Annotated in this window: 47 protein-coding genes and 1 pseudogene (2 of these 48 running past the window's edge); 24 read left to right on the top strand and 24 right to left on the bottom strand. The window is 60.1% G+C overall.

The genetic code is table 11. The features are described from left to right. The 4 genes from AC0ZWN_RS12510 to betI all read right to left on the bottom strand — a co-directional run. Nucleotides 1-990, bottom strand: the 5' portion of a protein-coding gene (locus AC0ZWN_RS12510) for a TldD/PmbA family protein (protein ID WP_476335240.1). It extends 453 nt beyond the left edge of the window; the window shows 990 of its 1,443 coding nt (coding positions 1-990); its start codon is at nt 988-990; its stop codon lies beyond the left edge, outside the window. Nucleotides 991-1,246: 256 nt separating this feature from the next. Continuing rightward, nucleotides 1,247-2,950 (bottom strand): choline dehydrogenase, encoded by a 1,704-nt coding sequence (betA, locus tag AC0ZWN_RS12505; RefSeq protein WP_116254343.1) that lies wholly within the window; start codon nt 2,948-2,950, stop codon nt 1,247-1,249. 153 nt (nt 2,951-3,103) lie between these two features. Next, on the bottom strand, nt 3,104-4,576 hold the full coding sequence (gene betB, locus AC0ZWN_RS12500; protein WP_077574839.1) for a betaine-aldehyde dehydrogenase: 1,473 nt from the start codon (nt 4,574-4,576) through the stop codon (nt 3,104-3,106). Nucleotides 4,577-4,665: 89 nt separating this feature from the next. Further along, entirely contained in the window at nt 4,666-5,259 is a 594-nt protein-coding gene (betI, locus tag AC0ZWN_RS12495) for a transcriptional regulator BetI (RefSeq protein ID WP_008085771.1), read from the bottom strand. Between the two features lie 429 nt (nt 5,260-5,688). Here betI and betT point away from each other — a divergent pair, with 429 nt between their 5' ends. After that, nucleotides 5,689-7,686, top strand: coding sequence for a choline BCCT transporter BetT (gene betT, locus AC0ZWN_RS12490; protein ID WP_194935220.1), 1,998 nt, complete (start codon nt 5,689-5,691; stop codon nt 7,684-7,686). Nucleotides 7,687-7,874: 188 nt separating this feature from the next. Here the strand turns inward: betT and choV are convergent, their stop codons facing one another. The 3 genes from choV to AC0ZWN_RS12475 form a co-directional block, all read right to left on the bottom strand. Next, a complete protein-coding gene (choV, locus tag AC0ZWN_RS12485; protein ID WP_034153601.1) occupies nt 7,875-9,053 on the bottom strand; it encodes a choline ABC transporter ATP-binding protein in 1,179 nt (392 codons plus the stop codon). Then, nucleotides 9,050-9,895: a choline ABC transporter permease subunit gene (gene choW / locus AC0ZWN_RS12480; RefSeq protein WP_093429887.1), complete on the bottom strand. Its 846-nt coding sequence runs from the start codon at nt 9,893-9,895 to the stop codon at nt 9,050-9,052. The genes choV and choW overlap by 4 nt, the downstream gene beginning before the upstream one ends. A 66-nt stretch (nt 9,896-9,961) precedes the next feature. Continuing rightward, entirely contained in the window at nt 9,962-10,906 is a 945-nt protein-coding gene (locus AC0ZWN_RS12475; protein ID WP_007918300.1) for a choline ABC transporter substrate-binding protein, read from the bottom strand. A 436-nt stretch (nt 10,907-11,342) separates the two neighbouring features. On the opposite strand from AC0ZWN_RS12475, the gene AC0ZWN_RS12470 reads away from it, so the two are divergent. Together AC0ZWN_RS12470 and gbdR are read left to right on the top strand one after the other, a co-directional pair. Then, nucleotides 11,343-12,719, top strand: coding sequence for an L-serine ammonia-lyase (locus AC0ZWN_RS12470; RefSeq protein ID WP_034153599.1), 1,377 nt, complete (start codon nt 11,343-11,345; stop codon nt 12,717-12,719). A gap of 546 nt (nt 12,720-13,265) precedes the next feature. Beyond that, nucleotides 13,266-14,369 carry a choline metabolism transcriptional regulator GbdR gene (gene gbdR / locus AC0ZWN_RS12465; RefSeq protein ID WP_007949927.1) on the top strand — a complete coding sequence of 368 codons (1,104 nt, stop codon included), beginning with the start codon at nt 13,266-13,268 and terminating at the stop codon, nt 14,367-14,369. Between the two features lie 125 nt (nt 14,370-14,494). Here the strand turns inward: gbdR and AC0ZWN_RS12460 are convergent, their stop codons facing one another. From AC0ZWN_RS12460 to AC0ZWN_RS12435, 6 genes are all read right to left on the bottom strand, one after another. Next, on the bottom strand, nt 14,495-14,758 hold the full coding sequence (locus tag AC0ZWN_RS12460) for a hypothetical protein (protein WP_095050250.1): 264 nt from the start codon (nt 14,756-14,758) through the stop codon (nt 14,495-14,497). 387 nt (nt 14,759-15,145) lie between these two features. Continuing rightward, nucleotides 15,146-16,309, bottom strand: a complete 1,164-nt coding sequence (locus AC0ZWN_RS12455; RefSeq protein WP_476335237.1) for a gamma-butyrobetaine dioxygenase — start codon at nt 16,307-16,309, stop codon at nt 15,146-15,148. A gap of 23 nt (nt 16,310-16,332) precedes the next feature. Then, nucleotides 16,333-16,809, bottom strand: a complete 477-nt coding sequence (locus AC0ZWN_RS12450; protein ID WP_476335235.1) for a thioesterase family protein — start codon at nt 16,807-16,809, stop codon at nt 16,333-16,335. 337 nt (nt 16,810-17,146) lie between these two features. Beyond that, nucleotides 17,147-18,112 carry an L-carnitine dehydrogenase gene (locus AC0ZWN_RS12445; RefSeq protein ID WP_116254346.1) on the bottom strand — a complete coding sequence of 322 codons (966 nt, stop codon included), beginning with the start codon at nt 18,110-18,112 and terminating at the stop codon, nt 17,147-17,149. Nucleotides 18,113-18,252: 140 nt separating this feature from the next. Beyond that, complete coding sequence (gene cdhC / locus AC0ZWN_RS12440; protein WP_129395840.1) at nt 18,253-19,140, bottom strand: 3-dehydrocarnitine:acetyl-CoA trimethylamine transferase CdhC; 888 nt, start codon at nt 19,138-19,140, stop codon at nt 18,253-18,255. Between the two features lie 119 nt (nt 19,141-19,259). Beyond that, on the bottom strand, nt 19,260-20,204 hold the full coding sequence (locus AC0ZWN_RS12435) for a choline ABC transporter substrate-binding protein (RefSeq protein WP_095050254.1): 945 nt from the start codon (nt 20,202-20,204) through the stop codon (nt 19,260-19,262). Between the two features lie 206 nt (nt 20,205-20,410). Here AC0ZWN_RS12435 and AC0ZWN_RS12430 point away from each other — a divergent pair, with 206 nt between their 5' ends. Continuing rightward, nucleotides 20,411-21,355 carry a GlxA family transcriptional regulator gene (locus AC0ZWN_RS12430; protein WP_123454170.1) on the top strand — a complete coding sequence of 315 codons (945 nt, stop codon included), beginning with the start codon at nt 20,411-20,413 and terminating at the stop codon, nt 21,353-21,355. A gap of 94 nt (nt 21,356-21,449) precedes the next feature. On the opposite strand, the gene AC0ZWN_RS12425 is transcribed toward AC0ZWN_RS12430, so the two are convergent. The 3 genes from AC0ZWN_RS12425 to AC0ZWN_RS12415 all read right to left on the bottom strand — a co-directional run bounded on the left by AC0ZWN_RS12425 (nt 21,450) and on the right by AC0ZWN_RS12415 (nt 22,722). Beyond that, nucleotides 21,450-21,866 (bottom strand): DUF3010 family protein, encoded by a 417-nt coding sequence (locus tag AC0ZWN_RS12425; RefSeq protein WP_476335233.1) that lies wholly within the window; start codon nt 21,864-21,866, stop codon nt 21,450-21,452. Between the two features lie 29 nt (nt 21,867-21,895). After that, a complete protein-coding gene (locus tag AC0ZWN_RS12420; protein WP_093429897.1) occupies nt 21,896-22,219 on the bottom strand; it encodes a helix-turn-helix domain-containing protein in 324 nt (107 codons plus the stop codon). A 101-nt stretch (nt 22,220-22,320) separates the two neighbouring features. Then, nucleotides 22,321-22,722 carry a lysozyme inhibitor LprI family protein gene (locus tag AC0ZWN_RS12415; protein WP_077574880.1) on the bottom strand — a complete coding sequence of 134 codons (402 nt, stop codon included), beginning with the start codon at nt 22,720-22,722 and terminating at the stop codon, nt 22,321-22,323. Nucleotides 22,723-22,956: 234 nt separating this feature from the next. Between AC0ZWN_RS12415 and AC0ZWN_RS12410 the strand changes: the two genes are divergently transcribed. From AC0ZWN_RS12410 to AC0ZWN_RS12370, 9 genes are all read left to right on the top strand, one after another. Then, entirely contained in the window at nt 22,957-23,934 is a 978-nt protein-coding gene (locus tag AC0ZWN_RS12410) for a dipeptidase (protein WP_093429898.1), read from the top strand. Between the two features lie 106 nt (nt 23,935-24,040). After that, nucleotides 24,041-24,571: a DUF5943 domain-containing protein gene (locus AC0ZWN_RS12405; protein ID WP_008083165.1), complete on the top strand. Its 531-nt coding sequence runs from the start codon at nt 24,041-24,043 to the stop codon at nt 24,569-24,571. A 15-nt stretch (nt 24,572-24,586) separates the two neighbouring features. Continuing rightward, nucleotides 24,587-26,647, top strand: coding sequence for a dimethylglycine demethylation protein DgcA (gene dgcA, locus AC0ZWN_RS12400; RefSeq protein ID WP_476335231.1), 2,061 nt, complete (start codon nt 24,587-24,589; stop codon nt 26,645-26,647). Nucleotides 26,648-26,810: 163 nt separating this feature from the next. Then, nucleotides 26,811-28,760, top strand: a complete 1,950-nt coding sequence (gene dgcB / locus AC0ZWN_RS12395; protein WP_476335229.1) for a dimethylglycine demethylation protein DgcB — start codon at nt 26,811-26,813, stop codon at nt 28,758-28,760. Beyond that, nucleotides 28,760-29,980 (top strand): electron transfer flavoprotein subunit alpha, encoded by a 1,221-nt coding sequence (gene etfA / locus AC0ZWN_RS12390; RefSeq protein WP_476335227.1) that lies wholly within the window; start codon nt 28,760-28,762, stop codon nt 29,978-29,980. Before dgcB ends, etfA begins: the two co-directional genes overlap by 1 nt. Before the next feature lie 9 nt (nt 29,981-29,989). Then, the gene (gene etfB / locus AC0ZWN_RS12385) at nt 29,990-30,760 is read left to right on the top strand and encodes an electron transfer flavoprotein subunit beta (protein ID WP_116254351.1); all 771 of its coding nucleotides are present in this window, start codon (nt 29,990-29,992) and stop codon (nt 30,758-30,760) included. A 1,129-nt stretch (nt 30,761-31,889) separates the two neighbouring features. Then, the gene (locus AC0ZWN_RS12380; RefSeq protein WP_476335225.1) at nt 31,890-35,342 is read left to right on the top strand and encodes an alpha/beta fold hydrolase; all 3,453 of its coding nucleotides are present in this window, start codon (nt 31,890-31,892) and stop codon (nt 35,340-35,342) included. A gap of 139 nt (nt 35,343-35,481) precedes the next feature. Further along, on the top strand, nt 35,482-37,350 hold the full coding sequence (locus tag AC0ZWN_RS12375; protein WP_476335223.1) for a c-type cytochrome: 1,869 nt from the start codon (nt 35,482-35,484) through the stop codon (nt 37,348-37,350). A 24-nt stretch (nt 37,351-37,374) separates the two neighbouring features. Further along, nucleotides 37,375-38,619, top strand: a complete 1,245-nt coding sequence (locus AC0ZWN_RS12370) for a metallophosphoesterase family protein (protein ID WP_095050267.1) — start codon at nt 37,375-37,377, stop codon at nt 38,617-38,619. 122 nt (nt 38,620-38,741) lie between these two features. Here the strand turns inward: AC0ZWN_RS12370 and gbcA are convergent, their stop codons facing one another. After that, a complete protein-coding gene (gbcA, locus tag AC0ZWN_RS12365; protein ID WP_095112747.1) occupies nt 38,742-40,037 on the bottom strand; it encodes a glycine-betaine demethylase subunit GbcA in 1,296 nt (431 codons plus the stop codon). 297 nt (nt 40,038-40,334) lie between these two features. Here gbcA and gbcB point away from each other — a divergent pair, with 297 nt between their 5' ends. Then, a complete protein-coding gene (gene gbcB, locus AC0ZWN_RS12360; RefSeq protein ID WP_093429907.1) occupies nt 40,335-41,435 on the top strand; it encodes a glycine-betaine demethylase subunit GbcB in 1,101 nt (366 codons plus the stop codon). 180 nt (nt 41,436-41,615) lie between these two features. Here gbcB and AC0ZWN_RS12355 read toward each other — a convergent pair whose 3' ends face one another. From AC0ZWN_RS12355 to AC0ZWN_RS12345, 3 genes are all read right to left on the bottom strand, one after another. Then, entirely contained in the window at nt 41,616-42,440 is an 825-nt protein-coding gene (locus AC0ZWN_RS12355) for an SDR family oxidoreductase (protein WP_476335221.1), read from the bottom strand. A 130-nt stretch (nt 42,441-42,570) separates the two neighbouring features. Continuing rightward, nucleotides 42,571-43,104, bottom strand: a complete 534-nt coding sequence (locus AC0ZWN_RS12350; protein WP_476335220.1) for an REP-associated tyrosine transposase — start codon at nt 43,102-43,104, stop codon at nt 42,571-42,573. A 314-nt stretch (nt 43,105-43,418) separates the two neighbouring features. Continuing rightward, on the bottom strand, nt 43,419-44,459 hold the full coding sequence (locus tag AC0ZWN_RS12345) for a threonine aldolase family protein (RefSeq protein WP_476335219.1): 1,041 nt from the start codon (nt 44,457-44,459) through the stop codon (nt 43,419-43,421). A gap of 126 nt (nt 44,460-44,585) precedes the next feature. On the opposite strand from AC0ZWN_RS12345, the gene AC0ZWN_RS12340 reads away from it, so the two are divergent. The 8 genes from AC0ZWN_RS12340 (at nt 44,586) to fdhA (ending at nt 54,697) form a co-directional block, all read left to right on the top strand. Continuing rightward, entirely contained in the window at nt 44,586-45,296 is a 711-nt protein-coding gene (locus AC0ZWN_RS12340) for a TraX family protein (protein ID WP_476335217.1), read from the top strand. A gap of 274 nt (nt 45,297-45,570) precedes the next feature. Beyond that, the gene (gene glyA / locus AC0ZWN_RS12335) at nt 45,571-46,824 is read left to right on the top strand and encodes a serine hydroxymethyltransferase (protein ID WP_108225128.1); all 1,254 of its coding nucleotides are present in this window, start codon (nt 45,571-45,573) and stop codon (nt 46,822-46,824) included. Nucleotides 46,825-46,844: 20 nt separating this feature from the next. Beyond that, on the top strand, nt 46,845-48,095 hold the full coding sequence (locus AC0ZWN_RS12330) for a sarcosine oxidase subunit beta (protein WP_034155011.1): 1,251 nt from the start codon (nt 46,845-46,847) through the stop codon (nt 48,093-48,095). Nucleotides 48,096-48,109: 14 nt separating this feature from the next. Then, nucleotides 48,110-48,439 (top strand): sarcosine oxidase subunit delta, encoded by a 330-nt coding sequence (locus AC0ZWN_RS12325; protein ID WP_007913119.1) that lies wholly within the window; start codon nt 48,110-48,112, stop codon nt 48,437-48,439. After that, on the top strand, nt 48,436-51,453 hold the full coding sequence (locus AC0ZWN_RS12320) for a sarcosine oxidase subunit alpha (protein WP_460066258.1): 3,018 nt from the start codon (nt 48,436-48,438) through the stop codon (nt 51,451-51,453). Before AC0ZWN_RS12325 ends, AC0ZWN_RS12320 begins: the two co-directional genes overlap by 4 nt. A gap of 132 nt (nt 51,454-51,585) precedes the next feature. Further along, the gene (locus tag AC0ZWN_RS12315) at nt 51,586-52,218 is read left to right on the top strand and encodes a sarcosine oxidase subunit gamma (protein ID WP_476335215.1); all 633 of its coding nucleotides are present in this window, start codon (nt 51,586-51,588) and stop codon (nt 52,216-52,218) included. Nucleotides 52,219-52,436: 218 nt separating this feature from the next. Next, nucleotides 52,437-53,294 carry a formyltetrahydrofolate deformylase gene (gene purU, locus AC0ZWN_RS12310; RefSeq protein WP_064589552.1) on the top strand — a complete coding sequence of 286 codons (858 nt, stop codon included), beginning with the start codon at nt 52,437-52,439 and terminating at the stop codon, nt 53,292-53,294. A gap of 203 nt (nt 53,295-53,497) precedes the next feature. Further along, nucleotides 53,498-54,697 (top strand): formaldehyde dehydrogenase, glutathione-independent, encoded by a 1,200-nt coding sequence (fdhA, locus tag AC0ZWN_RS12305; RefSeq protein WP_476335213.1) that lies wholly within the window; start codon nt 53,498-53,500, stop codon nt 54,695-54,697. A 77-nt stretch (nt 54,698-54,774) separates the two neighbouring features. On the opposite strand, the gene AC0ZWN_RS12300 is transcribed toward fdhA, so the two are convergent. Continuing rightward, nucleotides 54,775-54,987, bottom strand: a complete 213-nt coding sequence (locus AC0ZWN_RS12300; RefSeq protein WP_460089127.1) for a cold-shock protein — start codon at nt 54,985-54,987, stop codon at nt 54,775-54,777. 35 nt (nt 54,988-55,022) lie between these two features. Continuing rightward, on the bottom strand, nt 55,023-55,247 hold the full coding sequence (locus AC0ZWN_RS12295; RefSeq protein ID WP_476335211.1) for a hypothetical protein: 225 nt from the start codon (nt 55,245-55,247) through the stop codon (nt 55,023-55,025). A gap of 241 nt (nt 55,248-55,488) precedes the next feature. On the opposite strand from AC0ZWN_RS12295, the pseudogene AC0ZWN_RS12290 reads away from it, so the two are divergent. Then, a pseudogene (locus AC0ZWN_RS12290) lies at nt 55,489-55,560 on the top strand (hypothetical protein); the annotation flags it as partial. 269 nt (nt 55,561-55,829) lie between these two features. On the opposite strand, the gene AC0ZWN_RS12285 reads toward AC0ZWN_RS12290, so the two are convergent. Together AC0ZWN_RS12285 and AC0ZWN_RS12280 are read right to left on the bottom strand one after the other, a co-directional pair. Continuing rightward, nucleotides 55,830-56,504 (bottom strand): anti-sigma factor, encoded by a 675-nt coding sequence (locus AC0ZWN_RS12285; protein ID WP_476335210.1) that lies wholly within the window; start codon nt 56,502-56,504, stop codon nt 55,830-55,832. Then, nucleotides 56,501-57,136, bottom strand: a complete 636-nt coding sequence (locus AC0ZWN_RS12280; protein WP_476335209.1) for a sigma-70 family RNA polymerase sigma factor — start codon at nt 57,134-57,136, stop codon at nt 56,501-56,503. The genes AC0ZWN_RS12285 and AC0ZWN_RS12280 overlap by 4 nt, the downstream gene beginning before the upstream one ends. Nucleotides 57,137-57,286: 150 nt before the next feature. On the opposite strand from AC0ZWN_RS12280, the gene AC0ZWN_RS12275 reads away from it, so the two are divergent. After that, nucleotides 57,287-57,671: the 5' portion of a DUF2780 domain-containing protein gene (locus AC0ZWN_RS12275; RefSeq protein ID WP_095050275.1), read on the top strand. Its footprint extends 173 nt past the window's final position; only the first 385 of its 558 coding nucleotides appear in the window; its start codon is at nt 57,287-57,289; its stop codon lies off the right edge, out of view.

Raw genomic sequence — 57,671 nt, 5'->3', positions numbered from 1 at the left:
ACCGCCCAGCGGGCGCAGCAGCAAACCATCACGGATCAGGAATTGTTTGCTGGCCTTGCTGCCGTCGTCGTCATGACCGTAGCTGGCGAGTTCTTCGGGAATGCCCGGATCGAACGTCACGTTGAGCAGTTTCGAGCCGTATTGCAGGCTGCCGAAGTCGCTGGCTTTGACGAAACTGGTGCCGGCGTAATTGCGTTCATCACCGAGGATGCGGTCGAGTTCCAGCGGGTGGCCGATGGATTCGTGGATTTGCAGCATCATTTGATCAGGCATCAACAGCAGGTCGCGCGGGCCTTGCGGGGTGTTCGGCGCAAGCAGCAGTTGCAGGGCCTGATCGGCGACTTGCGGGCCGGCGCCGATCAAACCGCAGCGGCTGATCACATCAGCGCCGCCCTGTTGGCCGAAATTCTCGCGGCCGAGGCTACGGGTCTGGCTGTCGTTGCCATCGTAAGCGGTGACGTCGAGGCCCGGATAGACGAAGCGCTGCGCTTGGCGCAATTCAGCCCCGGCGCTGCTCAGGTAGATCTGTTCGACGTGGGTAATGCCAATGCTCACTTCCCAATTCACCAGGCGCTCATCCTTTGGCACCGAGGCGGATTCCGCACCGAGCAGCTCAAAACATTCGCTCAGGGACGGGAAGGCTTGGTCGAGATTGGGTGAAAAGTAATCAGCATGATCGCTGGACACCGGCTGATCGCGCAGGTCGAGCAAGGCGTGCGGTTTGAGGCGGCGGGCTTGCTGCTCGGCGCGTTCGAGGGCGGCTTGCAGACCTTGTTGCGAGAGGTCGTTGGTCGCCGCGTAGGCCTCAACGCCATTGACGCGCACGGTGAGCATCGCGCCTTCGTCGCGTCTCAGGCTCGGCGGCTCGGCGACATTCTTGCGCACCGACAGATATTGCCCGGACTCGCGTACATACCGCAGGGAAAAAAACTCAGCGCCCGTGCGCAAGGCAGCGAAGCGCTGCTTGAGCTGGGGGTGGAAATCGAACATTCGGGAACCTCCTTGTCAGGGGGAAGCGGTAGAGCAGCGGCGGGGAGGGGGTGAAACGGTTGCGCGAGGTCTAGAGTAGGCCTGCGTGGGGGTAGGATCAAGTGAAGAGGGGGTGTAGGGGGATTTACTGTGCGAGGCAGGAGATCGTTCCCACGCTCTGCGTGGGAACGCCGCCATGGACGCTCTGCGTCCGCTGTGTGACGCGGAGCGTCAGGGGATGCATTCCCACGCAGAGCGTGGGAACGATCACTTCAGGCTACTGAGCAGCCGGGGTGATATCACGCATTGGCTTGCCTTTGACCGGCGCATCGCCCGCCACGTAGTACGGCGCGGTGCTGCGTGGCAGCGGCTGGCGGCCACGGATCTTGTCGGCGATTTTCTCGGCGATCATGATCGTTGGCGCGTTGAGGTTGCCGGTGGTGATGATCGGCATGATCGAGGCATCGACCACACGCAGGCTCTGCATGCCGTGTACGCGACCTTCGCCATCCACCACAGCCATCTCGTCGGTGCCCATCTTGCACGAGCAGGATGGGTGGAACGCGGTTTCGGCGTGCTCGCGGATGAACTTGTCCAGTTGCTCATCGGTTTGCACTTCGATGCCCGGGCTGATTTCACGGCCACGGAAAGCGTCGAGTGCCGGCTGCTGCATGATTTCGCGGGTCAGGCGGATGCCGTCGCGGAATTCCTGCCAGTCTTGCTCGGTGGCCATGTAGTTGAACAGGATGCTCGGGTGCTGGCGCGGGTCTTTCGACTTGGCCTGGATGCGACCACGGCTTGGCGAACGCATGGAACCCATGTGTGCCTGGAAGCCGTGCTCTTTCACACCGTTGCTGCCGTTGTAGTTAATCGCTACCGGCAGGAAGTGGTACTGGATGTTCGGCCATTCGAATTCCGGACGCGAACGGATGAAACCGCCGGCTTCGAACTGGTTGCTGGCGCCGATGCCGGTGCCGTTGAACAGCCACTCGGCACCGATGGCTGGCTGGTTGTACCAGAGCAGCGACGGATACAGCGAAACCGGCTGAGTGCAAGCGTATTGCAGGTACAGCTCAAGGTGATCCTGCAGGTTTTCACCGACGCCCGGCAGGTCGTGAACGACCGGGATGTCGAGGGATTTCAGCAGTTCGGCAGGACCGACACCGGAACGCTGCAGAATCTGCGGCGAAGCGATGGCGCCGGAGCACAGCAGCACTTCTTTACGCGCTTTGGCTTCAACGCGTTCTTCCGCATCGCCGACCAGGTAACGCACGCCGACCGCACGCTTGCCTTCAAACAGAATCTTGTCGGTCAGGGCGTGGGTGACGATGGTCAGGGTCGAGCGCTTTTTAGCGGTGTCGAGATAACCACGGGCGGTGGATGCACGACGGCCGTTCGGCGTCACGGTGCGGTCCATCGGGCCGAAGCCTTCCTGCTGGTAACCGTTGAGGTCTTCGGTGCGCGGGTAACCGGCTTGTACGCCAGCTTCAACCATGGCGTGGAACAGCGGGTTGTTGCCAGCCTTCGGCGTGGTCACGCTGACCGGGCCTTCGCCACCGTGGTAATCGTTCGGGCCGATGTCGCGGGTTTCGGCTTTGCGGAAGTACGGCAGGCAGTCGAGGTACGACCAGTTTTCCAGACCAGGCAGTTTCGCCCAGCCGTCGTAGTCCATTGCGTTGCCACGGATGTAGCACATGCCGTTGATCAGCGAGGAACCGCCGAGGCCTTTGCCGCGACCGCATTCCATGCGGCGACCGTCCATGTGTGGCTCTGGATCGGTTTCGTAGGCCCAGTTGTAGCGACGACCTTGCAGCGGGAATGCCAAGGCAGCGGGCATTTGCGTGCGGAAGTCGAAACGGTAGTCCGGACCGCCAGCTTCGAGCAGCAGAACGGTGACGCCTTCGTCTTCAGTCAGACGGGTCGCCAGGGTGTTACCGGCCGAGCCGGCACCGATGATGATGTAATCGAATTCTTGGGACATTGAATGCACCCTCTTTAGATGTGGTCAGGTCTGGCCTGACGAGTGCTTTGCACTCGAATCGCGAGCGGACTCACTCCCATAGGAGACACTGTTCCAATGTGGGAGCGAGTCTGCTCGCGAAGACGGCCTCACGAGCAATACAAGACTCGGTTCTTAGAACACCGAGACGTAATCGCCCAGCTCGACCTGTACCGATTTGATGCGGGTGAAGTTGTTCAGCGAGCTGATGCCGTTCTCACGGCCAACACCCGACTGCTTGTAACCGCCGACCGGCATTTTTGCGTCGGACTCGCCCCAGGCGTTGATCCAGCAGATACCGGCTTCCAGTTGATGAATCACGCGGTGTGCGCGGTTCAGGTCTTTGGTGACGATACCGGCGGCCAAACCGAAGTCGGTGTCGTTGGCGCGGCGGATCACTTCTTCTTCGGTCTCGTAGGAGAGGATCGCCATCACTGGGCCAAAGATTTCTTCGCGAACGATGGTCATGTCGTCGGTGCAATCGGTGAACACGGTAGGTGCCACGAATGCGCCTTTGGCGAATTCGCCGTCGGTCAGACGATCGCCGCCGCACAGCACGCGGGCGCCTTGTTCTTTACCCTTGGCGATGTAGCCCAGCACGCTTTCCATGTGCGCGAAGCTGACCAGCGGGCCGAAGTTGGTGTTTTCGTCTTCCGGGTTGCCGACGCGGATGCGTGCAACGCGCTCAACGATCTTGGCTTCGAAAGCGGCTTTCAGGTGCGCCGGAACGAACACGCGAGTGCCGTTGGTGCAGACCTGACCGGAGCTGTAGAAGTTGGCCATCATCGCGGTGTCGGCAGCGCGATCGAGATCGGCGTCGTCGCAGATGATCAGCGGAGACTTGCCGCCCAGTTCCATGGTCACGTCTTTCAGCGACGAAGCCGAAGCGCTGGCCATAACCTTCTTGCCGGTGTCGGTGCCGCCGGTGAAGGAGATTTTTTCGATGCGCGGGTGCTCGGTCAGCCAGGTGCCGACTTCACGGCCGCTGCCGGTCAGGACGTTGAACACACCGTTTGGAACGCCGGCTTCGGTGTAGATCTCGGCCAGTTTCAGGGTGGTCAGCGAGGTCACTTCGCTTGGTTTGAAGATCATCGCGTTACCGGCAGCCAAGGCCGGCGCGGATTTCCACAGCGCGATCTGGATCGGGTAGTTCCACGCGCCGATACCGGCGACAACGCCCAGCGGCTCGCGACGGGTGTAGACGAAAGACGTGTCGCGCAGCGGGATCTGCTCGCCTTCGATCGCTGGCACCAGGCCTGCGTAGTATTCCAGCACGTCAGCACCGGTAACGATGTCGACGTATTTGGTTTCGGAGAAGGATTTACCGGTGTCCAGGGTTTCCAGCGCGGCCAGTTCATCGTTGCGCTCGCGCAGGATGTCGACGGCGCGACGCAGGATGCGCGAACGCTCCATGGCGGTCATCGCGGCCCAGATTTTCTGGCCCTTTTCAGCGCTGACCACGGCGCGCTCGACGTCTTCCTTGGTCGCACGTTGCACCAGTGCGAGGACTTCACCGTTAGCCGGGTTGATGGCTTCGAAGGTGGCATCGCTGCCGGCGTCGGAGTACGCGCCATCGATGTAAAGTTTTTGCAGTTCGAAACGGGCCATAGTGTCCTCGCAAGTGCATTGGTGGTTGGCGTTGACCACCGCGGTGAGGCTGCGGTGGCGGTTCAGGGGCCGAGCGTTTTCTGTGTGCTCTAGCTCACCTTCTTGGCCAATTGGAAATCCATGTATTCGTAAGCGATCTGTTGCGCCTGCGCCGTGTCGAAAGCGTCTCCCGACAGCGCGCCGCGCAACCACAAGCCGTCAATCAACGCTGCCAGCCCCCGCGCTGCGCTGCGCGCATCTTCGAGCGGCAGCACACGGCGGAACTGGCAGCACAGGTTGGAATACAGACGGTGATCGTTGATCCGCTGCAACCTGTGCAAAGACGGCTGGTGCATGCTGGTGGCCCAGAAGGCCAGCCAGGTTTTCATTGCCGGGCCATTGACCTGGCTGGCGTCGAAGTTGCCTTCGATGATCACCTGCAGATGCGCCCGTGGGCTGTCATCTGCCAGCGCCTGCCGGCGCGCGGTGACGCTCTCGCTGAGGGCGGTCATCAGATACCGCATCGTGGCGGCAATCAGGCCGTTCTTGTCCTGAAAGTAATGACTGATGATGCCATTCGAGACACCGGCCAAACGGGCGATCAGCGCAATGCTGGCGTCCCCCATTCCGACCTGATCGACCGCCTGCAATGTGGCTTCGATCAGTTGTTGGCGGCGGATGGGTTGCATACCGACCTTGGGCATCTTGCACATCTCCTTAGGCCTTCCGAGCGGCGAATCACGCCGATCGGATTGAGGGCCAGTCTATTTTGTTTTGATTGAACGTTCAATCAACAAAGAATAAGATCTGCGACAAATCGTCGCTGCCTACAGCTTTTTCCTACGTGTAAGTGGCGATAAAACCGACATCCAAAAATGCTCGAAACCTGCGTGGGGCATGGCGCGGTTCGCGATTCGATGGACGTGTTGAAAGGGCAAGACGCTCAGGGCCAGGTTTCGGATGACCGTCCGTCCACCTTCGGCCACGAAAGCGATTCGCAGCGCCATTTCGGCAGGTTCGGGCTTTTTTCGGGGTGTCTTTATATCACCCGCCGGTCGGCTGCCAACTAACCGATTGGTCGGGTTCCGTGTTGCCTTGTGTTCTTCTCTCGCACTGCCTGGAGCATTTGTGCCATGAGTTCTGCCTCGCTTATAAAGACCCCGCCCGAGAAGGTGACGGTCAACGGTTGGGTGTTTTACACCTCTACCGCGCTGATTCTGTTGTTGACCGCCATTCTGATTATCGCCCCGCAAGAGGCCGGCAGACTGTTGGGTATCGCTCAGGCCTGGTTGTCGCGCAGCTTCGGCTGGTACTACATGGTGGTCATCGCCGCCTACCTGGTGTTTGTGGTGGGCCTGGCGTTTTCTTCGTACGGCAAACTCAAACTGGGCAGCAAGGACGACACCCCGGATTTCAGTTACGGCGCCTGGGCGGGGATGCTGTTCTCGTCGGGTATCGGTATTTCGCTGTTGTACTTCGGCGCATCCGAGCCACTGGATCACTATTTCAATCCGCCGGAAGGCGCTTCGGCCACCAACATGGCCGCGCGTCAGGCAGTACAGCTGACGTTCCTGCATTGGGGTCTGCACGGCTGGGCGATCTACGCACTGGTCGGTCTGGCCGTGGCGTACTTTGCTTATCGTCATAACCAGCCGCTGGCCCTGCGTTCGGCGCTGTATCCGCTGGTCGGCGAGCGTTGGGTCAAGGGTGCGGCCGGTCACGCGGTGGACGGCTTCGGCATGTTCGTGACCCTGCTGGGTCTGGTGACCAACCTGGGGATTGGTTCGCTGCAAGTGTCCTCGGGCCTGGAAAACCTGTTCGGCATGGAACACAGCAATACCAACCTGTTGATCGTGATTATCGTGATGAGCACCGTGGCGACCATCGCTGCCGTGTCCGGCGTGGAAAACGGCATCCGTCGTCTGTCCAACCTGAACATCGTGCTGTTCAGCGGTCTGCTGATTTTCGTGCTGTTGTTTGGCCCGACTTTGCACCTGCTCAACGGCTTCGTGCAGAACATCGGTGACTACCTCAATGGTGTGGTGCTGAAGACTTTCGACCTGTATGTCTATGAAGGCGACAGCGCCAAGTCCGACCGCTGGTTGGGCCTGTGGACTCTGTTCTACTGGGCGTGGTGGATTTCCTGGGCGCCATTCGTGGGCATGTTCATCGCGCGTATTTCCCGTGGTCGTACCGTGCGTGAACTGGTGGCCGGTGTGCTGCTGATTCCCCTGGGCTTCACCCTGGCCTGGCTGTCGATCTTCGGTAACTCGGCACTGGATCTGGTGATGAACCAGGGGGCGGTGGAGCTTGGCAAGACGGCGCTGGAACAGCCGTCTATGGCGATCTATCAATTGCTTGAGCACTACCCGGCGTCGAAAGTCGTTATCGGTGTGTCGATCTTTGTTGGCTTCGTGCTGTTCCTGACTCCGGCCGACTCCGGCGCGGTGATGATGGCGAATCTGTCCTGCAAGGGCGGCAACGTCGATGAAGATGCGCCGCACTGGCTGCGGATCTTCTGGTCGGTGGTGATCACCCTGGTGACCATCGGTCTGCTGTTTGCCGGTAACTTCGAAGCCATGCAAACCATGGTGGTGCTGGCCGGTCTGCCGTTCTCGGTGGTGCTGGTGTTCTTCATGTTCGGCTTGCACAAGGCCATGCGTCAGGACGTGCAGATCGAACAGGAGCAGGCGCAACTGGCGGAGCGCGGTCGTCGTGGTTTCAGCGAGCGTCTGACGCAACTGGATCTGCAACCGAGCCAATCGGTGGTGCAGCGCTTCATGGACAAGCAGGTCAGCCCGGCGCTGGAAGATGCTGCTGCGCAGATGCGTGCGCAGGGTCTGGAAGTGCAGACGCTGTTGGGTAAATCCAAGCGCTGCATGGGTGTGCGTATCGAGATGGAAGAGGGCAACCCTTTCGTCTACGAAGTGAGCCTGGACGGCTATCTGGCGACCCCGACCGAATCGGCGCAGTCCGATGAAGCGCGCCAGCGTTACTACCGCGCTGAAGTGTATCTGCACAACGGCAGCCAGGATTACGACCTGATGGGCTTCACGCAGGATCAGATCACGCGGGATGTGCTCGATCAGTTTGAAAGCCATCGGCAGCTCCTTGGCCGGGTGTATAGCTAAACCGCTAAAACAAAAGGGGCTCGATTGAGCCCCTTTTGCATGATCGTTCCCATGCTCCGCGTGGGAATGTCTCAATGGACGCTCTGCGTCCGCTGTTGTGGGACGCGGAGCGTCCCGGGCTGCATTCCCACGCAGAGCGTGGGAACGATCAGGGATCGCTCACCGCGATCCCTTTTTTTTATCCCGCCTTAACCGAGATTCTTGCCCAGCAACGCGTGATACAACTCACTGTCGCCCAAGATCCCCACCACATGATTGTCATCGTGCAGCACCAGCTTGTTGCCGGTCTGATAACGAATCTGCAGTGCATCGCGCATGCCGATATTCGAATCCACCAGCGTCGGCTTGCGCTCCAGGCCTTCCACCGCTTGCCCCGGCGCCCAGTTCTGCAGGTTCAGCACCGAACCATTCTGCCGTGCACCTTTGATGGTGTTGCCCTCGGCCAGGTCCAGCCACGAATCGCCGCCCGGATCGAGGCACACCGAACCATTGATGCGTTTGCACTTGTCCAGGGTGCGCATCAGGCTGCGGCCGCAGAGCACGTTGAGCGGATTGGTGTGTGCGACGAAGGTGCGCACATAGTCGTCCGCCGGGTTCAGCACGATCTCTTCCGGCACGCTGTACTGGATGATCCGGCCGTCTTTCATGATCGCGATGCGGCTACCCAATTTGAGCGCCTCGTCGAGGTCGTGGCTCACGAACACGATGGTCTTGCTCAGCTTGCGTTGCAGTTCCAGCAGTTCATCCTGCAGGCCCTGACGGATCAGCGGGTCGAGGGCCGAAAACGGTTCGTCCATCAATAGAATGTCGGCGTCCATCGCCAGTGCCCGCGCCAGACCAACACGCTGCTGCATGCCACCGGAGAGTTCGTCCGGCTTCTTGTTGCGCCATTGGGTCAGGCCAACCAGTTCGAGTTTTTCATCGACAAGTTTCTTGCGTTCCTTCTCCGGGCGACCCTGCATTTCCAGACCGAAACTGATGTTCTCGCGCACCGTTAGCCAAGGCATCAGGGCGAACTTCTGAAAGACCATGGCGATGCGTTTGGTGCGCATCATTTTCAGTTCGGCCGGGGTGCAGGAGGCGATGTCGATCTGACGGTTTTCATGCTCGACGAACAACTTGCCGCGACTCACCGTGTTGAGGCCGTTGATGCAGCGCAGCAGGCTCGACTTGCCCGAGCCGGACAAGCCCATCAGCACGCAGATCTCGCCTTTATTGATGTCCAGCGTGGCTTTTTCCACACCGACAATCTGTCCGGTCTTTTTCAGGATCTCGTTGCGGGTCATGCCCTGATCGAGCAGTTTGAGTGCCTCGCGCGGATCCTTGGAGAAGATTACGTCAACGTCTTCGAAGCGAATTATGCTCATGCGTCACCCCCTGCTTTAGCGTCGGGTTGTTTGCAGATACGGTCGAGCATGATCGCCAGCAGTACGATCGCCAGGCCCGCTTCGAAGCCCAGGGCGATATCAGCAGTGTTCAGTGCGTTGACCACCGGTTTGCCGAGTCCGTCGGCGCCTACCAGTGCCGCGATCACCACCATCGACAACGACAGCATGATGCACTGGGTGATGCCGGCCGCGATGCTCGGCATGGCGTGAGGCAGTTCGATCCGTGAGAGCAATTGGCGACGCGAGCAGCCGAAGGCCTTGCCGGCGTCCATCAGTTCTTGCGGGACATCGCGGATGCCCAGGTAGGTCAGGCGGATCGGCGCAGCGATGGCGAACACCACCGTGGAGATCAGGCCTGGCACCACACCCAGCCCGAAGAGGGTCAGGGTAGGAATGAGGTAAACGAAGGTCGGTACGGTCTGCATCAGATCGAGTACCGGACGCATGACCGTGTAGAACATCGGTTTGTGCGCGGCGACGATGCCCAACGGCACGCCGATGACCACGCAGACCAGGGTCGCGAACATGACCTGGGCGAGGGTTTCCATGGTCTCCTGCCAGTACCCCAGATTGAGGATCAGCAGGAAGGAGGCAATGACGAACGCAGTCAGGCCCCATTTACGCTGAATGAAGTGAGCGAGTAGTGCGATCAGGCCAATCAAGACCAGTGGGTTGAACCAGGTCAGCGCAAACGTCACGCCGTGGATCATCGTTTCCAGTGTCACGGCGATTGCGTCGAAGGTGTTGGCGCCGTGTTGCGTCAACCATTCAACGAAGCCCGCGATGTACTGGCCTAAAGGTATTTTCTGATCAATCAGCATGGTAGTGAACGTCCGCATGCAAGGAAATAAACAGCCCGGGCGGGCGAACCCACCCGGCATAAGCGATTACTGAAGCTTGGCTTTCACGGCCTCCAGGCCAGGTTTACCGTCAATGGTGGTCACGCCAGCGAGCCAGGTATCGAGCACTTGTGGATTCTTTTTCAGCCAGGCCTTCGCGGCCGCGTCAGGCTTCATCTTGTCGTCGAGGATGTTGCCCATCAGTTCGCTTTCCATGTCGACGGTGAACTCCAGGTTCTTCAGCAACTGACCGACGTTGCTGCATTCCTCGGCGTAACCCTTGCGGGTGTTGGTCGCTACGGTCGCAGCACCGAAATCGGGGCCGAAGAAATCATCGCCACCGGTCAGGTATTGAATCTTGAAGCGCTTGTTCATCGGGTGCGGCGCCCAGCCGAGGAAAACCACGGCGGTGTCGCGTTTTTGCGCGCGATCCACCTGCGAGAGCATGCCCGCTTCCGACGATTCGACGACTTTGAAACCGGCGGTTTTCAGGCCGAAAGCGTCCTTGTCGATCATGCTCTGGATCAGACGGTTGCCGTCGTTGCCAGGCTCGATGCCGTAGATCTTGCCGTCGAGTTCTTTCTTGAATTTGGCGATGTCGGCGAAGTCATGCAGACCTTTGTCATACAGGGCTTGCGGCACGGCGAGGGTGTACTTGGCGCCCTTGAGGTTGGTGCGCACGGTTTCCACGGTGCCGGCGTCGCGGTAAGCCTTGATGTCGTTTTCCATGGTCGGCATCCAGTTGCCGAGGAAAACGTCCATGTTCTTGCCGTCGGCCAGCGACTTGTAGGTCACGGGCACGGAGATCATGGTGGTCTTGGTCTTGTAGCCGAGGGCGTTGAGGACAACGGAGGTGGTAGCGGTGGTAGCGGTGATGTCGGTCCAGCCGACATCGGAGAAGTTAACGGTACTGCACTGTGCCGGTTCTGCAGCTTGCGCCAGTAACGGCAGACTCAGCATGGCGGCCAACAACAACGACGGGGAACCTTTCATGGATGGACTCCTTGGTGTTTTTTTTGGCAGTGTTCCGACTGTGGACCACCGCACTTATAGGTTGCGGTTGGATGGCGTTCTGGAGACAGCTCTGTCACGGCGCCTTGCAATCGAGTCATAACGATCATGTACCAGTGAAAATCTGACGCCTACAGGGGGGGTCGTATCCAGTACAGGGATGGTCGCATCCAGTGTCAGTGACGTCGTTTACAGCTTTTTTCAGCCCCGAATGGCCATCTGAACCGCATAAAAACGGCGAAAAACCGGGGCGAAAACGGCGCGGCGCTGGTGGACATGAGTGCGTCGGTGTCAGACGCCGTGCGCTCCGACAAAAGCCTGATGATGCGGGCATTCCGGCGGATCGCAGCTTGAGCGTAGCAGCTCCGCCAGCGGGCGCTTCACGCCCCGGACCGGCATCCTCAGGAGCTCTGCAGCAATGGCTATCAGCGTTTTCGACCTGTTCAAAATCGGCATAGGCCCTTCCAGTTCCCACACCGTCGGGCCCATGCGCGCCGCGGCGTTGTTCGTCGAGTCGCTTCGGGACAAGCACCAGTTGGAACAGGTGCGTCGTATAGAAGTGCAATTGTTCGGATCGCTGTCGGCCACGGGCATTGGCCACGGCAGCGACAACGCGGTGATCATGGGGTTGATGGGCGAGTGGCCGGACGCAATCGACCCGTCGCAGATCGGCCCACGTATCCAGGCGCTGCGCGAAACGCACACCCTGCTATTGGATGGTCGCTTGTCGGTGCCGTTTGTCTGGGCACGGGACATGCGCCTGATCGACGAGAACCTGCCATTCCACCCCAATGCCATGACTATCGTTGCCGAGGGTGATCACGGCGAACTGCATCGCGACACCTACTATTCGGTGGGCGGCGGTTTTGTCGTGGATCAAGCGCAGGCGTCCAGCGGCGTGGTCGATCTGGATCGCACTGAGTTGCCGTACGACTTTTCCAGCGCGGTTGAGCTGTTGGAGTTGTGCAAGAAAAACAACCTGCGCGTTGCCGAATTGATGATGGCCAACGAAAAGGTCTGGCGCAGTGAAGAAGAGATCCGCGCCGGGCTGATGAAACTGTGGCGGGCGATGCAGGATTGCGTCGAGCAGGGCCTGAAACACGAAGGCATCCTGCCCGGCGGACTGAATGTGCGTCGGCGCGCGGCGAAGTTGCATCGCAGCCTGCAGGAACTGGGCAAGCCCAATGTGATCGGCTCGACGCTGAGCGCGATGGAGTGGGTCAACCTGTTCGCTCTGGCGGTTAATGAAGAAAACGCGGCGGGCGGGCGCATGGTCACGGCGCCGACCAATGGCGCGGCGGGGATCATTCCGGCGGTGTTGCACTACTTTATGAAGTTCAGTGAAGCGGTGACTGACGCCAACGTGGTCGATTACTTCCTCGGTGCAGCGGCGGTGGGGATTCTGTGCAAGAAGAATGCTTCGATCTCGGGCGCCGAAGTGGGTTGCCAAGGCGAAGTCGGTTCGGCGTGTGCGATGGCGGCGGCGGGGCTGGCGGAGATTCTTGGTGCTACGCCGGAGCAGTTGTGCAACGCAGCGGAGATTGGTCTTGAACATAACCTCGGGCTGACCTGCGATCCGGTTGGCGGCCTGGTGCAAGTGCCGTGCATCGAGCGCAATGCGATTGCGGCGGTTAAAGCAATCAATGCGGCGCAGATGGCGTTGCGTGGCGATGGTCAGCACTTTATCTCGCTGGATCGGGTGATCCGCACCATGCGTGATACCGGCGCTGATATGCATGACAAATATAAAGAGACATCGCGGGGTGGATTGGCGGTCAGTGCGGTTGAGTGCTGAGTCAGTGACACCGAGGTGAATGCTTCGCGAGCAGGCTCCCACATTGGACTCTGGCGTTCACACATTTTGTGTTCACTGGAGATCTACTGTGGGAGCGAGCCTGCTCGCGAAGGGGTCAGACCAGTCAAAATTGCTCATCAAGTGAACACAGACAATAAATCACGCCACCTTTTAGCGCGTCGCAAACAGATAAGAGTCTTTCCCAGCTGTTACATGCATTCAGCACCCCCTACCGTCCGTCACCCGTGCTTGCGGTGACACTCTGTACAAACTGCGCGCAGGCCAGTTCCCACAAGTGCTACCGATTTGCTCACACCCCTGGGGGCAGGGCGTTCAGCAACGCTGATGGCACTTCGAAACACCTTTCGTCGGACGGCTCGTATAGACACGTCGCGACGTCGTTTTCAGGAGTTATTGAACAGCCATTCAATTTTAGGCATGGCATTTGCTCTGTCATAACAAAGCCCGTCTCCCACGCGAGAACGCTGGCAATAACAAGAGCCTCCGCCTGAGGCCATCACCCGCTTTGTGTGAGGAGATACCGCGATGACGTCGTTCAACTCCGGGGCCCAACCCCAGAACCGTGCGCCTCAATCCATCGGCTTTCTGCTGCTGGACAATTTCACGCTGATTTCTCTGGCGTCCGCAGTAGAACCCCTGCGCATGGCCAACCAATTGTCCGGTCGCGAGCTGTATCGCTGGAGTACCCTCACCGTCGATGGCGGCCAGGTGTGGGCCAGTGACGGTCTGCAAATCACGCCAGACGCCTCCATGCACAAAGCCCCGCCACTGGACACTGTGATTGTCTGCGGCGGCATCGGCATTCAACGCACCGTTACCCGTGAACACGTTTCCTGGCTGCAAAGCCAGGCGCGTCAGTCCAAGCGCCTCGGCGCCGTGTGCACCGGCAGTTGGGCTTTGGCCTGCGCCGGCCTGCTCGACGGTTTCGATTGCAGCGTGCACTGGGAATGTCTGGCGGCGATGCAGGAAGCTTTCCCGCGCGTGGCCATGAGCACCCGTTTGTTCACCCTCGACCGTAACCGTTTCACCAGCTCCGGCGGTACCGCGCCGCTGGACATGATGCTGCACCTGATCAGCCGCGATCACGGCCGTGAACTGTCCGCCGCGATCTCGGAGATGTTCGTCTACGAACGTATCCGCAACGAACAGGATCACCAGCGTGTGCCGCTCAAGCACATGCTCGGCACCAACCAGCCGAAGCTGCAGGAAATCGTCGCGCTGATGGAAGCCAACCTCGAAGAGCCGATCGACCTCGATGAACTGGCGGTGTACGTCGCCGTGTCGCGTCGACAGCTGGAGCGCCTGTTCCAGAAATACCTGCACTGCTCGCCGTCGCGTTACTACTTGAAGCTGCGCCTGATCCGCGCCCGGCAGTTGCTCAAGCAAACGCCGATGTCGATCATCGAAGTGGCTTCGGTGTGTGGGTTTGTATCGACGCCGCACTTCTCCAAGTGCTATCGCGAATACTTCGGCATTCCGCCGCGTGACGAGCGCGTAGGGTCCAACACCACTCAACAAGTGGCGATGTTGCCGCTGCCGCAGGCCATCGTGATGTCGCCGCTGTCGGGGCCGATGTCGGCGTTGAGTCAGGCGCGCAATGAATCGACGTTTGCCAGCGTAAGGCTCTGATGAGGATCGTTCCCACGCTCTGCGTGGGAACGCAGCCCGGGACGCTCTGCGTCCCAAAAGGCCGAACGCGGAGCGTCCGTTGAGGCATTCCCACGCAGAGCGTGGGAACGATCAGGTGAGCAACGTCAGGCGCTATGGCTTTGCTGATAGTCCGCCAATGCCGGCAGTAATTGTTTGTCGATCGCCTGGCGCACCGCCGGCTGAATACTGGCGCCGCTGGTGTACATGTCCTTGACCATTTTGCGCAGTTCAAACGCGCGAACATTATCCAGACCGCGCACCGCGCACTCGCAAGCCTTATCGGCAGTAGTGCCACTGGGCACTTGAATACCCAACGCCTTGAGCTGGCCCAACAAATCTTCCTGATCGATCAAATCGGCATACATCATGACGCGCATCCTTCTTCGGTAACGGAGGTCGTGGCTCGATTCTGGTAGCCATGCCGGGGCACGGCAAGGGCGATTTGTCGCAGTGGCTGCGACGGCTATGAACAGGTCGTTTTCGGCTAACTCGCCGCCCAAGGGAGTGGGCACACTGAACTCAGCTTGCAACACGAAGGTTTGGTCACCCTCGCTTGGCAGCTCCTCAACAGTACACTCTGCCCCGATCCTGTCACGGCTTGCATCGGGGCTTTTTTTGCCTGTGAATCAGTCAGAGATTTGTTGTTCCCGCTGACGCTTTCGCGAGCAGGCTCGCTCCCACAGGTGACCGCGTTCATTCAGGGGAATGCGATTAAATGTGGGAGCGAGCTTGCTCGCGAAGAACGATGACGCGGTCTACCGCTGCAACACCAGAATCCGCGACAACAACTCATCCCGGTCGACGTAGCAGCCCTGAAAATGCCGCGCCCCGGTCGCCGGATCGAAGGCATTACGCGCGTGCAACGTACGGCGATTATCGAAGCACCACAGCTCACCGGAATTAAGCCGCTGCATCAGCCGAAACCGTGGCTCGCGGGTCATCGCGATAAAGCGTCGATAAGCCCGATACAACCGTGGCATCTGCTCTACCGAGGTATCGAACGCTCCGCGCAGAAAGTTTGCCATGCGGATTTCCGCCACGCGTCCCAAGGCGTCCAAAGCGATGATCGGCGCCAGGCAGCGATAGTCGCTATGGCGATCCTTGTTGCGAAACTCCACCGGTATTTCACACAGTGCCTGAAACGATGCAGGGTCTTCACTGCGCAACGCATCGGCAATCGCAAAACCGTCGACAAAAATACTCTCGCCACCCTCGGCGTCATTCACCAGGCAATGCAGAAATTGCAGCCCCGGTTGCAGCTCGCGAGTCGGTAGATCGGTGTGTAACGGCAGGTTGAAAGCGGTGTAGGCATTGCTGTCAGCATCGGCTTTGGATTGCACGTTAAACAGCACACCGAAGTTGCTCTCGCGAATGAAGGAAATGCGTTGCGCGATGAGCTTCAGTGAACCGGACTCGGTGGGCACGCCGCGTACTTGCGTCAGGCCGATGTCGCGTACGGCGAGCAGCCATTGCAGCAGGGCGGCGTTGTCGTTCATCAATGCCGCGTATTCGAACACCGGCAACTGCGAGTCGCTGCGCCACAGATAAGGCTTGGGTTTGCCAGCCAGACGTTCGGCGCGGGAATCATCGTCGTAGGCATGAGCGCGCAGCCAGCCGGGATCGAAACGGCTGAGGTGGCCGTCCTGCCAGTCGATGCGCAGGCAGCCGTCGGTATCGATATGGGCGGCGGCAGGCTTGAGGTCTTCAGCGGCATCGACAATCTCGAACACCTGCTCGCGGGTAACGTTGTAGACGCACTGCGGGCACGGGCAGTTATCCCGCAACCAGACGTGGTGAAACGGGCTGATGCGACCGTCAGCCCATGCGATGGCAACGCGATCCGCCAGGGTCTGCACGCCACCGAGCGCGCTGATCAACGGATAAGTACGGAAATCGGCAACAGCGGCAGCGGTGTTCATGGCGGCTCCTTGTGATCGATGGATTACCTGGCGGGTGGCAGTGCGATAACGCGGCCGATGTAAGCGGGAGCGGGCAAGTCTTGCTGATCGGCGACGATGCTTTGCAGGCGGCTCAAGGTGTTCGCGCTGAACGGTGCCGAACGCGGGCCGGCGAGATCGACGTGCAACAGCATCTGTTCGTTGCCGGCCAGTTCCTGTTCCTCACCGACCTTGTACAGGCTGTGATAGAGGTGCAGGCGTTTGCTGTCGTGGCCGATGATTTGCGTACGCACTTCGACTTCGCTGTCGAGCTTCACTTCGTGCAGATAGTTGAGGTGCAGTTCAAGGGTGAACAGCGAGTGGCCGCTGGCTTCACGGTTGTTGCTGTCCATGCCGAGGCGATCCATCAGGGCGTCGGTGGCGTAGCTGAAAATCAGCAGGTAGAAGGCATCGCGCAGGTGGCCGTTGTAGTCGACCCAGTCGGGGATGATTCGGGTTTGGTACGTGGTGAGGTTGGGCATGATTGGGTTCCGGCAGTGGGCGGGTCGTTAAGATCAAGAGCTACCCCCTCACCCCAGCCCTCTCCCCCAAGGGGAGAGGGGGAAAGGGAGTAGATCGGGGGCTTTTCAAAACTTGAGTTCGGCTCGATAGATCAAGTCGGCGTAGCTCGAGAAAAACACCGCGGTCAGTCCTCTTTCTCCAATGGAGGAGAGGAGAAAGGGGGCTGATCTTCAAGCTTTTCAAGTCTTGAATTCGGCTCGATGGTGCAAGTCGGCGTAACTTGCACACTCAACGCGGTCAGTCCCCTCTACCCCTGGGAGAGGGCTAGGGTGAGGGCAGCGGTTTGACGCGAACGCATTACTCGCTGAACGCCATCCCATGCTTTTCCTTTGTGGTCTTCACCGCCTCAAGCACCGCCAGCAAACAATCATCACGATAGCGCTCCAGTGCCGAAATGCTGTGACGACCAAGCTGATCACTGGTGCCATCAACCACATCATCAATCAACTTGTCAGTCAGTTCCGGCGCCGGCAGATAGGTCCACGGCAACTGCAACGCCGGGCCGAATTGCGACATGAAGTGGCGCATGCCGGCATCACCCCCGGCCAAGGTATAAGTCAGGAACGTACCCATGAACGACCAGCGCAGGCCGGCGCCAAAGCGGATCGCATCATCGATCTCGCCAGTGGTCGCGACACCATCGTTGACCAAGTGCAGCGCCTCACGCCACAGCGCTTCAAGCAAGCGGTCGGCGATGAAACCGGGCACTTCTTTGCGCACGTGCAGCGGACGCATGCCGAGGGATTCGTAGACTTTCATCGCCGCCTGAACGGCCTCGGGCGCGGTGTTCTTGCCACCCACGACTTCGACCAACGGCAGCAGATAAACCGGGTTGAACGGGTGGCCGACCACGCAACGCTCCGGGTGCGTTGAGCTCTCGTAAAACTCGCTCGGCAACAGTCCCGAGGTACTCGAACCGATCAACGCATTGGGCTTGGCCGCGGCGCTGATTTTGCTGTGCAGATCGAGTTTCAGTTCCAGGCGTTCCGGGGCGCTTTCCTGAATGAAGTCGGCATCGCGTACGCACTCCTCGATGGTCGCGACAAAGCGCAGACGATCCTGCGAAGCGCCCGGCGCCAGACCGCTTTTCTCCAGTGCGCCCCAGGCGTTGGCTACGCGTTTACGCAGCGCCGCTTCGGCGCCGGGCGCCGGGTCCCAGGCGATCACATCCAGGCCATGGGCGAGGGCGCGGGATACCCAGCCGCTGCCGATGACACCGCTGCCCAGCGCGGCGAAGGTTTTGATTTCGGTGATAAAGCTCATGGTGATTTCCTGAATAGTTCGGCGATCAACTGTGGGAGCGAGCTTGCTCGCGAAGGAGGCGGTACATCCGCAGCATCTTCATTAGCAGAGCCATCGCATTCGCGAGCAAGCTCGCTCCCACAGGGTTCGAGGTGGGGCAATTAACCGCGCTGGGTCAGGCCCATTTTTTTGCGGCCTTCGGCCGGGGTCAGCACTCGGGCGCCGAGGCGGCTGAGGATTTCGGTGGCGCGTTCGACCAGTTGGCCGTTGGTCGCCAGCACGCCTTTGTCCAGCCACAGGTTGTCTTCCAGCCCCACCCGCACGTTGCCGCCGAGCAGCACCGCTTGCGCGGCCATTGGCATCTGCATGCGGCCAATGCCAAACCCGGCCCACACCGCATCGGCGGGCAGGTTGTCGACCATGGCTTTCATCGTGGTGGTATCCGCCGGCGCGCCCCACGGGATGCCCAGGCACAGCTGGAATAACGGGTTATCGAGCAGACCTTCCTTGATCAGCTGCTTGGCGAACCACAGGTGACCGGTGTCGAAGATCTCCAGCTCGGCCTTCACGCCCAACTCGGTAATGCGCTTGGCGCCGGCACGCAGTTGCGCAGGCGTCGAGACGTAAATGGTGTCGCCATCGCCGAAGTTCAGCGTGCCGCAATCGAGGGTGCAGATTTCCGGTAACAGCGCTTCAACGTGAGCCAGACGAGTCAACGGGCCGACCAGATCGGTATTCGGGCCAAACTCCATCGGGTTCTCGCCAGCGCCGATTTCCAGGTCGCCGCCCATGCCGGCGGTGAGGTTGACGATGATGTCGACGTCGGCCTCGCGGATGCGCTCCATCACTTCGCGGTACAGCGCCACGTCACGGCTGAACTTGCCGGTCTGCGGATCGCGCACATGGCAGTGCACAACCGTGGCGCCGGCCTTGGCCGCTTCCACCGCAGCAGCAGCAATTTGTTTCGGGGTGACCGGCACGTGCGGGCTCTTGGCGGTCGTGTCGCCAGCACCGGTGAGTGCGCAGGTGATGATGACGTCGTGATTCATGGTGCGGTTTCCTTCAGGCGTGATGGGTCTGTCCGCAGCCCTTTTCGGGGCTGCGAGCTTCGTCCGGTTCCCTCTCCCCTTGAGAGAGGGTTAGGGTGAGGGGCTTTTAAATGAGAGGGTTATTTGCTGGTCAGTTGCAGGTTTTCAGCCGCCGGTTTGCCATCGAACGTGGTCACACCTTCCAGCCAGCGCTGCTTGTCTTCGGGGTGATCCTTGAGCCATTGCTTGGCCGATTCGAAAGCGTCCTTGTGGTCGAGCAGCGGCTGCATCATCCGGCTCTCGTCCTCGGCGGTGAACGTCAGGTTGGTCAGCAGGCGACCAATGTTCGGGCACTGCTCGGCGTATTTCGGCGCGGTCACTGTCCACACGGTGGCCATGCCTTCATTCGGGCCGAGGGCGTCGTCGCTGCCGGTCAGATAAGTCATCTTGACGTTGACGTTCATCGGGTGCGGCGCCCAGCCAAAGAAGACCACGGCCTCTTTGCGGCGCACAGCACGGTCGACGGCGGCGAGCATGCCGGCCTCGCTCGACTCGACCAACTGGAACTTGCCGAGGCCGAACTGGTTCTTGGCGATCATTGCCTTGATCTGCGTGTTGGCGCCCGAACCCGGTTCGATGCCATAGATCTTGCCGCCCAGTTCCTTCTCGAATTTGGCAATGTCGGCGAAGGTTTTCAGGCCCTTGTCGGCCAGGTAAGTCGGCACGGCGAGAGTCGCACGGGCATCTTTCAGGCTTGGCGCTTCGAGCACTTTGACCTGATTGGCATCGACGAACGGGGTGATGGTCTGGGTCATCAGCGGGTTCCAGTAACCGAGGAACAGGTCCAGGCGCTGATCGCGGATCCCGGCGAAGATGATTTGCTGGGACGCGCTGGTTTGTTTGGTGTTGTAGCCGAGGCCGTCGAGCAGGACCTGGGTCATGGCACTGGTGGCGATCACGTCGGTCCAGTTGACCACGCCCATGCGTACGTTCTGGCATGACGCAGGTTCGGCCGCCATGACGCTGGCGCTCAAGAAAGCGGTACCGCTGAGTGCAAGAACACAGCTGCTGATCAGTCGTTTCATGTCGGGTTCCTCGGCAGGTCGTTATTGTGAGTTCCGGCATCTGTCGTGCCGGTGATGCAAAGTTACGCAGCTATACGCCCATGAAAGCGCACTGCGGCGACTGGCATTTGCACTGTAGCGACCTGTGCGCTTGAACGCTGACGACAATCGGCGTATCAACGAGCCACGCTCCCCTCCCTCTCGTTACCCGCGAATCGAGTGCGCCCATGTCCCAGGATTTCTACTTTCTGCTGATGCCGGGGTTCTCCGCCATCGGCTTTATTTCGGCGATCGAACCGCTGCGCGTGGCCAACCGCTTTCGTGGCGAGCTGTACCGCTGGCATGTGCTCAGCGCCGACGGCGGGGCGGTGCTGGCGAGCAATGGCATGTCGGTCAACGCCGATGCGGCGCTGGAGCCGCTGAAGAAAGGTGCGACGTTGTTGGTGGTGGCCGGGTTTGAACCGCTGAAGTTCGCCACGCCAACCCTTGAACACTGGTTGCGGCGGCTGGATAACGAAGGCGTGACCCTCGGTGCCATCGACACCGGCAGCTTTGTCCTCGCTGAAGCGGGCCTGCTCGATGGCCATCGCCTGACCCTGCACTGGGAAGCCATCGACGCATTCAAGGAATCTTATCCACAGCTCAGCGTCACCCAGGAGCTGTTCGAGATCGACCGCCGGCGGATCACCTCGGCGGGCGGCACGGCGTCCATCGATTTAATGCTCGATCTGATCGCCCAGGCCCACGGCCCGCAACTGGCGATTCAGGTCAGCGAGCAGTTTGTGCTGGGGCGCATTCGCCCGCGCAAAGACCACCAACGCATGGAAGTCGCCACGCGTTACGGCATCAACAACAAGAAGCTGGTTCAGGTGATCGGCGAGATGGAGCAGCACAGCGAACCGCCACTGACCACGCTGCAATTGGCGGAATCGATCAAGGTGACGCGGCGGCAACTGGAGCGGTTGTTTCGGCTGCACCTGAACGACACGCCGAGCAATTTCTATCTCAGGTTACGGCTGGAAAAAGCCCGGCAGTTATTGCGCCAAACCGACATGAGCGTGCTCGAAGTCAGCATCGCCTGCGGCTTCGAGTCGCCGTCGTACTTCACCCGCAGCTATCGCGCAAAATTCGCCCGCTGCCCCCGCGAAGACCGCCGTACCGCCCAGGCCTGAAATCAAAAGATCGCAGCCTTCGGCAGCTCCTACAGGGAAATGCATTCCAATGTAGGAGCTGCCGAAGGCTGCGATCTTTTGATCTTGCTGTTGGTTACTTTTTCACCAACGCCGAACACGCCGCTTTATAAGCCTCATGCTGATACTTGTTCAACGTCCCCGGCAGCTCGAAATTATGCTTCTTCGCCTGCGCATTGATCGTCTGCGGCGACAACAACGTCACCTCGCAACCATCCAGCAACTGCAAAATCCCCTCAATCTTGAACGTCGTCGGGCCACCGGCAAACTCACCCTTCTTGCTGCGCTTCTTGATCGCAATCCGGTCAACCGAATTCTCCCGCACAAACGACGCCACCTGCGCCGCAAACATCTTCACGTTGGCCGCTTCGTCATCGTCTTCGAGGGCAATCTTCTTGGTGGCGAGGGGAACGTGGCTCAAGGCCGAACCGTCGAGAGCGGCCACGGCGATGATCGCTTCGCTGCCTTTGATTTCGATGCCGCAGATGTTCATGGGGAATTCCTTGAAGTGAAGAGGGCAGCTTACAGCTCTAGCTGATTGGCGGTGATGCCGAACGCCGACGCAATTTTCTCACGCGTAACCTTGCGAGGCTTGGCGACTGTTTCCTGCTGGGCAAACGCCGGTTGCGAAATACCCATGCGTTTGGCGACTTCTTCCTGAGTCAGGTTGAGGTGTTCGCGCCAGGCACGGATCGGTGTTGCCCCATCGACCATCCGGCTGACGACCTCATGGGGAATCAGGTCGGGCTGCATTTTTTGCGCAACGTACTGCGCGTAGGGAATGACGACGAAGGCGGGGTTGCCCTCGGCGTCGTTGATGATTTGGATATCTGTGGGTAACTTCATATTAGGAGAAATATAAGTCTTTTATAAGATTTCAGAATCTTTGCTTATATTTTTCCCAAAGCCAATCAACAAGTTTGACCGCATGTTGCGAGAAGTCAGGATCACTCCTGCCCAATAGACTCCAAAAACTCCGACCGTTCATCACTCATCCGCGCCACGCAATCATTCTGCGCAATCGTGAACGCCTTGCTCCCCGCCGTAGCCGGAAACGCCTCCACCGCACAATCCGCGTCCCGCGTCTTCAACCACTGCTGCTGAGCCGTCTTGATCTTGGCGGTAATGTCCGCCAATTGCGTCGGGTTCTTGCCATACGCCGTCTGCATGCGTTCGTTGAGGCTGGCGTAGTTGTCCTTGAGCAGGTCTTCTGCAGTAGTGCGGCTGTAGGTCGAGCATTCCAGGGTCTGGACGTCGTTTTCGACGGCGTCGCACGGGTTGTTGTCGGACTCTTCAGCGGCGTGTACGCCGGTCGCAAGCAAAGCCAAAGCCAGGAAGATCGATTTCATTGTTGTCGCCGCTCTAATCCAGTGGTGTTTCCAAGATGGGCCAGATTCTGGCTCAAGCTGGCGGGCTTGAACAGGTAGCTGATCGGAGCGTCTGGCGACCCTTTGTCGCGGATTGACGCTTTCGGCAATTCCCCTGTCGTTTTTGCACCCGGTCGCCCCGGCACCGAGGCATATGCTGGCCCCAAAGCGCCGGCAGACGATTCGGCGCATGAATCGCCAATAAGGGGACGCCTGATGAGCCCAGCCGAATTACACGCCGACAGCATCGTTATCGACGGTCTGATCATTGCCAAATGGAACCGCGAGCTGTTCGAAGACATGCGCAAGGGCGGTCTGACGGCAGCCAACTGCACTGTGTCGGTGTGGGAAGGCTTTCAGGCGACCGTGAACAATATTGCCGCCAGCCAGAAGCTGATCCGCGAAAACGGCGACCTGGTGATGCCGGTGCGCACCACCGCCGACATCCGTCGCGCCAAGGAGCAAGGCAAGACCGGCATCCTCTTCGGCTTCCAGAATGCTCACGCGTTTGAAGACCAGATCGGCTATGTCGAAGTGTTCAAGCAGCTCGGCGTTGGCATCGTGCAGATGTGCTACAACACCCAGAACCTGGTCGGCACCGGTTGCTATGAGCGTGACGGCGGCCTGTCGGGTTTCGGTCGCGAGATCGTCGCCGAGATGAACCGCGTCGGCGTCATGTGCGACCTGTCCCACGTCGGCTCGAAGACTTCCGAAGAAGTCATCCTCGAATCGAAAAAACCGGTCTGCTATTCCCACTGCCTGCCGTCGGGTCTCAAAGAGCACCCGCGCAACAAGTCTGATGCAGAATTGAAGTTCATCGCCGACCACGGCGGCTTCGTCGGCGTAACCATGTTCGCGCCGTTCCTCGCCAAGGGCATCGACTCGACCATCGATGACTACGCCGAAGCGATCGAATACACCATGAACATCGTCGGCGAAGACGCCATCGGCATCGGCACCGACTTCACCCAGGGTCACGGCCAGGACTTCTTCGAATACCTGACTCACGACAAGGGCTACGCCCGCCGTCTGACCAGCTTCGGCAAGATCATCAACCCGCTGGGCATCCGCACCGTCGGCGAGTTCCCGAACCTGACCGAAACCCTGCTCAAGCGCGGCCATTCCGAGCGCGTCGTGCGCAAGATCATGGGCGAAAACTGGGTCAACGTCCTGAAAGACGTCTGGGGCGAGTAACGCTGACTCAAGACCGCCGCCGATCTGCCCCCTCTCCTGTGGGAGAGGGCTGGGGTGAGGGCAGCGGTCACCACTGAATCCACTATTTTTCTGGAGTTAAGTTTCCATGGCCAAGATCGCCCCGCAATTGCCAATCGAAGTCGACAGCGAAACCGGTGTCTGGACCTCCGACGCCCTGCCAATGCTCTACGTACCGCGTCACTTCTTCGTCAACAACCACATGGGCATCGAAGAAGTTTTGGGCGCTGAAGCCTATGCCGAGATCCTCTACAAGGCCGGCTACAAGTCCGCCTGGCACTGGTGTGAAAAAGAAGCTGAATGCCACGGCCTGGAAGGCGTCGCGGTATTCGAGCATTACATGAAGCGCCTGTCGCAGCGCGGCTGGGGTCTGTTCAAGATTCAGGACATCGACCTCGACAAAGGCACTGCCAGCGTCAAGCTCGAACACTCGGCATTCGTCTACGTCTACGGCAAGGTCGGGCGCAAAGTCGATTACATGTTTACCGGTTGGTTTGCCGGGGCCATGGATCAGATTCTTGAGGCTCGCGGCAGCAAGATTCGCACCGTCGCCGAGCAAGTCTACGGTGGCTCCGAAGAAGGCCACGACGACGGCCTGTTCACCGTCAAGCCGTTGTAAGTCGAGGAACCCGCCATGGCTTTCGAAGCAATGTTCCAGCCGATCCAGATCGGCAAACTGACCATCCGCAACCGCGTGCTCAGCACCGCGCACGCTGAGGTCTACGCGACGGACGGTGGCATGACCACCGACCGCTACGTCAAGTATTACGAAGAGAAAGCCAAGGGCGGCATCGGCCTGGCGATCTGTGGTGGCTCCTCCGTGGTCGCCATCGACAGCCCGCAGGAATGGTGGAGCTCGGTCAACCTGTCGACCGACCGGATCATCCCGCACTTCCAGAATCTGGCCGACGCCATGCACAAGCATGGCGCCAAGATCATGATTCAGATTACCCACATGGGCCGCCGCTCGCGCTGGGACGGCTTCAACTGGCCGACCCTGATGTCGCCGTCGGGCATCCGTGAGCCGGTGCACCGCGCGACCTGCAAAACCATCGAGCCGGAAGAAATCTGGCGGGTGATCGGCAATTACGCCCAGGCTGCGCGCCGGGCCAAGGCCGGTGGCCTCGACGGCGTTGAGCTGTCAGCCGTGCACCAGCACATGATCGACCAGTTCTGGAGCCCGCGCGTCAACAAGCGTACCGACGAATGGGGCGGCAGCTTCGAAGGCCGAATGAAGTTCGGTCTGGAAGTGCTGAAAGCTGTGCGCGCCGAGGTCGGTGACGACTTCTGCGTGGGCATGCGTCTGTGCGGTGACGAGTTCCACCCGGACGGTTTGTCCCACGAAGACATGAAGCAGATCGCCAAGTATTACGACGACACCGGCATGCTCGATTTCATCGGCGTCGTCGGCTCGGGTTGTGACACTCACAACACCCTGGCCAACGTGATTCCGAACATGAGTTATCCACCGGAGCCGTTCCTGCATCTGGCCGCCGGGATCAAGGAAGTGGTCAAGGTGCCGGTGCTGCACGCTCAGAACATCAAGGACCCGAACCAGGCCACGCGCATTCTTGAAGGCGGTTACGTCGACATGGTCGGCATGACCCGCGCGCACATCGCTGACCCGCACCTGATCGCCAAGATCAAAATGGGCCAGATCGACCAGATCAAGCAGTGCGTCGGCGCCAACTATTGCATCGACCGTCAGTATCAAGGCCTCGACGTGCTGTGCATCCAGAACGCCGCGACGTCCCGTGAGTACATGGGCGTGCCGCACATCATCGAGAAATCCACCGGGCCGCAACGCAAAGTGGTGATCGTCGGTGCCGGCCCTGCCGGGATGGAAGCTGCGCGTGTGGCGGCCGAGCGTGGCCACGACGTGACCCTGTTCGAGAAGAAGGAATTCATCGGCGGCCAGATCACGACCGCATCGAAAGCGCCGCAGCGTGACCAGATCGCCGGTATTACCCGTTGGTTCCAGCTGGAACTGGCGCGGCTGAAAGTCGATCTGCGCCTGGGCACGGCGGCCGATGCCGACACCATCATGGACTTGCGTCCGGACGTGGTGGTGCTGGCGGTCGGCGGGCATCCGTACCTGGAACAAAACGAACACTGGGGTGCCGCCGAAGGGCTGGTGGTCAGCAGTTGGGACGTGCTCGACGGCAAGGTCGCGCCGGGCAAGAACGTGCTGGTCTACGACACCATTTGCGAGTTCACCGGGATGTCGGTTGCTGACTTCCTCGCCGACAAAGGCAGCCAGGTCGAGATCGTCACCGACGACATCAAACCGGGCGTGGCCATCGGCGGTACGTCGTTCCCGACCTACTACCGCAGCATGTACCCGAAAGAAGTGATCATGACCGGCGACATGATGCTGGAGAAGGTCTACCGCGAAGGCGACAAACTGGTCGCGGTGCTGGAAAACGAATACACCGGCGCCAAAGAGGAGCGGGTGGTCGATCAGGTGGTGGTGGAGAACGGCGTGCGTCCGGATGAAGAAATCTACTACGCGCTCAAAGAGGGTTCGCGCAACAAGGGCCAGATCGACGTTGAAGCGTTGTTCGCGATCCAGCCGCAACCTTCGCTGAGCGAGGCGGGCGAAGGCTACTTGCTGTTCCGCATCGGCGACTGCGTGGCGCAGCGCAACACCCACGCCGCGATCTACGACGCCCTGCGGCTCTGCAAGGATTTCTAAGGGCTAGTGAACCGATCGTTCCCGCGCTCTGCGTGGGAATGCCGCAATGGACGCTCTGCGTCCGCTTGGGACGCGGAGCGTCCCGGGATGCATTCCCACGCAGAGCGTGGGAACGATCATTGAACGCCGTGTTTCTCCAGGTTGTACTGGTGGGAGCTTCACCATGTTGAACACCCTTCTTCCAATCCTGTTGTTCGCAGCTATCGGCCTTGGTGTCCTTGGTGCGTTGCGACGGGTAGCGATGTGGCGCCGGGGCCGGGCCTCGAAGGTCGATCTGATCGGCGGCCTGTTCGCCATGCCCAAGCGCTACATGGTCGATTTGCACCATGTCGTGGCGCGGGACAAATACATCGCCAACACCCACGTGGCCACGGCCGGCGGTGCGGTGGCGTCGATTGTGCTGGCGCTGCTGGTGCACGGTTTCGGCCTGCACAATCGCATCCTCGGTTATGCCTTGCTGCTGATGACGGCAGTGATGTTCGTCGGTGCGATCTTCGTTTATCTGCGTCGGCGCAACCCGCCGGCGCGGCTGTCGAAAGGCCCGTGGATGCGCCTGCCGAAAAGCCTGCTGGCGTTCTCGGCGTCGTTCTTTCTGCTGACCTTGCCAGTGGCCGGAATTCTTCCGGAGAACTTTGGCGGCTGGATACTCGCGGTCATCCTCGGGATCGGCGTGTTGTGGGGCGTGTCGGAACTGTTCTTCGGCATGACCTGGGGCGGGCCGATGAAACACGCCTTTGCCGGTGCCTTGCACTTGGCGTGGCACCGTCGCGCTGAACGTTTTGGTGGTGGTCGTTCCACGGGTTTGAAGCCGTTGGATCTCAATGATCCGTCAGCGCCGTTGGGTGTTGAGAGACCCAAGGATTTCACCTGGAACCAGTTGCTCGGTTTCGACGCCTGTGTGCAGTGCGGCAAGTGCGAAGCGGCGTGCCCGGCGTTCGCTGCCGGTCAGCCGCTGAACCCGAAGAAACTGATTCAGGACATGGTCGTCGGTCTCGCCGGTGGCACCGATGCGAAGTTCGCCGGCAGCCCGTATCCCGGCAAACCAGTGGGCGAACACAGCGGTAATCCACATCAACCGATCGTTAACGGTCTGGTCGACGCCGAAACCCTGTGGTCGTGCACCACCTGCCGTGCCTGCGTCGAGGAGTGCCCGATGATGATCGAGCACGTCGACGCCATCGTCGACATGCGCCGGCACCTGACCCTGGAAAAAGGCGCGACGCCGAACAAGGGCGCCGAAGTCCTCGAAAACCTCATCGCCACCGACAACCCCGGCGGTTTCGCCCCGGGCGGGCGGATGAACTGGGCGGCGGATCTGAACCTCAATCTGCTTAGCGAGAAGAAATCCACCGACGTACTGTTCTGGGTCGGCGACGGTGCCTTCGACATGCGCAACCAGCGCACTTTGCGCGCGTTCGTCAAAGTGCTGAAAGCGGCGAAAATCGACTTCGCCGTGTTGGGGCTGGAAGAACGTGACAGTGGCGACGTGGCTCGTCGTCTGGGCGATGAAGCGACCTTCCAGTTGCTCGCCAAACGCAATATCCAGACCTTGGCCAAATACAGCTTCAACCGCATCGTCACCTGCGATCCGCACAGTTTCCATGTGCTGAAAAACGAGTACGGCGCGTTCGACGGCAACTATCTGGTGCAACACCACAGCACCTACATGGCGGAAATCATTCAGGCCGGTGCGCTGAACCTCGGCCAGCACAAAGGCAACAGCGTGACCTATCACGACCCGTGCTACCTCGGTCGCTACAACGGCGAGTACGAAGCGCCGCGCGAAGTGCTGCGTGCCCTCGGCATCGAGGTCAAAGAGATGCAACGTTCCGGCTTCCGCTCGCGTTGCTGCGGCGGCGGTGGCGGGGCGCCGATCACCGACATTCCTGGTAAGCAACGGATTCCTGATATGCGCATGGAAGACATCCGCGAGACCGGCGCCGAACTGGTGGCGGTGGGTTGTCCACAGTGCACGGCGATGCTCGAAGGCGTGGTCGAACCGCGTCCGCTGATCAAGGACATCGCCGAACTGGTGGCCGACGCGCTGCTCGAAGACGCCGCGCCGAACAAGCCTGCCACCCCGGCCAAACGTGAACCTGCGGAGGCCCATTGATGAGCGACATTATCCGCCGCGACCCACGCGCCGAATGGATTGCGCGTAACCGCCTGCATCCGCTGCACGCGGCGATGCAACCGGCGCAACACAGCTGGATGGGGCCCAACGGCATAATCCGCAAGAACCTGCACGGTATTGGTTTTATCGGCCCCAACGGCATCAAGCGGATCGATCGCAGCGGCGCGCAACAGGGCGGGGCGGTCAAACGTTCGGCCACAGTTGAGGTGCAATTGCCGCTGCATCAGGTGCCGGCCCCGGCGTTCTATATCAGTGTGGTGCCGGACATGGTCGGCGGCCGCCTGAGCAGCCACGATCGCGACTTGCTCGGCCTCGCTCATCAGCTCGCCGGCAATGACGGCGCGGTGCTGGCGGTGGTCTTTGGCGAGCACAAGGAAAACGCCTTCGCCACAGCAGGCGTCGATCGCTTGCTGGTGCTCGAAGGCGAAGCCTTTAGTGGTTATGCACCGGAGCAACGCGTGCAAGGTTTGCGCGCTGTGGATAACCAGTTCAACCCGCGTCACTGGCTGCTCCCAGACAGTCGCAGCGGTGGCGGCGAACTCGGCCGGCGCTTTGCCGCGGCACTGGGCGAGCGCCCGGCCACGCGGGTCTGGCAGGTCAAGGATCAGGAGTGCATCGGCCGCGCTGGCGCTGGGCTGCAAGATCTCGCCCGTCCGCTCGCACGGTTGATTCTGGCCGCCGCCGAATGCGCCGAACCGGTCAGCGAAACCCGTCATGAAGCGTTGCCGGTGGAGTTATCCACAACAGTAGCGCGCAGCCTGTCGCGGATTGAAGATCTCGGCGCCGTGGCGGTCGACCCGGCAGCGATTCCGATGGCCGAAGCGGAGTTCATTTTCTCCGGCGGCAACGGCGTCAAGGACTGGGCGCTTTTCCACGAAACGGCGGCGGCACTCGGCGCTACCGAAGGTGCGTCGCGGGTGGCGGTGGACGATGGCTTCATGGCCCGTGATCGCCAGGTCGGCGCGTCCGGCACCTGGGTTACCGCGCGGGTGTATGTTGCGGTGGGGATTTCCGGGGCGATCCAGCACCTGCAAGGCATTGGTGCCTGTGACAAGGTGGTGGCGATCAACCTCGATCCGGGTTGCGACATGGTCAAGCGTGCAGACCTCTCTGTGATCGGCGAGAGCGCAGAGATTCTTCAGGCGTTGATCGAGGCGGTGGCGGCTTACCGCAACGAAGCCAAGCGCGATGCGGCTTAAGGAAACGCTATGAACACGAAAGTAATCAGTCTGGTTTCAATCGGCGCTCACCCTACTTCCGGGCGGCCACGCCGCGCTGATCAGGACGCGCGCGCCGTGGAACTGGGTTTGCAACTGGCAGGGGATAACTTGCAAGTGCTGCATGCCGGCGACGTTGCGGAGCCAGCGTTGCGTGCCTATCTGGGCATGGGTCTTGAGCAGATGCATGTGCTGGAGCAACCGGCTGGTGCCGATGCGCTGCCGGCGCTGACCGCGTATCTGCGTGATGCCGGTGCGCAGGTGGTGCTGACCGGCAGCCAGGCGGAAACCGGCGAAGGTTCGGGGATGTTGCCGTTCTTGCTGGCCGAAGGTCTGGGCTGGCCGCTGGTGGTGGGACTGGCGCAGGTCGAGTCGATCAACGACGGCTCGGCGCTGGTGCTGCAAGCGTTGCCGCGCGGGCAACGGCGCCGGTTGAAAGTGAAACTGCCGTTTCTGGCGACTGTGGATAACGCCGCGCCGAAACCTCGGCAGAGTGCTTATGGACCGGCGCGACGTGGGGTTTTGCAGGCTGAAGACGTTGAGGTGGTGGACGATGAGTTGCTCGCGGTCGGCACTTTGCAAGCGGCCAAACCACGGCCGAAACGCTTGAAGGTGATCAAGGCCAAGAGTGGGGCGGACCGGATGAAGGCCGCGACGGCCAAGGCCAGTGGGGGCGGGGGGCAAGTGCTCAAGGGTGTTACCCCTCAGGCCGGTGCTGAAGCGATCCTCAAGTTGCTGATTGAAGAAGGCGTTGTCCGCTGAAAAGCCCCTCACCCTAGCCCTCTCCCGGAGGGAGAGGGGACCTACGGTAGCGTACTCAAGCGTTACATCGACCTGAGAGATCGGCGTGAACTCAGGTCTGGCCAAGCTAAGGACACCGCATAAGTCGCAAGTCGCTGCATATTTCCAATACACCTGGGTCGGCTCCCTCTCCCGGAGGGAGAGGGCTGGGGTGAGGGGGGCTGTTTACCCACAATCCCTGTTGGCGGATCTGTGGATAACATGTTCGCCCCTCTCTAGACCCCACGCCCATCAAGCCCTACAGCCCTCCGATCAAAAAACAACCAGCCTAAGTCACGGATTTTCAGGGCTTTTTCGGCAGGATAACTCAGCAAGTTGCCCCCAATCTCTGTTGGCGCTTCTGTGGATAAGATGTTCGCTATCCGCTGCGAACCATACAGACCGTGGCTTTCAAAGATTTGATCAAAAAATAGTCAATTCATCTGTTTCCAAGGAAAACTCCCGCGCAAACCTCGATTTCACACAGCCTTCGGCGCTTTTCCACAGCACAGGCAAAGTTACCCCCGATCTCTGTTGGTGCTTCTGTGGATAACGTGTTTGCCATCCTCTGAAAGCCATGAAAGGCGTGGCTTTCAAGCTTGTGATCAAAAAACAACCAATGCGTCTCTCAAACCGTGCTTCTGGATAAGTCACGATTTTTCTTCACAAATCAGTGAGTTATTTTCCCGTTCATCCACAGTTACCCCCATTTGCTGTGGGTGGCTATGTGGATAACTTGTTTGCCAAATCTTGCAAGCCCCGTCCGGCATAGTCCAAACGGCAATTGATCACATTTCATACAGTTCTAAGACGTTGCCTTGACTTCGATTCCTGCGCTGTCTTCACTGCAATGGCACAAGGACAGCCGTCACTTATCCACATCAGGTTCTGGGAGAACGCATGATGGATAGTCAGCCGCACCGCCCCCCGCCCTCGCCACGCAAGCGCACGCTACGGCGCGCCGCCAATCAGCACGCTCGCCTGTAGCGCGCCCCACCCGCCAGACCGCTGTGCTGTCGCCGGACTTGATCCGGTGGCCAGGTGCCCGTCCGCCCATTGATTGCAGGCAACCGCAGAGTTGCCCCATCTGCCTGATTAGAGGAACCACCTCATGACACGGATCGCAACGCCCATCAGCGAGATCAAGGAACACTACGATGTGATTGTCATTGGTTCAGGCTACGGCGGCGGCATTGCTGCCTCGCGCCTGTCCCGTGCCGGCAAACGTGTGTGCCTGCTCGAACGCGGTCGGGAAATCCAGCCCGGCGAATACCCCAACACCATGATCGCCGCCACCGAGGAACTGCAGGTGCATGACCCGGATGGCCATATCGGTTCGCGCACCGGGCTGTTCGATTTACATGTGAATGCCCAGCAGAACGTCGTGGTCGGTTGCGGCCTCGGCGGCACGTCGCTGATCAATGCCAACGTGGCCCTCGAACCGGAGCCGGGCGTATTCGATGATCCGCGCTGGCCGCAAGCAGTGCGTGAACACCGCGATACGCTGCTCAAGGACGGTTATGCCCGCGCCCGGGAAATGCTCAAACCCAATCCTTACCCGAACACTGCGCCGAACCTGCCCAAACTCGACGCCAACAAGAAATCCGCGGATTACCTCAAGCAAGGCGCGCATTTCTACAAGCCGCCGATCAACGTGACCTTCGACAAGCTGCCGAACAACCTCAACCATGTCGGCGTCGAGCAACTGCCGTGCAACCAGTGCGGCGACTGCGTTTCGGGCTGTAACAACAAGGCCAAGAACACCACGCTGATGAACTATCTGCCGGACGCCTGGAATCACGGCGCGGAGATTTTCTGTCAGGCCGAAGTGCGGCACCTGGAGCGTGATGGTGAAGGCTGGATCGTGCACTTCCAGTACCTCGACAACGGGCGGGAGATGTTCAGCGCGCCGACGTTGTTCGTGAAGGCCGACATCGTCGTGGTCTCCGCCGGCACCCTCGGCTCCACGGAAATTCTTCTGCGCACGCGCGACAAAGGCGTGGTGATGTCCGCCCAGCTCGGCGAGAACATGAGCGGCAACGGCGACATCCTCGGCTTCGGCCACAACTGCGAGCAGACCATCAACGGCATCGGTTTCGGTGCGCACCCGGCCAAGGAACTGCACCCGGTCGGCCCGTGCATCACCTCGGTGATCGACATGCGCACGGAAGGCGACTGGCGCAGCCGCATGGTCATCGAGGAGGGCTCGATCCCCGGCGCGCTCGGCCGGCCGATGGTGCCGGCCATGGCCGGGTTTGCCGAGATGATCGGCGTGGCCACGGATGACAGCTTCAGCGGCAAGGTCAAATACAAGGCGCGTGAAACGGAAAGCTTTCTGCGCGGCCCGTATTACGGCGCACTGCACAACATGCAGACTTACCTGATCATGAGCCACGACAGCGGCCAGGGACGGATGGTCCTCGACAACAAGGATCAACTGCGTATCGACTGGCCGGGCGTTGGCGAGCAGGAGAACTTCAAGCTCGGCAACGAGCGTTTGCAGCAGAGCACCAAGGCGCTCGGCGGCGTGTGGGTGGAGAACCCGATCTGGACCAAACTGCTCAAGCACAGCATCGTTTCAGTCCACCCGTTGGGCGGTTGCGTGATGGGTGAAGACGCGGCGCAAGGCGTGGTCAATCACAAGGGGCAGGTGTTCAGCGGTGCCAGCGGCACGGATGTTTACGCTAATTTGTACGTGACCGATGGCGCGGTGATTCCGACCTCTCTGGCGGTCAATCCGCTGCTGACCATCTCTGCTGTGAGTGAGCGCAACATGGGCCTGCTTGCCGCCGACCGTGGCTGGCAGATCGATTACACGTTGCCTTCGGCGCCGCGCAAACCGGTGGCGCCGCCAACCCTCGGCGTGCAGTTCACCGAAACCATGAAGGGCTATTTCTCCCGGGCTTTCACTGCGGCGCAAAGTACCGACCTGAAAGTCTACGAAGCAGCGGCCAAACGCGGCGAGGCGGACAATTCGCCGATCGACTTCACCCTGACCATCACCGCCAACGACCTCAACCGCATGATCAAGGAACCCGAGCACGCGGCGACCATCGTTGGCACTGTCATCGCCCCAGCGCTGTCACCGCAGCCGCTGACCGCGAGCAACGGCGTGTTCAACCTGTTCGAACAATTCGAGCAACAGGTCGATACCCGTCACATGAAGTACGACATGAAACTGACCGCCGAAGACGGCAACGACTATTTCTTCAGCGCCTTCAAAACCGTGCCGGAAGACAACGGCGTGCTGAATATCTGGCACGACACCAGCACGCTGTACGTGACGCTGTATCGCGGGCCGGACAAGACCGGTGAGGTGATCGGTTCCGGGGTGATGCATATTCATCCGACCGATTTCGCCAAACAGATGACCACCATGAAAGTCCTCAATGCGCGTAACGAACGTGAGCGCATTGAAGGCCTGGCGCGGTTCGGCAAGTTCTTCGCCGGGATCCTCTGGGAAAGTTACGGCGGGGTGTTTGCCGGGGATATTTACTTCAACCCGGATGCACCGCCACGCCTGAAACGGCCGCTGGATGCGCCGACGCCAGCGGTGCATTTCTTTCCCACCGAGGATGGCGTCGAACTGCGCCTGACCCGTTATCAGGCCGGGAGCAAAGGCCCGGTGATGTTGGTGCATGGCTTGGGCGTGGGTTCGAACATTTTCTCCACCGACACCATTCAGACCAATCTGCTGGAATATCTGTGCAAGCACGATTACGACGTGTGGTTGCTGGATTTCCGCGTGAGCATTTTGCTGCCGGCGAGCAAGAAAGAGTGGAACGGCGACCAGATTGCCCAATACGATTTCAAGGCTGCCATCGCGCAGATTCAGCAGCAGACCCAAGCCAAGGACGTGCAGTGCGTGGTGCATTGCTACGGCGCAACGACCTTCTTCATGTCGTTGCTCGCCGGTTTGCAGGGTGTGCGTTCGGTGGTCTGCTCGCAGATTGCCGCTGACACCGTAGTTGCCACTGCCACAGGGCTGAAGGCCGGATTGCACCTGCCAGGGATGCTCGATGCGATCGGCATCAAGTCGATGACCGCTTACGCCGACAGCAAGGAAAACTGGTTCAACAAACTCTACGACAAGGCCCTCAACGGCTACGCGCGGATCGAGGCGCAGGGTTATTGCACCAACCCGGTGTGCCACCGCATCACCTTCATGTACGCCTCGCTGTATCGCCACGACACCCTCAACGAAACCCTGCACGACAACCTGCACGAGTTGTTCGGCGAGTCGAATATCGAGACCTTCGAGCACCTGGCGCTGATCGTGCGCAAAGGGCACCTGGTGGATTTCAAAGGCAACGATGTGTACATGCCGCACTTTGATCGCCTGACCATGCCGATCTGCTTCATCAGCGGTGCCGACAACCAGTGTTACCTGCCGGAAAGTACCCTCAAGACCTACCAGCGCTTGTGCGAAATGCATGGGCCGGAGCGCTATAGCCGGCAAGTGGTGCCGGGCTACGGCCACATTGACTGCATGTTCGGCAAGAACGCGGTGGTCGATGTCTATCCGATCATCCTTGAACACCTAGAGAAAACCGCCCTCGGGTAGTCACTGATCGTTCCCACGTCGAGGCGTCGAACCGTCCGCGTGGGAATGCCGCCATGGACGCTCTGCGTCCGCTTGTGTGACGCAGAGCGTCACGGGATGCATTCCCACGCAGAGCGTGGGAACGATCAGGGGAACTGATATGGACAGCTACATCCGCTGGTTTCAACGCTTCATCTGGATAGGCATTGCGATGAACATGGTGTTCGCCATCCCCGCGCTGTTCGCGCCGGGGTTGCTGACATCGGTGGTCGGGCTGCCGCCGCAACTCTCTGACCCGTGGCTGGAAAACGCCGGGATGCTGCTGGTCGGCATCAGCGTGTTTTACATGCCGTCGGGTTTCAACGCGCCGCGCTACGTGGTGCATTCCTGGCTCTGTGTGCTGACGCGTTTGATCGCCGTGGTGTTCTGGATCTACCTGATCAACACCAGCTCTCAAGGCTCGGTATTCGTGCCGATGTTGATGGGCGATCTGAGCTTCTTTCTGATCCTCGGCGTTCTGCTCTACCTCGGCACCACGCCGGAAAATCGGCCATGGGCGTTGCTCTGCGATGGCTGGCGCGAGTGGCGCGCGGCGTGGGCGCGACAATGGCAAAGCCACGCCTTCAAGGTCGGCACGCTGATCGTGGTCGCCGTGCTCGGTTTCATCGGTTACGAGACCTGGTATCAGATGCTCCGCGTCGTGCCTGAACAGCAATATGCCTCCGACGAAGACCACTACAAGTACGCTGCCATCGGCCTCGGCATCGAAGCGCGCATCCCGTATTACCTGTTCGCCGTGCTGCCGCAGATGTGCCCGGAGAAAATGCCCAAACCCGGTGGCTGGGAGGTTTTCGGCTTCCTCTTTGAAAACGGCAAGGATCTGCCGATCGGCATGGCCAAACGGCAAATCGGCTACCCGACGGTAGAGCCGAACTGCGCGCTGTGCCATACCGGCTCCTACCGCGCCAATGCCAGCGACGTCGCCGTCAATGTGCCGAGCGCGCCGGCCAACACCCTGCAACTGCAAGCCTTCCAGTGGTTCGCTTACGATTGCGCCAGCGATCCGAAATTCACCACCGACGCGGTGATGGCGGCGATCAACAGCAAGTTTCAGTTGGGCTTCTTCGAGAAGCTCTACAACCGCTACCTGATCATGCCGATGGCCAAAAGCGCACTGCTCAAGCAGAAGCAGGCTTACGCCTGGCAAAAGCTGCGTCCGCAACAAGGCCCGGGCCGCACCGACACCTTCAATCCGACGAAAATGGTGGTGTTCGGCTTCCCGGATGACTCGACCATCGGCACCGTCGACCTGCCGCAAGTGTGGAACCAGAAACCCCGCGAATCGATGTACCTGCACTGGGACGGCAATAACAACAAGATCCACGAACGCAACTACGCCGCCGCGATGGCGGTGGGCGCGACGCCGGAATCGGTGTTGCCGCCGAGCTTCAACCGCGTGACCAACTGGCTGCTCGGGCACAAGGCGCCGGCGTGGCCGTGGGCGCTGGATCAGGCCAAGGTCGCCCAGGGCAAACCGATCTGGGAGGCCAACTGCGCGGCTTGTCATGACTTCGGGCGCGCCGATACCGGGCAGGTCACGACCAATATCGATCAGCTCGGCACTGATCCGCACCGGCTCGACTCGTTCACCACCGGTCTGGTGGCTGCGTTCCACACCTTCAAAAAGCCGCCGTTCGATTTCGGCGCCTACCGCAAGACCCAGAGCTACAGCAATACGCCCACCGACGGCGTCTGGTTGCGCGCACCGTACCTGCACAACGGCTCGGTGCCGACCCTGTGGGACTTGCTGCAACCGCCGGAAAAACGTCCGCAGGTGTTCATCACCGGCTCGGATATTTACGACCCGGTCAACGTCGGTTTCGTCACCAGCGGCGCCCAGGCCAAAGCCTCGGCGGACTTCAAATACGACACGCGCCTGGAGGGCAATCACAACAGCGGTCACCTGTACGGCACGACGCTGTCGGACGACGACAAACGCGCGCTGATCGAATTCATGAAAACCCTGTGAACCTTACGGAAAGAGGATTACACCATGTCACTGGTCAGTCATTGGGAACACGAATACGACAAGGTCAAAGTGCGCATTCACGGCTTGTTCACGCGCATGGAAATGGCCTGGATGAAACTCATCAGCGAGCTCGAGCCGCAGGAGTTTCAGGCGATCATCAAGCTGCTGCAACGCGGGCATGATCAGGCGCAGTACGTGCTGAAGAACGGCGAGTTGCCGGACGACGAACCGAGCGTACCCTGGGAGCTGTCCCACGGTCTGTCGATCCTGCGCATCGGCAACGCCGCACCGTTGCCGCAGTCCACCGATCAACTGGCGACCCGGGTGCTCAAGGACGGCAGCCTGCTCGGCTGTCGCAAGTGGGAACTGCTGGATCTGCTGTGGAGCGAGGCGCTGCTGAAGTGGATCGAAAACCTGCGCCATCACGCGACCTTCGGTACTGACCCGGCGGTGGTGCAAATGGATCGCGACGTGACCCTGGCGATTGCCGGCGACTGGGGCACCGGGCCGTTCGACAGTCATGCGCCGGCGGTGTCGGTGGCCAATCAGATGCAACTGGCCCAGGCCGATTTCACCATTCATTTGGGCGATGTGTATTACGCCGGCAGTCATTCCCAGGAAGACGTCGACATGGCCGGTTGGCCGATGGGTACGCACGGCTCGTTCACCCTCAATTCCAACCACGAGATGTACAGCGGCGCCCACGGTTATTTCAAGGAGCTGGCCAAGCGTTTTCCGGGGCAGCAGGGCACCAGTTACTTCGCCTTGATCAACGATGACTGGCTGGTGGTAGGGCTGGATTCTGCGTACGCGTCTGATGCGATGAATTTGTACATGGACGGCACTTTGAACGAGCCGCAGATCGCGTGGATGAAAGGCCTGCCAAAACGCAAAAAGCTCATGGTGCTCAGCCATCATCAGGGCTTCGATATTTCCGGGCACAACAAGACCGCGCTGTATCAACCGGTGTGCGATGCGCTGGGGCGTGAGCCGGATTACTGGTATTGGGGGCATCTACACAACGGCATCGTGTACGCGCAGCAGGGTGGTTTGCATGCGCGTTGTGCCGGGCACGGGGCGATTCCATATGGCAATGCCAGCGAGCTGGACGGGCATTCGCGGGTGTTGTGGTCGGAGACGCAGGATGCCAAGGACCCGGCATATCCGCTGCGGGTGTTGAACGGGTACGCGAAAATCAGGTTGGTGGGGGAGGAGATATTTGAGGAGTTTATTGGTGAGGATGGATCGGTGAGGTGGTCATCACACTGACTGATCGTTCCCACGCTCTGCGTGGGAATGCAGCCCGGGACGCTCTGCGTCCCAAAGGCCGAACGCGGAGCGTCCGTTGAGGCATTCCCACGCAGAGCGTGGGAACGATCAAGCAGAAGACATCAGCCCTGGACCGGGACACCTTTTAGGTACGGCGCCGGCTCGGCGCCGAGGTTGCTCAGCAAGCGCTCGCTGTACCAATCAACGAAGTTGACCACGCCAAACTCATAAGTCTTCGAGTAAGGCCCAGGCTGATACGCCGTCGAGTTGATCCCGCGCTGATTCTCTTCCGCCAGACGACGGTCCTGATCGTTGGTCGCGTCCCACACCTGGCGCATGCGCTCGACGTCGTAATCGACGCCTTCAACCGCATCCTTGTGCACGATCCACTTGGTGGTGACCATGGTTTCCTGCGCGCTGATCGGCCACACGGTGAAGACGATGATGTGGTCGCCCATGCAGTGGTTCCACGAGTGCGGCAGGTGCAGGATGCGCATCGAGCCCAGATCCGGGTTCTTGATGCGGCCCATCAGTTTCGCGCAGCCCTGCTTGCCGTCGAGGGTCATCGACACGGTGCCCTTGAGCAGCGGCATGCGCACGATACGGTTGCGCAGGCCGAAGCTGGCGTGGGCATAAGGAATCTTCTCGGCTTCCCAGGCAGCAGCGGAGGCAGCAACGTGATCCTTGAACGCCTGATCGGCGCGCGGGTCGGTGACGTCGTCCCATTCCAGCAGGGTTTTCAGCAGTTCCGGGTGCGACGCGTTGCAGTGGTAGCACTCGCGGTTGTTTTCCAGCACCAGTTTCCAGTTGGCCTTTTCCATCAAGGTGGTGGTGATCGCCACCTTGGTGTTCTCCATGTCGTACGGTTCCATGTAATGGTTCAGCGTCGACAGGAAGTCATCGATGGCCGGCGGGTTCTCGGCCAGGCTGATGAAGATGTAGCCGCCGGCAGTCTTCACGTTCACCGGTTTGAGGCCGTACTGCTTCATGTCGAAGTCGGCGCCCATCTCGGTGCCGGCGAACAGCAGGCGACCGTCCAGCTCGTACGTCCACTGGTGGTAGTGGCAGACCAGTTTGGCAACCTTGCCTTTTTCACTGGTGCACAGGCGCGAGCCACGGTGGCGGCAGACGTTGTGGAAGGCGTGGACCACGCCCTCGGCGCCACGAATGACGATGATCGGGTTCTTGCCGACCTGCAGGGTCAGGTAGTTGCCCTTGGCCGGTATCTCGCAGGTCATGCCGGCGATCAACCACTCTTTCTGGAAGATCTCCTGCATGTCGATATCGAACAGCCGCTCGTCGCTATAGAACGGTTGTGGTAGCGAGAACGTCCGCTCGCGCTCCTGGAGCATTTGTGCGGTGGCCTTGCGTGCGGGTTCCAGCGGATCGCCCAGGCTGATTTTTGCGGTGACGTCCATCGATGTGATCCTCATGGCCATCTGCGTGGCCGGCGAAAAGTGGCTGATCAGGTGTGCTGCTAACGGTTGCTACGCAAGGTGTAAAGAATCTGTATTGGTGTTGGGGCGAGTGTGGGGCCGGCGCGGGGCGGAACCTTATCCATGGGCGACATGGTGCAATCTGTTCCCGACGCGCAACCCCCGGTGGTTGGGGGCTGGTCGCGATAAGTATGCCGATGTCGCGGATAGGTAAACGGACGGTTCACGCTATACGCAGAATCGCCGACATGAGGCCGACAGTCGGCCGTGGAGAACAGCATGTCCAACAGCTTCCTGAATCCGGTCACCACCCAGACCTGGGCCAATGGCCGACACATCGTCCGTTGCGTCAAAGTCATCCAGGAAACCTGGGACGTGCGCACCTTCTGCTTTATGGCCGACCAGCCGATCCTGTTCTTCTTCAAGCCCGGGCAGTTCGTGACCCTGGAGCTGGAAATCGAAGGCCAGCCGATCATGCGCTCGTACACGATCTCCAGTTCGCCGTCGGTGCCGTACAGCTTTTCGGTAACGATCAAACGTGTGCCGGGCGGCAAGGTCTCCAACTGGTTGCACGACACCCTTCATGAGGGGCAAGAGCTGGCGGTGCACGGGCCGGTTGGGCTGTTCAATGCCATCGATTTCCCGAGCCCGAAAGTGCTGTACCTCAGCGGCGGCGTCGGGATCACGCCGTGCATGTCGATGGCGCGTTGGTTCTACGACACTAACGCCAACGTCGACATGACCTTTATCCACAGCGCGCGCTCGCCGAAAGACATCATTTACCACCGCGAGCTGGAACACATGGCGTCGCGGATCGACAACTTCAGCCTGCACCTGATTTGCGAGAAGCATGGCTTGGGTGAGCCGTGGGCCGGGTATCGCGGCTACCTCAATCACAAGATGCTCGAGCTGATGGTTCCCGACTTCCTTGAGCGCGAAGTATTCTGCTGCGGCCCGACGCCGTACATGAACGCGGTCAAGCGCCTGCTGGAAGTGGCCGGTTACGACATGTCGCGTTATCACGAGGAATCCTTCGGTGCTACGCCACCGGAAGCTCGTGCCGATGCGGTCGAGCAAGCCGAACAGGCAGCCGATGCGCCGGAAATCGATGCAGCGGATTTGCATCAGGTCGAATTCACTTCGTCGGGCAAGAGCATTCGTGTTGCACCGGGCGAGACGGTGCATGCGGCGGCGGCCAAGCTGGGGCTGATGATTCCGAAGGCGTGTGGTATGGGGATTTGCGGCACGTGCAAGGTGATGAAGCTGGGCGGCGAGGTCGAGATGGAGCACAACGGCGGGATTACCGAGGATGACGAGGCTGAAGGGTTTATCTTGTCGTGCTGCAGTGTGCCGAAGGGAGATGTTCGTATCGATTTTTGAGTGGTTCGAATTTTTGCGCACGGCTTGCCCCTCACCCCAGCCCTCTCCCGAGGGAGAGGGAGCCGATTTTTGGGCTTTTCAAAATGTGAGTTCGGCTCGGTATTTCACGTCGGCGTAACTCTGATAAACACCACGGTCAGTCCCCTCTCCCTCTGGGAGATGGCTAGGGTGAGGGGCTTTTCAGTCGATAAACAAATCCGTCATCAACGCCGCATTACTCCCCGGTTCAAACCGGTAATGCTCAAATTCGCTAACGCCGCTCTCCCGCAAAATCTCCTCATCAATCAACAACCGCCCGGTAATCTGCCGCCCGCTGCTATCCAGAATCACATGTGCCGCATCCGCCATGATCGCTGGCGTTCGCGCCTGCTTGAACGATTCCCGATTCCCCAGCTGAAATTCAATCGCCGCCGTCGCAATCATCGTCTGCGGCCACAACGAATTGACACTGATCCCGTAACTGGCAAATTCCTCGCTCATCCCGATCGTCAGCATGCTCATGCCGTATTTGGTCACGGTGTAAGGGCTGAACTGGGCAAACCACTTGCTTGCCAGATTCAGCGGGGGCGACAGGTTGAGAATGTGCCCGGCAGATTTCTTCAGATAAGGCAGGGCGGCCTGGCTGCACAGCAACACCGCGCGGGTGTTGATCTGGTGCATCAGGTCGAAGCGTTTGAGCTCGATGTGTTGCACACCGGTGAGTTTGATCGCCCCGGCGTTGTTCACCAGTGCATCGATGCCGCCGAAATGTTCGTTGGCCTGAGCCAGTGCCTGGCGTACGGCGTCTTCATCACGCACATCGACTTGCAGGGCCAAAGCCTTGCCACCCGCTGCTTCGACTTCGGCGGCGACGCTGTGGATGGTGCCGGGCAGTTTGGCGTGGGGTTCGGCGCTCTTCGCCGCAATCACGATATTGGCCCCGTCCCTCGCGGCCCGCAGCGCAATCTCACGACCAATACCACGGCTGGCGCCAGTGATGAACAGGGTTTTGCCTTGTAACGACATGCCGATGCTCCTGCTTATTGTTATATGAGCGGAGGGCTCGACAGACAATGTAGACCAAGTCTTCGCGGGCGAAGTTGATCGTTCCCACACTCTGCGTGGGAATGCAGCCCGGGACGCTCCGCGTCCCATTTTAATACCAGCACTGAACCTCGATCAGCCCCGGTATTCCCGCGTAGTTCCTGGCACTCGAATAACGCCATTGTTCTGGCAAATCCACATATCCGCGTTTCACTGGGTTGTTGTGGATGTATTCAAGCTTCTGGCGCATCACCGATTCGCTATAAACCATCTCTGCGTGGGAGCCTTCTTGCCACAACTGGTAAACCCGGTCTTGCTTGTGCGCACGTTTGCTAAAGCGCAGACGTTGCAGGGCTTTGTCTGCATCTTTGCTTTGCAGATCATCAATAATCTTTCGAGCGGTGAATGACTTGAACTGACTGAGGCATTTGCTCAGGTCGGGTGCTTGGGCGACGAAGTGAAGATGGTTTTCCAGAATCACGTAGCCGTACAGCTTCAAGTCATGGTGGGTCTGTTGATAACGCCAGCAGTTGAGCAGGTGGTCGACGATGTAGGGACGGATAAACAGCGGCAACCACTCCATGACCGTGCAGGTCAGAAAATGTGGCTTGTCGGTTTCGGTAAGGGTGTAGCGGCTGCGGCCCATGGGATTCTTCCTTGAATCTTGCGGTGCATTGGAGATGGAACGCGGAGCGTCCCGGGATGCGTTACCACGCGGAGCGTGGGAACGATCAGGATGAGTCGGGTGGCATGTTCTCGCTAGAAGAGAAGTCTGGTGTTGCGGTGGGAAAAATCATTCCCGATCGAAGATCGTCCCCACGCTCTGCGTGGGAATGCAGCCGTCGACGCTCCGCGTCATAGCGGTGTTAAGCATGTCGAGAGTGGTGAGGCTGGAACGCGGAGCGTCCCGGGAGGCATTCCCACGCGGAGCGTGGGAACGATCAGTGCGCGGGAGTCAGGTCAGGCGGACATGACTTCGCGGATGTCGCGAGCCAGTTCGCGGACGCGTTCTTCTTCGGTGTCCCAGGAGCACATGAAGCGCGCGCCGCCCTTGCCGATGAAGGTGTAGAAGCGCCAGTTTTTTGCGGTCAGCGCGGCGATGGCCGGTTCCGACAGTTGCAGGAACACGCCGTTGGCCTGCACCGGGAACATCAATTCGACGCCTGGAATGTCGCTGACCAGCTCGGCCAGCAGTTGCGCGCAGTGGTTGGCGTGGCGGGCGTATTTCAGCCAGGCGCCGTTTTCGAGAATGCCGACCCATGGCGCCGAGAGGAAGCGCATTTTCGACGCCAACTGACCGGCCTGTTTGCAGCGGTAATCGAAGTCTTCGGCCAGTTTGTGGTTGAAGAACAGGATCGCTTCTCCCACGGCCATGCCGTTTTTGGTGCCGCCGAAGCACAGTACATCGACGCCGGCCTTCCAGGTCAGATCTGCCGGCGAGCAGCCGAGGAACGCGCAGGCGTTGGAGAAGCGCGCGCCGTCCATGTGCAGGTGCAGGCCCAGTTCTTTGCAAGTCACGCTGATGGCGCGGACTTCTTCCGGGGTGTAGACGCTGCCGACTTCGGTGGCTTGGGTCAGAGTCACGACGCGCGGTTTCGGGTAGTGAATGTCCTGGCGCTTGAGCGCGACTTCGCGGATCGATTGCGGGGTGATCTTGCCGTTTTCGGTGCCAGCGATCAGCAGTTTCGAGCCGTTGGAGAAGAATTCCGGGGCGCCGCATTCGTCGGTTTCGACGTGGGCGGTTTCCGAGCAGATCACGCTGTGGTAACTCTGGCACAGCGACGACAGGGCCAGCGAGTTGGCGGCGGTGCCGTTGAAGGCGAAGAACACTTCGCAGTCGGTTTCAAACAATTGGCGGAAATGGTCGGCCGCGCGTGCGGTCCATTCATCGTCGCCATACGCGCGCTGGTGGCCGTGGTTGGCCTGTTCCATCGCAGCCCAGGCTTCAGGGCAGATTCCGGAATAGTTGTCGCTGGCGAATTGTTGGCTCTTGTCGGTCATGGCCGGCTTCCGTGGTCGAGACTCTTGTGAAGGCTCGTGGTCAATGAGGGTGCGCACTTTACCGAAGATCTTCCGAGGAGCACACGGGATGTCACGTTCAGGAAATTACCAGTTTGTAGGACGATTATGCACCTGAGCAAACGCGACGGCGCACTGGATCTGCTCAAGTGGCTGGCGCTGCTGTGCATGTTGCTCGATCACCTGCGATATGCCGGGTTCTCCGCCGATTGGCTGTATGTGCCTGGGCGGCTAGCGTTTCCGTGGTTTTGTCTGGCGATGGCGGCGAATCTGGCGCGCGACGGGGCGCGGAGGATGGAATGGCGCTATCTGGGCTGGTTGATGCTGTTCAGTGCAGTCAGTGAGATTCCCTATCGGCTGTACATTCCTGAACCCGATACGTTGAACGTGATGCCGACGCTGGCGTTGGGCTTGCTGGTGGCGCGGGGGTGGCAGGGTCCCTCGATCATGTCGCGATTGCTCGGTGTTGCTGCGCTGGTGCTGGCCGCCATGTTTCCGGAACGACTGATGTTCGGCTTGTTCGGCGTCCTGCTGCCGTTGGCGATGCTGCTGGTGTTTCGCCGGCCGTGGTATTTCAGCCTGCTACCGGGGTTGGTGTGTCTGGCGGCCAACCAATGGCAAGTCCTGTACGACTCGGCGAGGTTCGGCAGTAGCGTCGCCATCCTCGGGATTGCCATTTGTCTGTTTGCGCCAGTGCTCGGGCTGTTCCTGTTGCGACATGTGCGACATCTCCAGCCACCGCCGATGCGGCGCTGGGCGTATGCATTCTATCCCGCACATTTCCTCCTGCTGCTCGCCATCCGCGCGGCATACACCTGACCCCTGTGGGAGCGAGCCTGCTCGCGAAGTGGCCGGCACATCCAACATAGAAGTTGGCTGACCGACCGCTTTCGCGAGCAGGCTCGCTCCCACAGGGGATCTACGGCGTTTCGAATAAGCCATTTCCAGCCATGTCGTAAACGCACCTTTGCGTGGCGCGCGCAGGCATTTGAGCTGTCTGCGCCGGTCATACCATCGGCATCAAAGGGCACTGCCTTCAATGCCAGTGCCTTACCGAGACGAATGGCGCACAGATGCCGCTGGGAGAGACGCGATGTTCAGCAAGCAAGACCAGATCCAGGGTTACGACGATGCACTGCTGGCGGCGATGAATGCCGAGGAGCAACGTCAGGAAGATCACATCGAGCTGATCGCGTCGGAGAACTACACCAGCAAACGCGTCATGCAAGCGCAAGGCAGCGGCCTGACCAACAAATACGCCGAAGGTTATCCGGGCAAGCGCTACTACGGTGGCTGCGAGCATGTGGATAAAGTCGAAGCGCTGGCCATCGAACGCGCCAAGCAACTGTTCGGCGCCGATTACGCCAACGTCCAGCCGCACTCCGGTTCTTCGGCCAACAGCGCCGTGTACCTGGCGCTGATCCAGCCGGGCGACACCATCCTCGGCATGAGCCTGGCCCACGGCGGGCACCTGACCCACGGCGCCAAAGTGTCGTCTTCGGGCAAGCTCTACAACGCCGTGCAGTACGGCATCAACACCGACACCGGGCTGATTGATTACGACGAAGTCGAGCGTCTCGCCGTCGAGTGCAAGCCGAAGATGATCGTCGCCGGGTTCTCCGCGTACTCCAAGACCCTCGACTTCCCGCGCTTCCGGCAGATTGCTGACAAGGTCGGCGCGCTGCTGTTCGTCGACATGGCCCACGTTGCCGGTCTGGTCGCCGCCGGTCTGTACCCGAATCCGCTGCCGTACGCCGACGTGGTCACCACCACCACGCACAAAACCCTGCGCGGGCCGCGTGGCGGGCTGATCCTGGCCAAGTCCAACGAAGAAATCGAGAAGAAGCTCAACGCTGCGGTATTCCCTGGCGCCCAGGGCGGCCCGCTGATGCACGTCATCGCCGGTAAAGCCGTGTGCTTCAAGGAAGCGCTGGAGCCCGGCTTCAAGGCGTATCAGCAACAAGTGATCGACAACGCTCAGGCGATGGCCAGCGTGTTTATCAAGCGTGGCTACGATGTAGTGTCCGGCGGCACCGACAACCACTTATTCCTGGTCAGCCTGATCCGTCAGGGCCTGACCGGCAAAGACGCCGACGCCGCCCTCGGCCGCGCGCACATCACCGTCAACAAGAACGCCGTGCCGAACGACCCGCAATCGCCGTTCGTGACCTCGGGCCTGCGCATCGGCACCCCGGCCGTCACAACTCGCGGCTTCAAGGTGACCCAGTGCGAAGTGTTGGCTGGCTGGATTTGCGACATCCTCGACAACCTCGGTGATGCCGATGTCGAGGCCAATGTTGCCCAGCAAGTGTCGGCCCTGTGCGCAGACTTCCCGGTTTATCGCTGAGCGTTCTGGAGTAAATGACTATGCAACGCTATTCGGGCTTCGGCCTCTTCAAACACTCCCTCAGCCACCACGAAAACTGGCAGCGCATGTGGCGCACGCCAACGCCGAAGAAGGTCTACGACGTGGTCATCGTCGGCGGCGGCGGGCACGGTCTGGCGACTGCTTACTATCTGGCCAAAGAGCACGGCATCACCAACGTCGCCGTGGTCGAGAAAGGCTGGCTGGGCGGCGGGAACACCGCACGCAACACCACTATCGTTCGCTCCAACTACCTGTGGGACGAGTCGGCGCACCTGTACGAACACGCGATGAAACTGTGGGAAGGCCTGTCGCAGGATCTCAACTACAACGTGATGTTCTCCCAGCGTGGCGTCTACAACCTGTGCCACACCTTGCAGGACATCCGTGATTCCGAGCGTCGGGTCAGCGCCAACCGCCTCAATGGCGTCGATGGTGAACTGCTCAACGCCAAGCAAGTCGCTGACGAGATTCCGTACCTCGACTGCTCGAAAAACACCCGCTACCCAGTGTTGGGCGCCACCGTTCAGCGTCGCGGCGGCGTCGCCCGTCACGATGCCGTGGCCTGGGGCTTTGCCCGTGCCGCCGACGCCTTGGGCGTGGACCTGATCCAGCAGACCGAAGTGATCGGCTTCCGCAAGGAAAACGGCGTGTGCATCGGTGTGGAAACCAACAAGGGTTTCATTGGCGCCAAGCGCGTCGGTGTGGTCACGGCCGGTAACTCCGGGCACATGGCCAAACTCGCCGGTTTCCGTCTGCCGATCGAATCCCACCCGCTGCAAGCGCTGGTGTCCGAGCCGATCAAACCGATTATCGACAGCGTGATCATGTCCAACGCGGTGCACGGTTACATCAGCCAGTCTGACAAGGGCGATCTGGTGATCGGCGCCGGTATCGACGGCTACAACGGCTACGGCCAGCGCGGTTCGTATCCGGTGATCGAGCACACCATCCAGGCCATCGTCGAGATGTTCCCGGTGCTGTCGCGGGTACGCATGAACCGGCAGTGGGGCGGCATCGTCGACACCACGCCGGACGCTTGCCCGATCATTTCGAAAACCCCGGTCCCGAACATGTTCTTCAACTGCGGTTGGGGCACCGGCGGCTTCAAGGCCACACCTGGCTCGGGCAACGTGTTTGCCGCGAGTCTGGCCAAGGGTGAAATGCACCCGTTGGCCGCCCCGTTTTCCATCGACCGTTTCCACAACGGCGCACTCATCGACGAACACGGCGCTGCTGCCGTCGCCCACTAACAGGAGAAATCCCCATGTTGCATATCTTCTGTCCTCACTGCGGCGAACTGCGCTCCGAAGAGGAATTCCACGCATCCGGTCAGGCGCACATTCCGCGCCCGCTCGACCCTGGCGCCTGCACCGACGAGGAGTGGGGCGACTACATGTTCTTCCGCGATAACCCGCGCGGTCTGCACCACGAACTGTGGGATCACGTTGCCGGTTGCCGCCAGTACTTCAACGTCACCCGCGACACCGTGACCTACGAGATTCTCGAAACCTACAAGATCGGCACCAAGCCGCAATTCACCGACAAGGCTGATTCGGCGAAAACAGCCACGACGGCGCTGGGAGAGAAGGTATGAGCCAGACCAATCGCCTGTCCAACGGTGGACGGATCGACCGCAACAAAGTGCTGAGCTTCACCTTCAACGGTCAGAGCTACAAAGGCTTCGAGGGTGACTCGCTGGCCGCCGCACTGATCGCCAACGGCGTCGACATCATTGGCCGCAGCTTCAAGTATTCGCGTCCTCGCGGGATCTTCGCCGCCGGTGCCGAAGAGCCGAACGCGGTGCTGCAGATCGGTGCTACCGAAGCCACGCAGATTCCCAACGTGCGCGCCACGCAACAGGCGCTGTATCAAGGTCTGGTTGCGACCAGCACCAACGGTTGGCCGAGCGTCAACAACGACATGATGGGTATTCTCGGCAAGGTCGGCGGCAAGCTGATGCCGCCGGGTTTCTACTACAAAACCTTTATGTACCCGCAGTCGTTCTGGATGACCTACGAGAAGTACATTCGTAAGGCTGCCGGTCTGGGCCGTTCGCCGACCGAGAATGATCCGGACACCTACGACTACATGAACCAGCACTGCGACGTGCTGATCGTCGGTGCTGGCCCGGCCGGTCTCGCCGCTGCCCTGGCCGCTGCGCGCAGCGGTGCCCGAGTGATTCTTGCCGATGAGCAGGAAGAGTTCGGTGGCAGCCTGCTCGATTCCCGCGAAAGCCTCGACGGCAAACCGGCGATGGACTGGGTCGCCAGCGTCATCACGGAACTGAAGAACACCCCGGATGTGCTGCTGTTGCCGCGCGCCACGGTCAACGGTTACCACGACCACAACTTCCTGACCATTCACGAACGCCTCACCGATCACCTCGGCGACCGTGCGCCAATCGGTCAGGTGCGTCAGCGTATTCACCGTGTTCGCGCCAAGCGTGTGGTGCTGGCGACCGGTGCTTGCGAGCGTCCGCTGGTTTACGGCAACAACGATGTGCCGGGCAACATGCTTGCCGGTGCGGTGTCGACTTACGTGCGTCGTTACGGCGTAGCACCGGGCAAGAAGCTTGTCCTCAGCACCAACAACGATCACGCCTACCGCGTGGCACTGGATTGGCTCGACGCCAGTCTGCAAGTGGTGGCCATCGCCGATGCGCGCAGTAATCCGCGTGGTGCGCTGGTGGAAGAAGCGCGCGCCAAAGGCATCCGCATTCTCACCGGCAGCGCCGTGATCGAAGCCCGTGGCAGCAAGCGTGTCACCGCTGCCCGCGTTGCCGCGATCGATGTCAAAGCGCACGCCGTGACCAGCCCGGGCGAATGGCTCGACTGCGATGTGATCGCCAGTTCCGGCGGTTACAGCCCGGTCGTTCACTTGGCCTCGCACCTCGGTGGCAAGCCGACCTGGCGTGAAGACATCCTCGGTTTCGTACCGGGCGAAGCACCGCAGAAACGCGTGTGCGTCGGTGGCATCAACGGCGTTTACGGTCTCGGTGATTCGCTGGCTGACGGTTTTGAAGGTGGCGTGCGCGCTGCCGCTGAAGCCGGTTTCCAGACCGTCGAAGGCGTGCTGCCAAAAGCCCTGAGTCGTCTCGAAGAGCCGACGCTGGCGCTGTTCCAGGTGCCGCATGAAAAGAACACCGCACGGGCGCCGAAGCAATTCGTCGACCTGCAAAACGACGTGACCGCCGCCGCCATCGAACTGGCAACCCGCGAAGGTTTCGAGTCGGTGGAGCACGTCAAACGCTACACCGCGCTGGGCTTCGGCACCGATCAGGGCAAGCTCGGCAACGTCAACGGTCTGGCCATCGCGGCCCGCTCGCTGAACGTGACCATCCCGCAGATGGGCACCACCATGTTCCGTCCGAACTACACGCCGGTGACTTTCGGCGCCGTGGCCGGTCGTCACTGTGGGCACATCTTCGAGCCGGTGCGCTACACCGCGCTGCATGCCTGGCATGTGAAGAACGGTGCCGAGTTTGAAGACGTCGGTCAGTGGAAGCGTCCATGGTACTTCCCGAAAAACGGCGAAGACCTGCATGCAGCGGTGAAGCGCGAATGCAAAGCCGTGCGCGACAGCGTCGGCCTGCTCGACGCCTCGACCCTCGGCAAGATCGACATTCAAGGCCCGGATGCCCGCGAGTTCCTCAACCGCGTGTACACCAACGCCTGGACCAAACTCGACGTGGGCAAGGCCCGCTACGGTTTGATGTGCAAAGAAGACGGCATGGTCTTCGACGACGGTGTCACGGCCTGCCTGGCCGACAACCATTTCGTCATGACCACCACCACCGGCGGCGCGGCGCGCGTGCTGCAGTGGCTGGAGCTGTACCACCAGACCGAATGGCCGGACATGAAGGTTTACTTCACCTCCGTCACCGACCACTGGGCGACCATGACCCTGTCCGGGCCGAACAGCCGCAAGCTGCTCAGCGCCGTGACCGACATTGATCTGAGCAACGAAGCGTTCCCGTTCATGACCTGGAAAGAAGGTCTGGTCGGCGGCGTGCCGGCGCGGGTGTTCCGCATCTCGTTCACCGGTGAGCTGTCGTACGAAGTCAACGTGCAGGCCGACTATGCGATGGGCGTGCTGGAGAAAATCGTCGAGGCCGGCAAGCAGTACAACCTGACCCCGTACGGCACGGAAACCATGCACGTACTGCGCGCCGAGAAGGGTTTCATCATCGTTGGCCAGGACACTGACGGCTCGATGACCCCGGACGACTTGAACATGGGCTGGTGCGTGGGTCGCACCAAACCGTTCTCGTGGATCGGCCAGCGTGGGATGAACCGTGAAGATTGCGTGAAGGATCAGCGTAAGCAGTTGGTCGGCCTGAAGCCGATTGACCCGAACGTGTGGCTGCCGGAAGGCGCGCAATTGGTGTTCAACACCAAGCAGGCGATCCCGATGACCATGGTCGGCCACGTGACGTCCAGCTACGCGCACAACTCCCTCGGTTATTCGTTTGCCATGGGTGTGGTCAAGGGCGGTCTGAAGCGCATGGGTGAGCGGGTGTTTGCACCGCTGGCCGATGGCAGCGTGATCGAGGCGGAGATTGTTTCTTCGGTGTTCTTCGATCCGAAGGGTGATCGCCAGAACATCTGACACTGATCGTTCCCACGCTCTGCGTGGGAATGCATCCCGGGACGCTCCGCGTCCCAAGAGCGGACGCAGAGCGTCCATGGCGGCATTCCCACGCAGAGCGTGGGAACGATCAAGAATTCAGGAAGGTGCTTTATGACCACAGCCAATGTTTACCAACAACGCCCGACCACCGACGCCAAGGCCGAGTCGTCGCTGTACCATGCCGACCTCGCCAGCCTGGTCGGCAAGGGCCGCAAGAACGCCGGCGTGATCGTGCGGGAAAAGAAACTCCTCGGCCACCTGACCATTCGTGGCGATGGCCACGATGCTGCGTTCGCCGCCGGTGTGCACAAGGCCCTGGGTATCGAACTGCCCGGCGCTCTGAGCGTGATCGTCAAAGGTGAAACCAGCCTGCAATGGATGGGCCCGGACGAGTGGTTGCTGATCGTGCCAAGCGGTGAAGAATTCGCCGCCGAACAGAAACTGCGTGAAGCCCTGGGCGATCTGCACATCGCGATCGTCAATGTCAGCGGCGGCCAGCAAGTGCTCGAACTGAGCGGGCCGAACGTGCGTCAGGTGCTGATGAAGTCCACCAGCTACGACGTGCACCCGAACAATTTCCCGGTGGGTAAAGCGGTCGGCACGGTATTCGCCAAGTCGCAGTTGATGATTCGCCACACGGCCGAAGACACCTGGGAATTGCTGATTCGTCGCAGTTTTTCGGATTACTGGTGGTTGTGGTTGCAGGATGCTTCGGCGGAGTACGGGTTGAGTGTTCAGGCCTGAAAGATCAAAAGCTACCCCCCTCACCCCAGCCCTCTCCCCCAAGGGGGAGAGGGGGAAGGGAGCCGATTTCGGGTGTTTTTGTGATCTATATTCACCCGCGATATTTCAGGTCGGCGTAGCTCGAAAGAACACCTCGGTCAGTCCCCTCTACCTCCGGGAGAGGGCTAGGGTGAGGGAAAAACCTGACACCCCGCACAAAGAACAGGAGTCACCGCACCATGAGCCGCGCCCCAGACACATGGATTCTGACCGCCGACTGCCCCAGCGTCCTCGGCACGGTGGACGCGGTCACGCGTTTTCTGTTCGAGCAGGGCTGCTACGTCACCGAGCACCACTCGTTCGATGACCGCCTCTCCGGGCGTTTCTTCATCCGCGTGGAATTCCGTCAGCCCGACGGCTTCGACGAACAATCCTTCCGCGCCGGTTTAGCCGAACGTGGTCAGGCCTTCGGCATGGTCTTCGAATTGACCGCGCCGAACTACCGGCCAAAAGTGGTGATCATGGTCTCCAAGGCCGATCACTGCCTCAACGACTTGCTCTACCGCCAGCGCATCGGCCAGTTGTCGATGGACGTCGCGGCGGTGGTCTCCAATCACCCGGACCTCAAACCGCTGGCCGACTGGCACCAGATTCCCTACTACCATTTCCCCCTCGACCCCAACGACAAACCGTCGCAGGAGCGTCAGGTGTGGCAGGTGATCGAAGAGTCCGGCGCCGAACTGGTGATCCTCGCCCGCTATATGCAGGTGCTGTCGCCGGAGCTGTGCCGCAAGCTCGATGGCAAGGCGATCAACATTCACCACTCGCTGCTGCCGGGTTTCAAGGGCGCCAAGCCGTATCACCAGGCCTACAACAAGGGCGTGAAACTGGTGGGCGCGACGGCGCATTACATCAATAACGACCTCGATGAAGGGCCGATCATTGCCCAGGGTGTCGAGGCGGTGGATCACAGTCATTACCCTGAGGATCTGATTGCCAAGGGGCGCGATATTGAAGGCCTGACACTGGCGCGGGCCGTTGGGTATCACATTGAAAGAAGAGTGTTTCTCAACGCCAATCGCACAGTCGTTCTTTAGATCGCTTTCGCGAGCAGGCTCGCTCCCACAGGGATTTGTGTTGAAACACAGGTCCCTGTCACACCAAAGATCAACTGTGGGAGCGAGCCTGCTCGCGAAGGGGCCATAACTGACAACGCAAGACCAACAAGCAATACCCGAGCATTCAACGCGCTGCCTGCCTGGGCAACGCGGTTCCATAAAAACAACAGCGAGGTGAAAGCATGTCTGGCAATCGTGGTGTGGTGTATCTCGGCGCTGGCAAGGTCGAAGTACAGAAAATCGACTATCCGAAAATGCAGGACCCGCGCGGTCGCAAGATCGAGCACGGGGTCATTCTCAAAGTGGTTTCCACCAATATCTGCGGCTCCGACCAGCACATGGTGCGCGGCCGTACCACGGCGCAGACCGGTCTGGTGCTGGGCCACGAGATCACCGGCGAGGTGATCGAAAAAGGCTCCGACGTCGAAAACCTGAAAATCGGTGACCTGGTCTCCGTACCGTTTAACGTAGCTTGCGGGCGCTGCCGTTCCTGCAAAGAGCAACACACCGGCGTCTGCCTTACCGTCAACCCGGCCCGAGCCGGCGGTGCTTACGGTTACGTCGACATGGGCGACTGGACCGGTGGCCAGGCCGAATACGTGCTGGTGCCATACGCCGACTTCAACCTGCTGAAATTGCCGGACCGCGACAAGGCCATGGAGAAAATCCGCGACCTGACCTGCCTCTCCGACATCCTCCCTACCGGTTACCACGGCGCCGTCACTGCCGGCGTTGGCCCAGGCAGCACCGTTTACATTGCCGGCGCCGGCCCGGTCGGTCTGGCTGCAGCCGCTTCCGCGCGTCTGCTCGGTGCGGCAGTGGTGATCATCGGTGACGTCAACACCATCCGCCTGGCCCACGCCAAATCCCAGGGTTTTGAAATCGTCGACCTGTCCAAGGACACGCCGCTGCACGAACAGATCGCCGCACTGCTGGGCGAACCGGAAGTGGATTGTGCGGTGGACTGCGTCGGTTTCGAAGCGCGCGGCCATGGCCACGACGGCGTAAAAGCCGAGGCCCCGGCCACGGTGCTCAACTCACTGATGGGTGTGGTGCGCGTGGCCGGCAAGATCGGTATCCCGGGCCTGTACGTCACCGAAGATCCGGGTGCTGTCGATGCCGCTGCGAAAATGGGCAGCCTGAGCATTCGCTTCGGCCTGGGCTGGGCCAAGTCGCACAGCTTCCACACCGGCCAGACCCCAGTGATGAAGTACAACCGCCAGCTGATGCAGGCGATCATGTGGGATCGCATCAACATCGCCGAAGTGGTGGGCGTGCAGGTGATCAGTCTCGATCAGGCGCCGGAAGGGTATGGCGAGTTCGATGCGGGCGTGCCGAAGAAGTTTGTGATTGATCCGCATAAGTTGTTTAGTGCGGGGTAACATTTCGAAGGCAATGTAAATCGGCGCCATGAGGCGCCGGTTTTCATTGAGGGGAGCACAAGTGTTCCGATTTTGGATCAGAGGATCTGAACTTCTTCAGCTTGCATTCCCTTCTGTCCTTTTGCAGCGATGAAACTAACCTCCTGTCCTTCTTTCAAAGACTTGAAGCCGTCAGCTTGTATAGCCTTGAAGTGAACAAAAAGATCGTCACCACCGTTATCTGGAGTAATAAAGCCAAATCCCTTTTCATCGTTGAACCATTTGACTTTACCCTTTTCTCTGTTTGCCATTTCCGTATTTCCTGTTTCGTTGATTGGTTAAATATTTATACAACTGCGAAGACTTTAGGGCGTTTGGATTTGCCCTTGTCCAGGGCCAGTTTTATGTCCACTGCGTAGTACTGACCGTTATCCCCGCGCACAAGGTCATAAGTAACCTTCTGCCCCGCTTTGATGTATTTGATGATCGGATCGTCCGGGCTGATGCAAAAGATGATCGGCGGGACATCTGATTCGAGCAGTTGATCGCGCGGACTGAGTTGCTTCTCCATCACTGTATCTCCCGTTGAATGACCGTTAATTGCACCTCGCTTTCTTCGAACAATTGACACACCAGCAGCCTATTCCAGCCCGGATCGCTAGACACCTGTCAGATCTGACAGGTGTCTAGTTCTTTTTGAAATATTGATTTTCACGACAAGCAATTAACGACCTAAAAAGATCTCAGCCCTCGGGTTGTTTCGCGGATTTGAAGTCTTGCGGGGAGGTCAGCCTCGATCAGGCGTTGGAAGGTATGGCGAGTTCGATACGGGTGTGCCGAAGAAGTTTGTGATTGACCCGCATAAGTTGTTTAGTGCGGCGTAAGGCTTAAGCTCGATACAAAACGGCGACTTCAGGGTCGCCGTTTTTTTGTTCAAAGCCAAGGTCAAAAGCTACCCTCATCGGAACGCCGCCCGCCCAGCCCTCTCCCGGAGGGAGAGGGGGCCGACCGAGGTGTCTTTCGTCGTACATCGACCTGAAAGATCGAGTCGACTATGGATTCAACGCAAGTCTTTCAAGTCGGTGTATTGCGTAAATATCCCACGGTCAGTCCCCTCTCCCTCTGGGAGAGGGCTAGGGTGAGGGGCTTTGCTTCAAAGGGCCGCCAACGTCCCTTGATACAGCACCGGCCCAGTCGGTTGCCCGGTCGGCGAACCACCTTTCGGCTCGAGACTTACCGCCAGCGCAATCGGTTTACCGATCAAGGCTTTCTGCGCTTCGTGCAACTCAACCTTGCCTTTGCCACCCGCCGGAATAACGCCGAGGGAAATCGGTTTGCCATCCGCCGGAATCGCCCACAGTTCCAGACTACGATCCGCATCAACCGCCGCCAGCGTCAGCGGCTCGACTTGCAGATAATCCGCATGCGCTTCGACCTTCAGCGCCGGTTGCGCATCGGCGGTCAGCAGCGTGGCGCGGTAGCGGGCGTCGTCGCGGTTGTACAGCGAGCCGAGGAACACCAGCACGGCAATGGAGCAGATCGCAGCGGTGAGTCGCAGCCAGTTCCAGAATGGCCGTTTTTCAGGCACATGCAGAACCTGTGGTTCGATGCGCGCGGTGATGCCGTGCCACACGCGGTCGGGTACCGGATGTTCCGGCAGCGCTTCGGTGAGAGTGGCGAGGCTTTCCTGCCATTGCGCCAGTTCAGCCCTTAATGCCGCGTCATCCAGCAGCAACTGTTCAAAGCGCCGCCGCGCAGGCGCAGCCATCAACCCGATCGCGTAATCGGCAGCAAGGGCGCGGCGCAGGGCAGGGGTCTGGTAGTTCATGATTCAAGGCACCGACGCAGACGTTCCAGGCCACGACGAATCCACGACTTCACCGTTCCCAGTGGCGTCGCCAGGTGTTCGGCGAGTTCCGAGCACGACAATCCCTGAAAGTACGCCACGGTGATCGACTGGCGCTGCATGCTTTCCAGGGTTTCCAGGCAGCGGTTCAACGTCTGAGCCTCACGGGCGCTGTTCAGTTGCTCGTGAGCCGAGGGGCTTTCGTCCGGCAGTGTGTCCTGTTCCAGATCAGTCAGTGGCTTTTCGCGATGTTTGCGCAACTGATCGATGGCCTGATTACGGGTGATGTTGATCATCCAGGTCAGCGGCGCCGACAGATGCGCTTCGTAGCGCGAGGCGTTGTTCCAGATGCGCACGAAGCTTTCCTGCAGCACTTCCTCGGCCAGATCGGTGCGGCGCATAAACCGCAGGGCGACGCCATGCAGACGCGGACCGACGCTGCGGTAAAGCGTTTCGAAGGCGCGACGATCGCCCAGTGCACACTGGGCCAACAACTGGCGCAACTGATCGGTGTCGGCGATGGAAATGACGACTCTCCAGGCAAAGGTAGAGCGACGAGGGCTGGGCTCGGACTGTTCACAGGCTAGTTCAGCGACAGCGGTTGTGCCATTCATCGCAAAGGTGTCCGGGATTTCACGTTTTATATACGCAGGCCGGACGAAAATGGATGCGCCGCGCCGGAACATGCCGGCGGATACCCGGTCAAACCGGCAGTTTCACTGCTCGTGCAACGGGTGGTTTTCACAGTGCAAGAGGATGTCTGAATGAAGATTTCACGCGGTATTGCCTTGGCATCGCTCCTGACCCTGGCCGCCGGGCCGGTGTTTGCCGGTTTCAGTCTGAACGACGTCGCTGGTGCGGTTTCGGGGATGCAGGGTGGTGACAAGGCGGCCGCTGCGGCGCCGACCTCGGAAACCGCCGGTTTGCTCAGTGCTCTCAGTGCGCTGGATGTCACGCCGGAGCAAGCCGTTGGCGGCACCAGTGCGATGCTCGGTCTGGCCAAGAATCAATTGAGCAGTACCGATTATTCGCAGTTGGCCAAAGAAGTGCCGGGCATCGACAAACTGTCGGGTGGCAGCGGCAATCTGGCGGCGTTGGGCGCTTTGCTCGGCTCGTCCGGCAAGTCCGCCGGGCTGGAGAATGCGCTGG

The sequence above is a fragment of the Pseudomonas sp. 3B-A001-10F genome (assembly GCF_056313565.1).
This window is presented reverse-complemented; position numbering and strand designations above follow the sequence as displayed.

What these genes read in the sequence shown, in the direction of transcription:
- betA (WP_116254343.1), bottom strand. Translation starts at nt 2,950, where the DNA reads ATGTCCCAAGAATTCGATTACATCATCATCGGTGCCGGCTCGGCCGGT.
- AC0ZWN_RS12285 (WP_476335210.1), bottom strand. Translation starts at nt 56,504, where the DNA reads ATGAACTACCAGACCCCTGCCCTGCGCCGCGCCCTTGCTGCCGATTAC.
- AC0ZWN_RS12375 (WP_476335223.1), top strand. Translation starts at nt 35,482, where the DNA reads ATGGACAGCTACATCCGCTGGTTTCAACGCTTCATCTGGATAGGCATT.
- AC0ZWN_RS12405 (WP_008083165.1), top strand. Translation starts at nt 24,041, where the DNA reads ATGGCCAAGATCGCCCCGCAATTGCCAATCGAAGTCGACAGCGAAACC.
- AC0ZWN_RS12295 (WP_476335211.1), bottom strand. Translation starts at nt 55,247, where the DNA reads ATGGAGAAGCAACTCAGTCCGCGCGATCAACTGCTCGAATCAGATGTC.
- AC0ZWN_RS12300 (WP_460089127.1), bottom strand. Translation starts at nt 54,987, where the DNA reads ATGGCAAACAGAGAAAAGGGTAAAGTCAAATGGTTCAACGATGAAAAG.
- etfA (WP_476335227.1), top strand. Translation starts at nt 28,760, where the DNA reads ATGAGCGACATTATCCGCCGCGACCCACGCGCCGAATGGATTGCGCGT.
- AC0ZWN_RS12410 (WP_093429898.1), top strand. Translation starts at nt 22,957, where the DNA reads ATGAGCCCAGCCGAATTACACGCCGACAGCATCGTTATCGACGGTCTG.
- choV (WP_034153601.1), bottom strand. Translation starts at nt 9,053, where the DNA reads ATGAGCATAATTCGCTTCGAAGACGTTGACGTAATCTTCTCCAAGGAT.
- purU (WP_064589552.1), top strand. Translation starts at nt 52,437, where the DNA reads ATGAGCCGCGCCCCAGACACATGGATTCTGACCGCCGACTGCCCCAGC.
- cdhC (WP_129395840.1), bottom strand. Translation starts at nt 19,140, where the DNA reads ATGAATCACGACGTCATCATCACCTGCGCACTCACCGGTGCTGGCGAC.
- betB (WP_077574839.1), bottom strand. Translation starts at nt 4,576, where the DNA reads ATGGCCCGTTTCGAACTGCAAAAACTTTACATCGATGGCGCGTACTCC.
- AC0ZWN_RS12315 (WP_476335215.1), top strand. Translation starts at nt 51,586, where the DNA reads ATGACCACAGCCAATGTTTACCAACAACGCCCGACCACCGACGCCAAG.
- AC0ZWN_RS12435 (WP_095050254.1), bottom strand. Translation starts at nt 20,204, where the DNA reads ATGAAACGACTGATCAGCAGCTGTGTTCTTGCACTCAGCGGTACCGCT.
- AC0ZWN_RS12450 (WP_476335235.1), bottom strand. Translation starts at nt 16,809, where the DNA reads ATGCCCAACCTCACCACGTACCAAACCCGAATCATCCCCGACTGGGTC.
- AC0ZWN_RS12340 (WP_476335217.1), top strand. Translation starts at nt 44,586, where the DNA reads ATGCACCTGAGCAAACGCGACGGCGCACTGGATCTGCTCAAGTGGCTG.
- fdhA (WP_476335213.1), top strand. Translation starts at nt 53,498, where the DNA reads ATGTCTGGCAATCGTGGTGTGGTGTATCTCGGCGCTGGCAAGGTCGAA.
- AC0ZWN_RS12330 (WP_034155011.1), top strand. Translation starts at nt 46,845, where the DNA reads ATGCAACGCTATTCGGGCTTCGGCCTCTTCAAACACTCCCTCAGCCAC.
- AC0ZWN_RS12470 (WP_034153599.1), top strand. Translation starts at nt 11,343, where the DNA reads ATGGCTATCAGCGTTTTCGACCTGTTCAAAATCGGCATAGGCCCTTCC.
- gbcB (WP_093429907.1), top strand. Translation starts at nt 40,335, where the DNA reads ATGTCCAACAGCTTCCTGAATCCGGTCACCACCCAGACCTGGGCCAAT.
- AC0ZWN_RS12350 (WP_476335220.1), bottom strand. Translation starts at nt 43,104, where the DNA reads ATGGGCCGCAGCCGCTACACCCTTACCGAAACCGACAAGCCACATTTT.
- AC0ZWN_RS12475 (WP_007918300.1), bottom strand. Translation starts at nt 10,906, where the DNA reads ATGAAAGGTTCCCCGTCGTTGTTGTTGGCCGCCATGCTGAGTCTGCCG.
- AC0ZWN_RS12325 (WP_007913119.1), top strand. Translation starts at nt 48,110, where the DNA reads ATGTTGCATATCTTCTGTCCTCACTGCGGCGAACTGCGCTCCGAAGAG.
- AC0ZWN_RS12425 (WP_476335233.1), bottom strand. Translation starts at nt 21,866, where the DNA reads ATGAACATCTGCGGCATCGAAATCAAAGGCAGCGAAGCGATCATCGCC.
- gbdR (WP_007949927.1), top strand. Translation starts at nt 13,266, where the DNA reads ATGACGTCGTTCAACTCCGGGGCCCAACCCCAGAACCGTGCGCCTCAA.
- gbcA (WP_095112747.1), bottom strand. Translation starts at nt 40,037, where the DNA reads ATGGACGTCACCGCAAAAATCAGCCTGGGCGATCCGCTGGAACCCGCA.
- AC0ZWN_RS12460 (WP_095050250.1), bottom strand. Translation starts at nt 14,758, where the DNA reads ATGATGTATGCCGATTTGATCGATCAGGAAGATTTGTTGGGCCAGCTC.
- AC0ZWN_RS12280 (WP_476335209.1), bottom strand. Translation starts at nt 57,136, where the DNA reads ATGAATGGCACAACCGCTGTCGCTGAACTAGCCTGTGAACAGTCCGAG.
- AC0ZWN_RS12355 (WP_476335221.1), bottom strand. Translation starts at nt 42,440, where the DNA reads ATGTCGTTACAAGGCAAAACCCTGTTCATCACTGGCGCCAGCCGTGGT.
- dgcA (WP_476335231.1), top strand. Translation starts at nt 24,587, where the DNA reads ATGGCTTTCGAAGCAATGTTCCAGCCGATCCAGATCGGCAAACTGACC.
- AC0ZWN_RS12415 (WP_077574880.1), bottom strand. Translation starts at nt 22,722, where the DNA reads ATGAAATCGATCTTCCTGGCTTTGGCTTTGCTTGCGACCGGCGTACAC.
- AC0ZWN_RS12370 (WP_095050267.1), top strand. Translation starts at nt 37,375, where the DNA reads ATGTCACTGGTCAGTCATTGGGAACACGAATACGACAAGGTCAAAGTG.
- choW (WP_093429887.1), bottom strand. Translation starts at nt 9,895, where the DNA reads ATGCTGATTGATCAGAAAATACCTTTAGGCCAGTACATCGCGGGCTTC.
- AC0ZWN_RS12345 (WP_476335219.1), bottom strand. Translation starts at nt 44,459, where the DNA reads ATGACCGACAAGAGCCAACAATTCGCCAGCGACAACTATTCCGGAATC.
- betI (WP_008085771.1), bottom strand. Translation starts at nt 5,259, where the DNA reads ATGCCCAAGGTCGGTATGCAACCCATCCGCCGCCAACAACTGATCGAA.
- AC0ZWN_RS12445 (WP_116254346.1), bottom strand. Translation starts at nt 18,112, where the DNA reads ATGAGCTTTATCACCGAAATCAAAACCTTCGCCGCGCTGGGCAGCGGT.
- AC0ZWN_RS12455 (WP_476335237.1), bottom strand. Translation starts at nt 16,309, where the DNA reads ATGAACACCGCTGCCGCTGTTGCCGATTTCCGTACTTATCCGTTGATC.
- AC0ZWN_RS12420 (WP_093429897.1), bottom strand. Translation starts at nt 22,219, where the DNA reads ATGAAGTTACCCACAGATATCCAAATCATCAACGACGCCGAGGGCAAC.
- AC0ZWN_RS12380 (WP_476335225.1), top strand. Translation starts at nt 31,890, where the DNA reads ATGACACGGATCGCAACGCCCATCAGCGAGATCAAGGAACACTACGAT.
- AC0ZWN_RS12320 (WP_460066258.1), top strand. Translation starts at nt 48,436, where the DNA reads ATGAGCCAGACCAATCGCCTGTCCAACGGTGGACGGATCGACCGCAAC.
- etfB (WP_116254351.1), top strand. Translation starts at nt 29,990, where the DNA reads ATGAACACGAAAGTAATCAGTCTGGTTTCAATCGGCGCTCACCCTACT.
- AC0ZWN_RS12430 (WP_123454170.1), top strand. Translation starts at nt 20,411, where the DNA reads ATGTCCCAGGATTTCTACTTTCTGCTGATGCCGGGGTTCTCCGCCATC.
- glyA (WP_108225128.1), top strand. Translation starts at nt 45,571, where the DNA reads ATGTTCAGCAAGCAAGACCAGATCCAGGGTTACGACGATGCACTGCTG.
- betT (WP_194935220.1), top strand. Translation starts at nt 5,689, where the DNA reads ATGAGTTCTGCCTCGCTTATAAAGACCCCGCCCGAGAAGGTGACGGTC.
- dgcB (WP_476335229.1), top strand. Translation starts at nt 26,811, where the DNA reads ATGTTGAACACCCTTCTTCCAATCCTGTTGTTCGCAGCTATCGGCCTT.